A 57,671-nucleotide genomic window follows, 5' to 3' on the forward strand; every position below is an offset into this window, starting at 1 on the left:
TAGACAAATCTAATGGAGAGGTTAAGGAACTTCAAGAAACATCAACTCAAAATTCACAAGCACTTTTCCAAAGAGCGGCTGTAAAGGTTAGACAATACTGGAAAAAAGGAGCATTTCCAGAGAAGACTTGTTGGGCATCTTGAGAATAATATAATACTGACAGCCTATCTAGTACTAGCTTGTGGAATCTAACCAATGGCTCGTTTTCCATGACTTGCTGTAGGGATCGCTTCCATAATCATACCTAACATACCAACTATCGACATTGTAAAGAGCGATCGCTGGGAATAACAACAAAACTATTATCATCACAATTACGCTGGACTCTTACCATCGTAATTTTCCCATTGCGGCGATCGCTTCCCTCAAATTGAATTACTCCTGTTGCACCTGTAACGGAAAATTGAGGTTGGCTGAGTGTTTTTTTAATGCCGAGGCGAGTAGGGTTTTGGGTGATGGCTTGACTCAAAACTAACATTGCATCATAGCTGGTTGCTGTTCGCCAAGTAATGTTAGTGTTGCGGAGGAGAGAGGATAGATCAATTTTCCAGAGGTTTTGGACTTCCTTAACGAAGGTTGAATTCATCTCGTTAAGGGGATGCCAAAAGACCGCCCAAGCTGTGTATTGGATTTCGGGTGAGGAAAAAACTTTCTCTGATTTGAAGGAGTCAGAACTGTAGAGGCTGTCACCTGCAACAATCCAAACTTGATTGATATTCGACTGAATCACTCGTAAAGCATTGGGAATTGCATTATACAACCCTACTCCGGCATCAGGAATCAGGACAATTGCCTTTGCACCTTGGGTTTGAGCTTGATTTAACGCTGTTATGGCATTAAAGCGATCGCTGGCTAAATTAAAAGCCGCTTGATGATCAATGACCTTCAGAGGAAGTGATTTTGTGCTTTCTCGAACAGCCTGGGAGAGAGATTCAGCATATTCACTACCTTGACTATAAAAGATAGCTACTTGATTCTGTTTTAATTCGGACAACAAGTAAGTTACCATTTTTTGGGCTGCGATGCGATCGCTGGGGACAGTACGAAAGAAAAAAGGGTCTTTGAGATTTTGAGAAGTGCTAGTGGCAGAAATTAACACTACTCCGGCTTGGCGATAAATTGGTAAGGCATTTTTGGTGGCTTCGCTGCTATAGTGACCCAAAACAGCCAGTAAATCACGATATTTGACTAACTGCTGGGCAATTTTACGGGCATTATTGCCAGTTCTGCTATCTTCCCGATTACTATCGTCAGCAATGATAATGCGTAAAGCTCGACCTTGTTTTAGTGCCTCAGTTTGAGCTTGCGCTACACCTCTGAGTATTTCCCAACCTATATCAGTGCGTCGTTCTAGGGGGACTGCAACGGCGATAGTATGAATCTGATTTACGGGAAATTGCTGGTGAATTTTGCTGTTATTAAGGTAAATTAAGGTTTCTGGGTCTGATTCTTGCTGAAAAGCAGTTTCCAGAAATTTTACAGCTGCATCAAAATTTTGATGGCGATACTCTTCCATTCCTAATTGCTTTGCTGGTGGAGGCTGACTACTACCCCAAAAGCTACTAGGAGTGAGGCTTTCTTCTCCACAACTCAGATAATCATTGAGTATATTGTCACAAGTCCGAGGTAATGTAATTTCCTGATATAAGGATTTCCCCGCGAACAGCAACAACACACCACAAGTAGCAACCAACAATAATTTTGGCCATTGGTGTGAATGCTGCTCAATATTTTCAATCTTTTCGAGAATTGCTTGCGCTGTTGGCGGACGGTGGTGGGGATGAGAATCTGTCATCGCCTGAAGCAAAGAGATGAATTTTTTGGGAGTTTTTGGGTCTTGAATATATTTAGACCAATTGAGTAAATCTTGAGTGCGATCGCCTGTTGGGTCAATACCTGTGAGTAAATAGATCACAGTCCGACCCAGTGCATAAAAATCTGACTGCACAACGGCATGACCATCACGTTGTTCGGGTGCAGTATAACCAAGGGAATTAATTATAGTGACAGGCTCACGGTTGATTATGGTTTGTGTCACTTTACGTGCCGCACCAAAATCAATTAATACCAGTTTCCCATCAGGACAAACCATAATATTCCCTGGCTTGATATCCCGATGGAAAAACTTTTCCTCGTGTACGAATTGGAGAATCTGCGTTAGTTGTTTGAGCCAATCTAATGCTGTTTTATAGGATGTCACATATTGATGGTGAGATAACCAAGTCTGTAAATCTTCACCAGGAATTTTCTCCATCACAAAGCACCATAATTGACGACCTGTGTTTAAAACCAGGGGAAATAGTGCTTCACTAATAGGTAAACCAGGATGCCGCAAAGTCTGCAATATCGATGCTTCTTGCTGAAAAAGTCGTTCTAGTTGCGGCGTTACCTCTTTCAGCGACTTGAGAACTTTAGGTTGATCTCGGTTAACTAAATCTTCAATTTCAAATACTTCTGTATAGCTACGTCTATCAGTTTGCAACAGATGCCTGAGTCGGTAGCGATTTTGAAGTATGAGTGGCGTTCCACAGTTTTGACATACTGCACTAGTATCAGAATTTTCTCGCTGCGAACAATCGGGATTGATGCAGTACGCCATAAAGTAAAGACAAAAAGCCAACAAACAATATACGTATTCTAAAACCACAACCTGTTAAAAAAGCCTTTTCCATTACTTTAGGACTTATGCACGCAGATTTTCTATTGAGACTGGGTGTGAGGGTGTCAGGGTTTCAAACATTTATACCCCTATACCCCCACACCCTTATACCCCTAATTTGTCAAGCTCAATTTTATATCAGTTACGCGGTGAGCCAAAACTTGACTAGTATACAGCAATTAATTCAACGATATTACTAACATACACAAGCACGATCGAGAAAACCATGAAGCGTTTACTCTCAACTACTGCTGCTACTGTTACGTTAGTGTTTTCGTTGTCCACCCAAGCGATGTCTGCGGTGGCACAGAGGCATCCTCAGACTCCAATTTTCCCTATTACAGCCTCAAATAGACAATCATCATTACAGTTCAAAATTAATTCTAACAATCCTGAAGCCCATGCTCAGATGCGATCGGGAGACGAAAAAGGGGCGATCGCTTCCATTCGTTTTACTTTTTACTCTGAGGAGGAATTACACTTCAATCTAGGTATTCTCAGCTTGTTGTCGGGAGACATGAAAGGGGCAATTGAGAATTTTAACCAAGCCATACGTATGAATCCTAACTATGCTTTAGCCTACAAAAGCAGAGGTTTTGCTAAGGTGCAACTGGGAGACGAAAAAGAGGCAATTGAAGATTTACAGAGAGCTGCTGATATCTTTCAAGAACAAGAAGAAACAGCCGAATACCTAGAGGTCATCAACATAATTAAGCAGATTAATGACAAGTGAGGGTAATCCGCTATTTATCCATAAGTAATAACACTGGAAATTATGAGTGACTCCAAAGGCTTTGTGTTCTCGAAGACCTTTCCTCTTTCATTGCAGATTGCGATCGCTCTCATTCTAGCCGTAGTTGTGGGAATCCTATTTGGTGCAGGTAATCCAAATCCCAACTTCATCGACTTAATTAATCATCTCACCATTCCCTGCAATTTAATCCTCAAAGCCCTACGTGCCTTAGCCACACCGTTGATTTTACTCGCCATTCTCCACGCCTTTCTTACAGTACATATTCCGGGGCGTTCAGGACGAAAACTAGCAATATTGTTGTTGACCAATACCCTCATGGCAATTATCGTCGGACTGCTGGTAGCCAATTTGTTACAACCTGGGCGTTGGTGGTCAGTTGCATCCTTTGGCGCTGCACCTACAAATAAAACCCTAGACCCTTGGGGATTACTGCAAGATATAGTTCCGCCTTCTATATTACAGCCCCTCGTTGATAACAATGTGATTCAACTAGTGTTCGTGGCTTTGGCTTTTGGGGTAGTTTTGCGTGCCATCAAAACTGAGCAGGTTGCCCAAAAAAAGAACGATTATCAACCAATTGAGCAACTAATTGGCTTATTGTTTGAGGCTGTGATGGCAGTGTTGAAATGGGTAATTGCTTTAGTTCCCATCGCCGTATTTGGGATTGTCGCCAAAACCATTGCTTTACAAGGTTTTAAACCATTCATCTCATTAGCTGCCTTTATTGTCGCCGTATTAATTGGGCTATTTCTCCAAGGAATTTACTATACACTCCGAGTTAAATTTGGTTCTTGGGTAAGTCCCCAAAGGTTTCTCCGTGGTGGTAGCGATGCACTGTTAACAGCTTTTTCTACCGCTTCATCCACAGCCGCCATGCCTGTGACCTTCCAAGCTTTGATGCAGAAAATCGGCGTGCGGGAATCTTCCGCATCTTTGGGGGCTTTGATAGGTAGCAATTTCAACAATGATGGGACGGCCTTGTATGAAGCCATGTCTGCTTTATTTGTTGGTCAGTTGTTGGGACTGCATTTAAATCTACCCCAACAATTGATGGTAGTGTTCACCTCAATCATCGCTTCTGTGGGCGCGGCGGGGATTCCTGAAGCTGGACTGGTGACAATGACTCTGGTATTTACGGCGGTAGGATTGCCGACTCAATATATTGCCATCTTGATTACGGTGGATTGGTTTCTCGATCGCTGTCGGACTGCAATCAATGTCATGGGAGATATGACTATTAGTTGTTTGCTAGATGGTAAAACACAACACGTTAAACAGGTAGATGTTGTCTATTTGGAGGGCGATTTATCTCACGCAGAGGTGCAAAGCGAATGAGCGCTAGGAATTAATCAATTCAAAATTAACTAATAGTAATCAATGATTCAAACTATGTGGACTAAAAGCATCCAAAGATTGTGTCTATTTTGCGTCGCTCTCTTTTGTAGTCTTGGGCTTTCTCTCAATCATGTCCAAGCTCAGTCAGTGCCTTTCTATTGGGAATTTATCAATGTTGATATTGCTGTACAAACTAACGGTGATATGTTAGTTACCGAAACTCAGAAATATACATTTACCGGAGACTATGAAAATCGGCGTTATCGTTACATTCCTCTAGATAAAATAAACAAGATTACCGAAGTTTCAGTATCAGAAAATGGTCAATCATTACCCAGCGAAACAGGTACAGAAAATAACCAACTTTGGATTCGTTGGGAACATCAACTTAACGCGCCTGAAAGCCATACTTTCGTCTTGAAATATCGTGTTGTGGGTGGACTGCACGTTGATGATGATAATGCTCAGGTATATTGGAAAGCCATCTTCGCTGACCGTAAAGCCCCTATTAACAAAGCACGAGTAACAGTAGAACTATCTGAAAAATTCTCTTCCGGCATTAAAAACTTCGAGAGTTTGGGCGTTCCTGTAAACGTTCGTAAAATCAACTCTAAAACTATTGACTTTGTTAGTCAAAAAGTTATAGAACCAGGGCAAGAACTAGAAGTTAAGGTGACATTTAATCGTATCGGAACTGATATCAAAATTCCTCAATGGCAATCATTCAGTGACTTTAGTTTTACATCACCATCTCCATTTGAACAAGCTTTATTGATTTTTTTTGGATTTTACATATTTGTCTTTTGGATTAGATCATTCTCCAAAAATAATAGAAGTTATAGTAGCAAGAGTAGTAGCAAAAGTAGTGGCAGAAGTAGGGATAGGAGTAGTAGTTATAGTGACAGTGGGAGTAGCTACTTTGGTAGTAGTGATGGTGGCGGCGGTGATGGTGGTGGCGGTGATGGTGGCGGCGGGGGTTAAAATAAACGCTGCACGCACTTGAGAATGACTGGCTGTAAATAAAAGCGTTCTAGTTCACTATCTTTCATCGTTTCTATCAACCCCCTCCGCTTTAAGGATAAGAGCGCTGCTAAAATATCCCCATTGGCAGCATCACTAGCTAATTGCAATAGGATCTCTTGGCGAGTCAATCCTTGCACCTTTGTCGCCAAAGACTTGATCAGGATTTGTTCTAAACTAGAAATCTGCTTCAGCCATTGCGTTACTAGGGGGGCAAATTCTCCAGCCACTAGAGTTCCAGAGGCTAAAAACTCTCCCACATCTCCAGCAAATAATTCATGAATGAAATTAGCCGCCATATTCAGAAACAAGGGATTACCACCATATTGATTGACTAGCGTAATCCACTGTTGAGCATCAAAAGTCAGTTGATGATGCTGCAACAGTTCAATTGCACCTTCCATCAGTCCACCAAGGGGGAAAATAACTGTGCCTCCAGCACTTAAAATATTTAACCCTTCTGGTTGTTCTCGGCTAGTGATAATCACACAACTATTATGAGTAGTCTGTACTACAGTGCGGAGAAAGTCGGCGTATGGTTCATATTCTGGGCGATACTGTCCCCCTCGTTTACCCCCTAAAATGCTATCCCAACCATCAAAAACCATTAGGGTATGCGGTACCAAAGTTGGTATTTTATCCTTAGCGGGTGGGTTGTGGTGAAACGAAAACCATAGAGTTTGAGAAAAATGAGATGACCTGCTTTCTACTAACTTTGTGGCTAAAGCCGTTTTCCCCATACCCCCAATCCCTGTAATAGCAATTAGGCGTGTTCCTTGTTCAATTGCTTGGCTGAGTGTTGTCAGTTCATAACGTCGTCCAAAAAATAAGGGAATATTGGGGATTTGGGTTGTCCCAGCCATGAATGAGTTGAGGGGACGTTCCACTAAGTCTTGCCAATTCAATCCCAAAACCTGACAAAAGGCTTTAAATACAGACGCATCGATCGCATCACCTTTGAGGAAGCGTTTCCAGGTGGCTAAAGATACCCCGGCTGCAAAAACCTCCGCATTTTCCCAGTTACGCCCAGGCTCAAGAATTTGGCTTGCTTGTTCTAACCAACATGGATTATCAATTGTCCAACCTTTTTCGCTTCGAGCTTGTTTGATGATTTGCAATCCAGTCAGCGAGAGTTTGAGGCTAGGCATCGGATATGAGTGGCAAGGTGTAGCAAATTCATCCAGTCTAATTCTAGATTAGTCTGGAAAACTATGGGAGCGATCGCAACCAATTACCGCGATGTTTAATTGATTGAGGTTGTCGCCTGGATCTTACCCAAGCGACTGATGACTAGAAGTTTTCGTAGTTAGCGATCGCATCCTTCATCTTCTGCACCACTTCATCTACAGGTATAGCCCCTAACTCCCCAGAAGCGCGGGTACGGATACTTAAGGAGTTGGTTTCTACTTCCTTGGCTCCTACTACGGCCATCACTGGTATTTTATCTTTCTCTGCATTGCGGATGAGTTTACCTAAGCGATCGCCACTGGTGTCAACTTCGGCACGAATACCGAGCGATCGCAATTTTGCTACTACATCTTTGGTAAAGTCTAGCTGGGCTTCTCCTACAGGTAGCAATCTAGCTTGCACCGGTGCTAACCATAAGGGGAAATCCCCCGCATACTCTTCAATTAAAATCCCAATCAACCGTTCTAAGGAACCGAAAGGCGCACGGTGAATCATTACAGGACGTTTGCGAGTTCCATCTTCCGCGACGTATTCCAAATCAAACCGTTCTGGTAAGTTGTAATCTACCTGTACAGTTCCTAATTGCCATTCCCGTTCTAAAGCATCACTGAAAATAAAGTCTAATTTCGGCCCATAAAATGCTGCTTCCCCAATTCCTTCAAAGTGTTCCATCCCCAACTGTTCCACCGCACGACGGATTGCACCTTCGGCTTTGTTCCAAACTTCATCAGAACCGATGTACTTATCGCTAGCTGGGTCACGGAAACTGAGTCTAGCTTTAAAGTTTTTCAATTGCAGACTTTTGAACACTGACAAAATCAAATCCACTACATTCAGGAATTCGTTGTCTAACTGTTCTGGGGTCACGAATAAGTGAGAATCATCAACAGTAAAACCGCGCACTCTCGTTAAACCGCCTAATTCCCCTGACTGTTCGTAACGGTAAACAGTCCCAAACTCAGCCAAGCGCATTGGTAGTTCCCGATAAGAACGTAACTCACTCTTATATATTTGGATATGGAAGGGGCAATTCATTGGCTTGAGGACAAAGCCTTGCTCAATTGCTGCGGCTGCTTCATCCTCAGCCATCAGGGGAAACATATCTTCCTTATATTTTTGCCAGTGTCCTGAAGTCTTAAATAAATCTACTCTGGCAATGTGGGGGGTAACTACAGGTAAATAACCACGCTTGAGCTGTTCCTGTTGGAGAAATTGTTCTAAGGTGCTGCGTAGCAAGGTACCTTTAGGAGTCCACAAAGGTAAACCAGGCCCTACTTGCTCAGAAAAGATAAATAATCCTAGCTCTTTACCCAGTTTACGGTGGTCACGGCGTAAGGCTTCTTCTTTGCGACGCTTATACTCTGCCAATTGTTCTGGGGTTTCCCAAGCCGTAGCATAGATTCGTTGCAATTGGGCTTTGGTTTCATCACCCCGCCAATAAGCACCAGCCACACTTTCTAATTCAATGGCTTTGGGATTTAAATCTTTGGTATTTTCCACGTGAGGCCCGGCGCACAAATCCCACCATTCATTTCCCAAGTGGTAAATTGTGATCGGTTCTGATTTAATATCTGCCAGGATTTCTAATTTATAAGGTTCCTTGATTTCCTGAATGCGCCGTTCCGCTTCTTCCCGGCTCACTTCTTCCCGCACCACTGGCAGTTTACGATTAATAATCTTCACCATCTCTTTTTGGATGGCTTTGAGATCCTTATCAGTAAATGGCTCTGGACTATCAAAGTCGTAATAAAACCCATTCTCAATCCAGGGGCCAATTGTCACTTGCGCCTTAGGGAACAGCTTCTGTACTGCCATTGCCATTACATGGGAAGCCGTATGGCGAATCTTTTTCAATGTCTCTGATTCGCTGGTACGCGGTAAATAGATTTTTTCTGGTTGTTCTGGCTGGTTGTTGGGGTCTTGATTAGGCGACATTAGCTGCTGAACCATTAGCGAAGTGACTGCAAGAGTAACTGATCAATTGAAGTTTTCAAAATCTACCCAAATATAACATGAGCTTATGTTCCTGCTGTGTAAGCTTTCCCTCGTCATCAAGGTACTTTTGCATCAGAGGAATATGACAATGACTATCTTTAAATTCTAAAGATTATCCGAGGTTTTTTCATTCAGCATAATCAAAACAGTTAACAGTCAACCATCAACAGTCACCAAGCTACTGAGTATAATTTTTTATTTATATCTACTAATAAGCATGAGATATTTCTTGAGAGATAGCGTATAGTAATGTTAAGAAACGTAAATAGAGTTAATATTGATAAAGAAATTAGAAGTATCCCTCTCATTTATGTCAGACTCGAACTTATCGGGAACTGATCCGCTAAAGACGGTACTAGAACCGTTGTTAGACGATTTCCAGTATTGGTTTACGCGATCGCGTAACTTTTTGGAAACAGAACGGCTCTCATTTATGGATGAACAAGCGCAATTAGACTTACTGTTGCGAGTTAAGCAAGCCCAAGAGGAACTCAACACAGCAAAAATGCTGTTTAACGCGACTGAAGGACAAGTCGGGATTGATATGGCAACGATGACACCTTGGCATCAATTAGTAACTGAATGTTGGAATGTGGCAGCACGCTTTCGTTCTCAGCAGCCAACCTAATCGATGGCAAAAATCACATAGCTTGCAGTAGTGCGACTAAATCCTTAACATTATTTTAATTAAAAAATAATGTATCTTCTGTTACCATTATTCTAATAATGTTGACAAATTTTCATACATAGACATAAATGCACTTCAATTGTGTCAAGTATTTATTCTCGCCGATGGTAATAAAAAGGCGAAAAAAAGAGTTTAAAGTATAGATTTTTAAAAATTACTGTCCCTGGAGGAAAATCCGATGTTACACCTACTTTACATTCTAGCTTTTACAATTCTTGCTGTTATAGCGGTTGCAAATTTAATTCGCAACTTAATCATGTTTAGTTTTGATCGTGATGGATCACGCGGGAATTACTCAACCAGAAACTCACAAGTGGTAAATCAGGGAGGCTACGGTTATTTATCTTCTAGCGGAAGGGTAGCCCCACACCCAGAGTTATTGGATAGTGCAGGTAAATTTATCAAAGAACCTCTGTTGGTAATGCGTTCAATTAATGTGGAAGATGCACGTCAACAATTAGATGCACTTTATGAATCTTCCCCAGGACATAAAAGCGAAAACTCAGAGGAAGCATAAATAACTAAAGATGTAGCGTCGAATTTAACATTTTTTCGGTAAAAAAAGGTTGTTAAAAATCTTATCCTGAACTTGTTCTAGTAACGGTTCAGGTTTTTTGTTGAGACTGGGTTTAGGGGTGTAAGGGGTTTAGAGGTTTTAAATATAGTCTCTAATAGATAAGGTGATACGCACCTAAATCAAATATTCTTGCGTCAGTGCTGTCCATAGTCAAGAGTCCAGAGTCAAAGGCTAGCTTGGACTTTGGACTTTTGACAACCTGAGTGCGAAATATACAATTTAAATGCGTAACACCTTATTTACTCATTACTTTAGTGAATACTACAATAACTAAAGAACTAAAAATAAATGTAATTTTTATGCAATCTATTTTTTGGACTTTAGAAGAAGTTGCTCGTCGAGCTAAACAGTTTTATGAACGAGATATTCGTCGAAATGTCGAATATGGTGAGAATATCGGCAAGATGATTGTGATTGATGCGGAAACTGGTGAATATGGGATTGATGCAACTGGTGTGGAGACAGCATTAAAGTTAAAACAGAAAAACCCTAATGCTAGATTGTTTACTATGCGGATTGGTTATGATGTGGCTGTAAGTTTTGGTGGTACAGTGGAGCGTACTACTGAATGATTTATGGAAAAGTAAGGGATGGTAGAGTCATAGTTCCAGTGGTTTTTCGTTTAGCTTCGCAACCAGATTTCTTTTTGGATTTTATCATTGATACTGGGTTTAATGACCATCTGACTTTACCGCCACAAGCAGTCAGTACAATGAATCTTCCCCTATATTCAAGTACCGAAGCCAGGTTAGCTGATGGTAGTAAAGCCTTATTATCTATACATTTAGCAACAATTGTATGGGATGGTATAGAAAGATTAGTTCCTGTTTTAGCTGCTGGTTATGAACCATTGCTGGGAACTTCTCTGATGGCAGGATATCATTTAGAAATAGATTTTCAAGATAATGGTTTAGTTTCCCTAGAACAACTGTAAAGTTAGCCCGCATTTCTCACAAGTGGCAGGTATGCTCGAAAATTCACGAGTATTTCGCTCAAGCCACCCCTACAGACTTTGGAATTAGGTTGCAAGAATATTTTGAGAAATCCAGGTATATTAAAAACTACTAATAAGCAATACAGTTTTCTGCAATTTTAATTGCATACTTGGATATTTCACCTATTTAGGATGCACTTTACACTGCCATCATCATATTTGTGATGAATAAGGACAGTAATATGGCTCCTACTATTTTAACAGTCAACACTACAGCCGATCAAAATGATGGCAGTGCTGCTAATGGTTTATCTCTGCGGGATGCAATTTTAATTGCTAATGCTAATCCGACTACTGAGTATGAAATCCAGTTAACTGGCGGTGTAACTTACAATCTTACATCAAACGGGATTAATGAAGATAATGCCCTGACAGGAGATTTAGACATTAAAAGCCGCAGTAATGTACTTTATATCGTGTCTGTTGGTGAGCAGAAAGCGACTATTAATGCCTCTGGTTTATTAAATAGCGATCGCGTTTTTCATGTCCTCAATGGAGGTGCTTTAAGCTTGCAGAATGTGGTGGTTACGGGGGGCAAGATATCTAATGATGGTGGAGGTATTAGAGTTGATTCTAATGGCTACCTAGATTTGTACAACACTACCGTCAGTGGCAATAGTGCAGAGGGTGGGAACTGGGGTGGTGGCATTTATAACAACAATGGTACAGTCTACTTACGAAATGGTTCTACTATCAGTAACAATCAAGCCCTCAACGGTGGCGGTATCCTTAACTCTGGTACTCTGATTACGATGGACTCCACTATAAGTAATAACAACTCAGGTAGTGGAGGCGGAATCTACAACTTTGATACATTGACGGTGATCAACACTACAGTTAGTAATAATAGTGCAAGAGGCAGTGGTGGAGGTATTCAAGGTAACGGTAGCTTTTCCTCTATTGCTTTAGTTAACACAACAATTAGTGGAAACACAGCAGGAAGCGGTGGCGGTGGTATAGATTCTACTGGGGGCAGCGTCACAAATATACTTAACAGCACAATTACCAATAATACGGCTGGCATTTTAGGAGGAGGTGGAATTAGAGGCAGTGCCAATTTAAGGAACACAATTGTTGCCGGAAATTTTGGTAATTATGATTTCCAGGGGACAGGCAAAGATATTCAAGGAGCAGTTAACGGCAATAATTATAACCTGATTGGCTCTCTAGCTGGAGCCAGTGGAACTGTAGGCACTGGTACAGATATTGTCAACCCCAACCCCGGACTTGGCCCCTTACAAAATAACGGTGGACTCACCCTTACTAATGCTCTCCTTCCTGGTAGTCCAGCCATCAACGCAGGTAACAATAATTTAATTCCGGCTGATACACAAGACTTAGATGGTGATGGAGATACAACAGAACCCACCCCCTTCGACCAAAGAGGTTTGGCACGGCTTGTTGGTGGTACAGTAGATATCGGTGCATTTGAAGTACAATCTGCTACTCTACCAACTCTTACCATCAACAATGTCACCGTTACCGAAGGCAACACAGGGACAATCAACGCTAATTTTACCGTCACACTCTCCGTTGCCAGTACCTCTGCTGTCACAGTTAACTATGCGACAGCTAACGACACAGCTACAGCCGGAAGTGACTACACATCTACGACGGGTATCTTAACTTTCAACCCAGGGGAAACCAGCAAAAATATCACTGTTGCGGTGAGAGGCGATACTATAGCCGAACCGAGTCAGACATTTTTTCTTAACCTCAGCAATCCCCTTGGCGCTACCATTGCTGATGACCAAGGATTGGGAACTATCACCGATGATGATGCCAATCCCACAATTACCATTGCTGATGTCAACTTAAATGAAGGCAATAGCGGTACAAGTAACACCACCTTCACTGTCACTCTATCGGCTGCTAGCGAAAAAGCTATTACTGTTAACTATGGGACAGCTAACGGTACAGCTACAGCCGGCAGTGATTACACGGCTAGGACAGGTACATTAACTTTCAATCCCGGCGATACCAGTAAAACCTTCACTGTTGCCGTAACTGGTGATACAACAATTGAAGCCAACGAAACCTTTTTTGTTAATCTCAGCAACGCCACTAATGCAACAATTAGCGATAATCAGGCATTGGCAACTATAGTTAATGATGATACGGCAACTCTTCCTACTCTTTCTATCAATGACATCACTGTTGTGGAAGGGCAAACTTCCCAAGCTGTCTTAACTGTCACCCTCAGCAGTGCTTCTAATCAAGCAGTCACAGTTAACTACACTACAGCAACTGGGACTGCTACTGCCAATACGGACTATACCAGTCGCAGTGGTACTTTAACTTTTGCTGTTAATACTACGACTGCGACAATTACAATTCCGATTTTGAATGATAATCTCAACGAAGTTAACGAAACCTTCAGAGTTAACCTTTCTAGCCCTACCAATGCAACTATACAAAAAGCTGCTGGAACTGTTACTATTACCGATACTTTGCAAGCTAGTGTCACCACGACCTTAGCAGATGGGATTGAGAATTTAACCCTGATTGGCAGTAGCAATATTAACGCTACTGGTAACAGTGGTAATAATATATTGACAGGCAATAGTGGTAATAATATTCTCACTGGTGGTAGTGGGGATGATACTTACACATTTAATCCCTCTACGCCATTAGGTAGCGATCGTATTCAAGAAATCACCGCAGGTGGTGATGATACAATCAATTTTGCTAGTACAAATAATGCTGTCCGCGTAAACTTAGGTACTACCGCTACCCAGACCGTCAACAGTAACTTGAAGTTGACTTTATCTGCTAATAATGTGATTGAAAACGTTATTGGTGGTAATGGTAGCGATCGCCTCATTGGCAATAGCCTCAATAATACTCTGACTGGTGGCAATGGTAATGATATCTTAACAGGTAGAGGCGGCGTAGATACTTTGATTGGCGGGTCTGGCAATGATATCTTGACTGGTGGAACTGAGAGCGATCGCTTTTTATATAGTAGTGGACGAGCTTTTACTAGTAACGATTTTGGTGTAGATATCCTGACTGACTTTACTTCGGGAATTGATAAATTGGTGTTGAGTAAAAATACATTTAGGGCTTTAACTAGTGTTGCCGGTGATGGATTGAGTCAAGTTTCTGATTTTACGACCGTTGAGGATGATGATTTAGCTGCAACTAGTACAGCATTCCTCGTTTACAGCATTGGTAGTGGTAGCCTTTACTATAACCAAAATGGCAGCGTGGCTGGATTTGGTACTGGTGCGGAGTTGGCTAACTTAATCAATTTACCTAGTTTAACTGCTGCCGATTTGGCGATCGTTGCTTGATCAGCAATTAGACTAAGGCTGTTGACCGTCAACAGTCAACAGTCAACAGCCCTTATTAGTAGTTATGCAAAGGCGCGCATTAGCTTACATCCCCTTTTTTAAGCCTCAATTACTACCCGTAGATTGCCGCGTTTTCTGGCAACTCGACAAGCAGTAGTCCCGCCGGAACGCTCAAATTCCAGATCCAAGACTGTAGTACCGACTTGGAGATTGTGCAATGACAATCTACTAATTGACTCTGGTAAAGCAGGGTCGATAATGCGTAAGCAGTTGTTAGGCGCATCAGGTACGAGATTGACAATCATTTGAATTAATTGAAAAATGCTACCAGTAGCCCAGGCTTGGGGTGTACAAGCAACAGGATATTGTACAGGAGAGCGATCGCCGTTACGCTCATAACCACAAAATAATTCTGGGGGACGCTGGTAAGGTTGTTGGCTCGTCATATCCAACAAACCTTGGAAGATTTCTAAAGCTTGATCAATTAAACCGAGCGATCGCAATCCCATCGCAATCAAAGAATTATCATGAGGCCACACCGAACCAATGTGATAGCCCATTGGATTGTAAGCCGGTGACAAGCTACTTAAAGTGCGAATCCCCCAACCATTAAACATATCTGGGGCGCGTAAACGTTCTGCCACGCTGTAAGCTCTTTCTGGTGTGAAAATTCCTAAAAGCAAGCAATGACCAGGATTAGATGTAATACTATCTACTTGCTTACCCGCACCATCTAAAGCCAAAGCGCAGAAATCCTGGTCTTCGAGCCAAAAATCTTGGTTAAAACGCTCCTTCAAGCTTCTGGCTTCTTCTTGCCAGCGTTCAAATAAGTCTAGGCGCTTTTTCATCCTAGCGATTTCCGCCAGACGGGTTTTAGCAGCGTAAACATAAGCTTGCACTTCACTCAAGGCTATGGAACCGTTAGCTAAATCGCCCTTACGGTCTACGATACAATCACCAGAATCTTTCCATCCTTGGTTATCTAAACCGCGTTTAGATCTGCGGTGGTAAGTAAGATAACCGCTTGGCTGCATATTGCGGTCAATCCATTCCATTGCAGCTAGGGCATTAGGCCACAATTGCTCTAATGTTTCCCGGTCATGAGTCCAAGAATAGTACTCAGAATACAACATCAACCATAGGGGCGTGGCATCAACTGTACCGTAGTATGGCGTATGGGGAATTTCCTGACATCTGGCCATTTCTCCCAAACGTAACTCGTGCAGAATTTTCCCCGGTTCTTCTTCCCGCCATTCATCTTCATGTTTACCTTGATAAGCAGCTAGCAACATCAAGGTTTCTTTAGCGATTTCGGGATTAAGCATCAAGGTTTGGGAAGCTGTGATCAAGGAATCTCGCCCAAACAAAGCCGAAAACCAAGGTACACCGGCGGAAACAGTTTTGTATTTGTCAAAAGATTGACGTAACAAATACATATCCTGTTCAGCGCGTTCAATTACGAGGTTGAAGATACTTTTATCGGCGCGAATATTAGTAATTTTCTGCACCCAGTTTTGTTCTTCCATCATCTCGGATGCTTTGGCTTGTACTAAAGTTACAGCCGCACTCACCCTAGAACTGGAGTTGTTGTTGGTAAACAGATTCACTCGATAACCCAACTTTTGGGTGGAGTGAGAGGGCAACTCTAAGCGCCAAATTGCTGTGTAACCTTTGAAATCGTCTGGTTGGCGATGCTGGAATTGGATACGAGATTCCATCACTGAACCATCTAGACCTTGATAAGCTAAGGTTAAAGACTGTTCTTTGTGGGCAAAATGCTGAGTTTGTAAAGGTGTAACACTATCACCATCAGCTACTCCATCCTCAGGGATTGGTTCTACTAGGCGTAAAAGCTTACCCCGTTTGTCTCTGCCGTAACCCCGGACTTCAAATAAATCGACAAAATCGGCATCAAAGCTGATACTGAGTTCAAAAGCAACAGTCGTTGTGCTGTAGTTAGCCACCTCAATTTCTTCAAATAAAGCGCCATTAAGTACCAACTCCCGGCGAATACTCACGCTATCAGCCTTCATGCGTTCGTCAATTCTGGGATTAGTACACAGAACCGACAAAGCAAAACCTTTTTCCGCAGTACTACTGAGAAGTACAGGCGATCGCCCATCAATTTGTAACTCTAATCGGTTGAGAAATCGCGTATCACAGCAAAACAGACCCATACTGGGGTTGCCATCATTCAAAGAACAACCAGAGATATTCCCAATTGTGTCTGTAACTAAAAATAAATCATCATCCTTAACCGTCAGCGTTGGTTGTGGTCTTTCGCTGACCACACAAGGCCATTCGGGAATCGGTAATTGATCGGCGGGGATAAAAGTTTTGCCATCCAAGAAGATTTTATCCGGGTTAGTCAGAGTATCCGGTGTCATTAGCAAAAATTCCGTGTACAGGTCTAAATTTTGGCGATCGTATCAGCGTTAGTCGGGAGAATATGCTTGAGTGAGAATTAAACCAATGGACTTCTAGCCTTGGGAAAATATCAGGGGTGGTAAGTATGGGAGTTGTCAAGATGGAAAACCTATACCCCTAAATTTTTTGTCCAAAACTTTGTATTTGTGCCTTCATGGGTAAGTTCTATCCAGAAAACTCTGGCGAAGCATGGGAGCCAAATTATCTTGATCTTTACATCATGCTGGTGGGTAATCAGACCTCAAACCACATTACAAATCTTTATAAATTTATATTGTTTGTATCTTAAGTCAAGCCTGAAAAATCAGAGTTTTTACTTGACTTATCCCTAAATCAAACAAAAAAAGCTAGCAGAGTAGCGAATATTCAACTACGATACAACATTATTTTATGTAAGGCTGAGGATACCCAGTAATTTTTGGAGTTGGGGCTGAGTCAAGGCTCACTCAAGTTTTCTCCCTAATCCCAGCCTCTTCCTACTCCCATTAAGCCAAAAAACTTGTCAACAGTGTCATAGGAGAGCTGTTCGAGAATGTATATTGGGCTTAGTAGCCTATTTGAGGAAAAATTACGATGCAAATAACTGCATAAACAAAACTTGAATGATGACTAAACTAGCTATGATCTGTCTATACCTGAAATCAGCCAAGGTTTAGGCGAAAAATTCATTGCTGTTAATAGTCAATCAGTGATTCTATGTTTTTTAATGTGTACACAAATTTTTCAGCACTTTTATCAGGAATCAGCAAAGTATTGCGAATGCCTTGATGGAAGTGTAATTTAAAATTCTTTACAAATTGCAACACTCTAGTTTACATGAGAATTCGTTGTAATTTGTACAATGCAGCTGTGACGTGGATCTAGTTCAGATTGGGCTTCTTTAAAGATATTCATGAGCATTTCAACTTCCGTGCTGAGTGATCTGCTACAGTCCCTACCTTACCTGCGGCCTCAGCTATATTTCAAAGCTTCATTGACGGCCCTTTCCCACGCGATGGAAGATCAGGTGTTGGCTGCGACTTTAGACCAGCCTTTAGTGATTGCTAGCTTTCAAAGAGAGAGATTCTATCGCCAAGAAGCTCATCGCTATCAGCGATTGGCACAACGTAGTAATCAAATATACGTTTTGTCTGCACCGGAAACTGATTTTGCCAATAGCTCGGAATACTACGAAAAAGTAGCATTTGAGCCTGATGATGCTTTGAGTCAAGAGTGGCATTTGGTCGTAGTAGCTGACAATTATGCTACTTGCTTGGTCTGTAGGGAAAGCCTGGGTTCGATCGCCAAAAATCGACAAATACCTGAGTTTAGTCCTGGCCTAGATATGGATGCAGGGCGACGCTTTGAAGGTATTTGGACATCGGAACGGGGAGTAAGTATCAAAGCTGCCCAATTGCTATTAGATAGGATTTTGATTTATCGACCAGACTTGGCAAAAAAAGTAACAAAAGCTTGTCAGCGATTTGGTATTGGCGAAAAGAAAATTTACTCGAATGCTACTAGTGTTCTGACTGAATATGCTTGTGATATTGATACTGACCCCTTTGTGCAGCGCTTAGTGACTTACCTGCAAGCTAGTCAGTACAAATTACATAAAGCTTACCGTTCAATTGCGGCTCAGGCACGAAAAGAACGTTTAGTCAACTCAATTAGTACAGCAATTCGGCGATCGCTTGATCCCCACCAAGTATTACAAATCGCCGCCCAAGAATTAGGACAACATTTAGGAGCTAGTCGTTGCCTAATTTATCGCGCCCAAGCCAGTGATGTCCAAGCTGTAATCGAACATGAATTTTTAACTCCTGGTACAGTCTCCATTAGCGGTCAAACCTGGGAATTAAAGAACAATTCCCTGTTTCAAGAAGTGGTAGATCATGGCGAAGGTGTTTGTGTCACCGATACCTTAAATGACTTCCGGATTACAAATTCCCCCACATTGTCCTTGATTGCTAAAAAATTGGCGATTCGTTCTTGGTTAATCGAACCAGTCGTATTTCAAGGGAGATTATTAGGCATTGTAGAACTGCATTATTGCTCCCTTCCGCCCCACCAATGGCAGCCAGGAGAATTGGATTTAGTAGAAGCGATCGCCACTCAAATTGGAGCCGCCTTAATTCAAGCAGAATCTTACGCCAACCTGGAAGAACTCAACCAGCAACTAGAAGCCCTAGACCGCACCCGCAGCAACTTGATAGCTATCACAGGGCATGAACTCCGCACACCTTTATCGACAATTCAAGTGTGCTTAGAAAGTTTGGCTACCGAACCCGATATGCCCGTGGAATTGCAACAGGTAATGCTGAATACTGCTTTGTCGGACTCGGAACGGATGCGAAAACTAGTGCAGGATTTCTTGACTCTCTCTAACTTAGAAAGCGGTCGAGTGGAATGGCATCCAGAATCCTTAACCCTACAAGAGTGTATTGATTTAGCTCTTAGTCGTCTCCGCATCCGTCCTGGAGTCGAGAAACCACCAGCGATTAAAACCCAAATAGACGGAAACTTACCCTTAGTCAGAGCAGACGGTGATTGGCTAGTAGAAGTGTTGGCAAAACTCGTAGACAACGCTTGTAAATTCACACCCACCCAAGGGGAGATCAAGATTAGTGCCACTCACAATGGTAGTCAAATGGTAGAAGTCACAGTAGCCGATACAGGACGCGGTATCGAGCCAAATCGTTTAGAAATAGTTTTTGACCGCTTCTACCAAGAAGAAGGGGCATTAAGGCGCACAGCAGGCGGTACAGGGCTAGGTTTAGCAATTTGCCGCCAAATCGTCAACGGTTGGGGTGGTGAAATTTGGGCAGCTTCCACAGGTAAAGACCAAGGTAGCCAATTTCATTTCACCATCCCCATCGCCCAAAATAGTCAAGAGGAAAGTTGGTCAAAAGTTAAAAGTCGTTAGTCATTAGCTTTTAGACTGTTAACTGTTGACTGTTGACTGTTGACTGTTGACTGTTGACCAATGACCAATGACTAAAAACTGTTACAGACTATAACGCGATCGCAATATGATGGTGATGGCGGTGTTACGATGCCCTAAAAACGTTGAGAGAATACCTTATGGCAGAAACACTTTCTGGTAAAACTCCCCTATTTGCTGGCAGCACTGGTGGCTTGCTCACAAAAGCAGTAGAAGAAGAAAAGTATGCTATCACCTGGACTAGCCCCAAGGCGCAAGTTTTTGAACTGCCCACAGGTGGTGCAGCTACTATGCACGAAGGTGAAAACCTCCTGTACATCGCTCGGAAGGAATATGGTATCGCGCTAGGCGGTCAACTCCGGAAATTCAAGATCACAAATTACAAAATTTACCGGATTTTACCAAGCGGCGAAACCACTTTCATCCACCCAGCTGATGGCGTATTCCCAGAAAAAGTCAACCCAGGTCGTGAGAAAGTCCGCTTTAACGCTCGCAGCATTGGGGAAAATCCCAATCCTTCACAAGTGAAGTTCTCTGGTAAAGCTACCTACGATGCTTAAAAACTAGGGACTAGGGACTGGGGACTGGGGACTGGGGAAAGCAGGGGGCAGGAAGAGAAGTCGCAAGGAGGGTTTCCCTCCGGGCGAACTTCGGGTGCAGGGGAGAAGAAACTTCTCTAATACCTGATACCCATTACCCAATCCCCAATCCTCATTACCCAATCCCCATTACCCAATCTCCAAATTGCCGATGATTTTCCCCAATTTCTCCGAATTTTCTCAACTAGCTTTGCAAGGTAATTTTGTGCCGGTGTATCAGGAATGGGTGGCAGACCTAGATACACCCGTTTCCGCTTGGTACAAAGTTTGCGCTGGAGAGCCTTATAGCTTTTTGCTGGAATCGGTAGAAGGTGGGGAAAAGATTGGGCGTTATAGTTTGCTGGGGTGTGATCCTTTATGGATTTTGGAAGCTAGGGGTGAGACGACCACTCAGACAAACCGTGATGCTTCTCAGGTTGTGTTTACAGGTGACCCATTTACAGCTTTAGCCGATTGTCTAGCACCATATAAACCAGTCAAGTTACCCCAACTACCACCAGGAATTGGCGGTTTGTTCGGTTTTTGGGGTTATGAATTAATTCGTTGGATTGAACCGCGTGTACCAGTGCATCCCCAAGATGAGCGCAACATTCCTGATGGATTGTGGATGCAGGTAGACCATTTGTTAATATTTGACCAGGTAAAGCGGAAAATATGGGCGATCGCCTATGCTGATTTACGTGATCCAGATGTAGATTTAAAAGCGGCGTATCAGCAAGCGTGCGATCGTGTTAACCAAATGGTGAGCAAATTATCTTTGCCCCTATCGCCCCAAAAAACTATATTAGAATGGACACCCCCAAACAGCCAAAAAGTGGGGGAAAAACAAGAATATACCAGCAACTTCACTCGACCGGAATTTTGCGCCAGCGTCCAAAAGGCCAAAGAATACATCAAAGCGGGTGATATCTTTCAAGTAGTTATTTCTCAGCGCCTTTCTACCCAATACACCGGTGACCCCTTTTCCCTGTACCGTTCCCTGCGTCAGATCAATCCCTCGCCTTACATGGCATACTTTAACTTCCAAGACTGGCAAATCATCGGTTCTAGTCCTGAAGTGATGGTGAAAGCGGAATTGGATGGCGATGGTGAAGCAGTAGCCACAGTTCGTCCCATTGCGGGGACTCGTCCACGGGGTAAGACAACCAAAGAAGATGCAGAATTAGCCGCAGATTTACTCCAAGACCCCAAAGAAATCGCTGAACACGTCATGTTGGTGGATTTAGGACGCAATGATTTAGGGCGTGTTTGTGCCAGTGGGACTGTAAAAGTTGATGAATTAATGGTGGTGGAACGCTACTCTCATGTAATGCACATTGTGAGTAATGTTGTAGGGAAATTAGCTGCAAATAAAAACGCCTGGGATTTATTGAAAGCCTGTTTTCCTGCCGGCACAGTTAGCGGCGCACCGAAAATTAGGGCGATGGAAATTATTAATGAGTTGGAACCCAGCCGCAGGGGTGTATATTCTGGGGTGTATGGGTATTACGATTTTGAAGGACAATTAAATAGTGCGATCGCTATTCGGACAATGGTAGTTAGAGATCACACTGTAACGGTGCAAGCTGGTGCAGGTTTGGTGGCTGATTCTGATCCAGAGAAAGAATATGAGGAAACTTTAAATAAAGCTAGGGGACTCCTCTTGGCAATTCGCTGTTTACGGTAGATACAGGACTTCTAGATAGAAAAATATCCAAAATCTAAGGTGCGTCAGTGCTATATAACCTAGCTATACTCATAAATTATTCATACTGACGCACCCTACCAAACCTACCCCCTATCTCTTCCGGTCAACAGTCAACAGTCAACAGCTATATCTAAAAATTTTCAGATTGAAGCGATCGCACCAAAACTGTGGCAGCATTCTGAAGTATCTTGATTCTCATACCATTTCACTAAAATTCTGATACAAATCCGAACCCAGAAACCTTTACAAAATATAGGTTTCTTAATTTTGAATTTTGCGGAAAGTTGCGGTGCGGGGGTTCCCCCCGTTGAGCAAACTTTCCAAGACGAATTTTGAATTTTGAATTGGTATCAGGCATGAGTCAAAAATTCAGAAGCTGCAATATTAATGTGTCAACTATTGGGAATGAATTGCAATGTGCCAACGGATATCTGTTTTTCCTTTGAAGGATTTTCCGCGCGGGGAGGAAAGACAGATCATCACAGTGATGGTTGGGGAATTGCTTTTTTTGAAGGAAAGGGATGTCGAATATTTTTAGATGCTAAACCCTCTATAGATTCTCCGATAGCCGATTTTGTGCGATGTTATCCCATTCACTCTACCCATGTCATCGCCCATATTCGCAAGGCGACCCAAGGTGAAGTCGCCTTAGAAAACTGCCATCCTTTCCGCCGAGAACTCTGGGGAAGATATTGGGTGTTTGCTCACAATGGTAATTTGCCAGATTTTGAGCCACCAATACAAGGTTTTTATCAAGCTGTCGGTCATACTGACAGTGAGAAAGCATTCTGCTTGATATTAGAAACACTGCGGCAAAATTTTCCCGAAGGTAAACCTTCCCTAGAAAAACTGTATCCTGTACTGCAACGAGTTACAGAAAGATTAGCTGCAATTGGTGTTTTCAACTATCTACTATCCGACGGAGAACATTTCTTTACCCATTGTTCAACAAACCTAAGTTACATAGTGCGTCAAGCACCTTTTGCGGCTGCACACCTGATTGATCAGGATATGACAGTAGATTTTAATGAATTGACAACACCAAGCGATCGCGTCGCTGTTATTGCCACTACACCGCTTACAGATAACGAAGTTTGGACACCAATTCAACCAGGAGAACTGTTAGTCTTTCAGGACGGTTTGCCACTAAAGCATATATTCAATTAAGCATCTTATCCATTACACATTGATTCTAGGAAACCGTTAAATCAAAGTTAAAAGTTTTTACAAAGATACTGTAATCATTACTTAAGTAAGTACTAAGTGCATGGTAGTTTAAGAGGGAATTTTTTTGAAAAAATCCAGATTTTTTTTCTTTTAAAACTCGGTGTTAGCACTCATGATTGCTAATTGTAAAGAAAGCTATCTTGTATTCAAGTAGGTAATCATAAAACACCATGAAAGCCATACAAGAATATCTGGAAAAGAAACAAAAACTGTTAATCAAACACAGTTTTTTTCAACAGTTAATATTGGGTGAGTCTACATTAGAAGATTTTGCCAGAATGGCTCCTATCATAGGTTTTTGGGTGATGTCTTTCCAGGATTTATTGAGAATAAATTTATCATTAATTAATGATAAACACTACTATCAATTCGTCAGAAAACACCTCATGGAAGATATCGGTCACGAAAAATGGTTTTTATATGACCTGAAAGTATTAAATACGGAACAACCGAATTTACAGGTTCTCTACAGCAAACCGCATACTCCTGTGCGTGATGCAACATTTTCACTCATCTCGGAAGTCTTTCGTGCTAACAATGACCATGAAAGAATAACTTTAATACTTACACTAGAATCGGCAGGTCATGTGTTTTTTGAATATGTTGCAGACTTCATTAAGAAAAATAACTGTGACACATCTCTTAAATACTTTTCCAGTCATCATCTTGGTGTTGAAAAAGAACATGAGATTTTCGAGACAGGAATGCAGGATTTAATCGTAAATATACATTTAAATCATGAGCAAAGAATACATCATCTCAAGATGATCGATCGTATATATGAAGCTTTTGATCTCATGTTTGATGGTCTAGCTGTTGCTTTATCTCCCTCCGCAGCATTGATGGTAGCCACTTCGTAGACCATAACAACAATCAAAGCAATTCATAATTCGCTTTTTATGCGTTGTAACAGCGATTTAGTCCCCGACATTTTGTAAAAAAAAATCAGAGTATTTATGGAAAAGCTTAGTGCTATCAAAAAACCTGACATTAACATTGCTGATGCTTGGGAACAATATTGGAACAAAACTTTAGTTAATGCGACTCCAATTTTGTGGGATGCCAATGTAGAACGAGCTGTAGTCTTTGATTTACCACGGTTTGAATTATTATTTAATACCGAACTACCACTCATTGATTTCGCCTGTGGTAATGGGACACAAACTAAATTTCTCTCCCAATTTTTCCCTAGAGTTATCGGATTGGATGTCTCTAAATCTGCTCTAGAAATTGCATCTAAGGAAAATGCTGCTGCAAATATTTCATATCGCCTTTTTGATGGTTTAGTACCTGAACAAGCTGCACAGATACATTCGGAAATAGGCGATGCTAATATTTATATGAGAACAGGATTTCACCACATTCCTGTAGACAAAAGAGAATTACTTGCTCAATCTTTACGGACACTTCTTGGTAAAAAAGGAGCAATGTATTTAATTGAATTAGGTACTGGCTGTATTGACTTCTTTAACTCACTCTTGGAAAAGTATGGACAATTACCATACGAACTATTGTTAGTAATGGAACACGGCATTAGACCAGGGATTTTTACAGCAGAAGATATTGAATTATATTTTCCTGATTTTGAAATTCTCAGTCAGGGTGAAGGCTTATTCCAAAGTATTCATAAACTACCAGAGGGAAACTACGCAACACCACCAGCATTTTGGGCAGTAATTAAACACCGCTAATACATCTCTAGAAATCCGATTTGGCTCTTGTTGGATTAGCCGGCGCTTGCACATATAGCTGTTGACAGTTAACTGTTAACTGTTAACTGTCAACAGTTAACAACCCTTTTTAGTAGTTATGCAATTTGAACGCGCATTAGCCTACCATGAGTAAACAAAAAATTGATGCTCAAGGGGTGAATTTTAGCCAAGATCAGAGTCTTGTGTCGAGCGTTACTACTGACTTTGGCAATCTGATTAAAGGTAATACCCTTGGCATTATCCAACCTCACAATATTGAGGAAATCATTTCAGCAATAGAATTTGCCAAAAAACAGAATTTACGACTTAAACCTCGTGGTAAAGGTTACACTCAAAGCGGACAGTCTGTGGCTCAAAATGCTTTCACCCTTGATTTGACGCGACTAAACCGTGTATCTAAAGTAGATACTGTAATGCAGGCGATCGCTACTGAAGCTGGGGCAACATGGCAAGATATAGTTACCACAACTATGAAATACGGTATGCTTCCCTGTGTTCTTCCCCTAAATTTGGAACAAACAGTAGGAGGACTACTTTCCACAGGCGGTATCGGTAGCACTGCCAATACTTATGGCCCCGTTGTTGCCAATGTGATTGATTTGCATATCATCACGGGGAATGGTGAACATATCCAATGTAGCCGCACACAAACACCAGAACTATACCATGCAGCTTTAGGTGGTTTAGGAAGATGCGGTATTATTGCCAGCGCCACATTAGCATTACGGAAAACTAAAAAATACATTCGCACTTTCCATCTACTTTATGATTCTCTGAAAGCGTGGATGGATGACCATGTATTGTTAGGTAGAAATCACCAAATAGATCATTTAGAAGGATTCTGTTGGACTTCGGCTAAAGGTATTCGTCAAACTACTAATGGTAAAAGATTCTTTGCCCATTGGCTTTATGGATTGCAAGTTGGCATTGAATATGATGAGTCAGTACCATCTGCAAGTGATGTCTTACAAAACTTAAATTACTGGCAGCTTTTCCATACAGAAGATGAAGAAACTTTGAGCCATGTTTTTCGCTACCAACCCCGCTTTGAAGTTATGCGGGGAAGTGGTGCCTGGAACCAAGCTCACCCTTGGATAGAATGCTTCATTAGTGCTGAAGCTTTGACCGAAATTTTGCCAGAAATTCTCGATATGTTACCACTAAGCTTAGGCGATGGACACAGAGCCATTATGGTTGCATCAGATAATCTACCTAACTTATTTATGATGCCACCGGCCGAAAATATCCTTTGTTTTGCAATTCTTCCTATGGCTGTTCCAGTTGAAGATAGCAAAACTTTTGACGTGTTAGCAAAAGTTAATCAACTGCTTCTCTGTGCAGGAGGAAAACGCTATCTCTCCGGTTGGCTTGGCAAATCAGATTTTAATTGGCAACAGCATTATGGCACCAGTTATGAAACTTGGGAGACCATGAAACAACGGTATGATCCAAGTCATGTTCTCGGTTAATAGGTTAAGCTATTCTGCTTTTAAATTGCATAATCCATCGTGAGGGTTGTTGACCGTTAACCGTTAACCGTTAACCGTTAACAGCCTTTATTAGTAGCTATGCAATTTAGGCGCGCATTAGGTTATCTTTAATCTGCCGTAATTTTGTTAGTAACTGAAATTAATGGGAATCCTAGACGTATAGCAATCCTAAATTAGGCAATGTACAACTTATTTTTAAAATCTGTTTCCATAGCTTGCTTTACTGGGTTGGCAAAAGACCTACAAGGTAAGAAGTTGGGGGTTGGGTTTGAAATTAGGTTGTATATTGCCTTAAATCATTGTTGAGAATTAGAGATTATTCTCCTTTAACTCTTCCTTAGCCAGAATTTAGAAGGACAGCGTTAGCCAGGGATTAATTTCTCAAAACTCATTGAGGATAGCCATAATAGTCATTTGAGTCTAGGAATAAGACCGTGGTAATTTCCCATAATGTTCAAGTTTCTGGTTACGAAATTTTAGAACTTACCCATTCTGGAGCTAACACTAACATCTACCGCGCTACAAAAGTAGATGGTAACACTCCCACGATTCTGAAAGTTTTAATAGACAATTATTTTTCCCTAGAAGCAATTGTCAGATTTAAACACGAATATTCTATTTCTGCTAACCTTGACCATCCCAATATCGTCAAGGTTGTCAGTTTGGAAACTCATCACAAACGATTAGTAATAGTATTTGAAGATTTTGGTGGTATTAGCCTCAAACAGTATCTTTATACCCATCAGCTTTCTTTGCGGCTGACTCTTCAAGTTGCCATTGCCATCACCCGTGCTTTAGTCTACATTCACGACAATAAAATTATTCATAAAGATATTAAACCCGGCAATATCATCATTAAAAATTTAGAAACTGGGTTACAACAAAAGCCAGAAGTAGCATCTAGCCTAATTATTAAACTCACTGATTTCAGCATTGCTTCCCGTTTAAAAAAGGAAACGCCACAACTTATCAACCCCAACCAGCTAGAAGGAACACTAGCTTATATGTCGCCGGAACAAACGGGAAGGATGAACCGTAGCCTAGATTACCGTAGCGACTTCTATTCATTGGGAATTACACTTTACGAAATGCTGACGGGACAATTACCGTTTAACAGCAGTGAACCCTTGGAATTAGTACACGCTCATATTGCCAAGGAACCGACACCCATACAGCAGCTAGCAGCAAACGTACCCAAGGCTGTTGTCGGTATCGTCCACAAGTTAATGGCTAAAAATGCAGAAGATAGATACTACTCTGCTCAAGGATTATTGGTTGATTTAGAGCAATGTTTAGAACAGCTTAATCATACAGGAGCGATCGCCGATTTTACTCCAGGTCGTTTAGATGTTTTCTCTCAGCTAATTATTCCCCAAAAGTTATATGGTCGAGAGAAGCAAGTGGAACAATTACTCCTTTCATTCGCACGAGTTAGCCGTGGTAACAGTGAGTTAACATTAGTGTCCGGTTACTCCGGTATTGGTAAAACTTCCGTTATCAATGAAGTTAACAAGTCCATTACTCAAGTTAAGGGGTATTTTATTAGTGGTAAGTTTGATCAGTTCAAGCGAGATATACCTTATTTATCACTCGTTCAGGCTTTTTCTTCCTTGATACGCCAACTCTTAACAGAATCCACAGCAAAACTGGAAATGTGGCGCAGCAATATACTGCAAGCAGTTGGTAGTAATGGAAAAGTAATTACAGATGTTATTCCAGAAGTCGAATTAATTATTGGGAAACAACCGGAAGTTGCTCAATTAAATCCTCATGAATCGCAGAATCGATTTAATCAAATCTTTCAAAAATTTATCCAAGTTTTTTGCTGTTGTGAACATCCATTAGTTATCTTTTTAGACGATTTGCAGTGGGCAGATTCGGCAACATTAAACTTGATGGAATTATTAATTTGTGACCAATTAATTAAATATCTACTAATAATTGGAGCCTACCGTGATAACGAAGTTAGTAAACTTCATCCTTTAGTCAGCACTATTGAAGAAATTAAGAAATCTGGCATTGTTGTCAACAACATTGAGTTGCAGCCGTTGGATCTAGCTAATGTAGTGGATTTTGTTCAAGACACCTTACATGATCATACTAGCAGATGCTATCCTTTAGCTACACTTGTTTTTAACAAAACTGCGGGAAATCCTTTTTTTATCAATCAACTACTCAAAGCATTGCATCAAGAATCACTACTAGTCTTTGATTTTAATACACAGCAATGGCAGTGGGAAATTCAGAGAATTGTTACTGTTGGTGTTTCTGATAAGAGCATAGTTGAATTAGTATCCAGCCGCATTCAAATATTGCCAGAAAAAACACAGAAAATATTACAACTAGCAGCCTGTATCGGTGATAAATTTAATCTTCAAGTATTATCGTTAGTGAATGAAAAATCAGTATTTGATACTGCAAATGAGCTTGATAATGCTCTCCAATCTGGTCTCATTTTACCGTTAAATGAAACCTATCGTATACCGCTACTATTTGACTCCCAAGATAATATTGAATTTGATAGCAAACAAATTCTGTATAAATTCTTACATGATAGAGTACAACAAGCTGCATATTCGTTGATTCCTCAAAATCAAAAGCAAGATATCCATATTAAAATAGGTCGATTACTGCTTAAAAATATACCAGATAAAGATTTAGAAAATCATATTTTTGAGATTGTAAATCAGTTCAACAAAAGTATTAATCTTGTTATTGATGATTCGGAAAAAAATAAGCTAGTAGAATTAAATTTTATAGCTGGACATAAATCACAACAAGCAACAGCCTATGAGCCTGCGCTTAGTTATTTCATGATGGCAATAAAACTTATAGGTGAATCATCATGGTTAACTAATTACGAAACTGTCTTGAATCTATACCAAGAAGCTACAGAAGCGGCTTATCTGTGTGGACGGTTTGATACAATGCAGTATTTGGCAAATGCTGTGATTGATAATGCTCATAACTTACAAGAGAAAATCAAAGTTTATAATCTAAAAATTCTGACAGCCATCGCTCAAAAACAGTTACAAGAAGCTTTGGGTCTTGGCTTGAATTTACTAAATCAACTAGGAATTAATTTTCCGGAAGAACCGACTGATGATTTTGTTAATCAAGTACTACTAGAAACCAATTCCTTCATCCCTAGAAATAACATTCAAAGTTTGCTGCACCTACCTGAGATGACTGATGTCAAATCGTTGGCTGCTATGGAAATTTTAGATACAATTTCCACTGCTGCTTATTCAGCTTCTCCCAAGCTGATGCTGCTGATTAACTTGTCACGAGTAAAATTATCTTTACTTTATGGAAACTCTTCTTCTTCTCCCATAGCTTATGCAGCTTATGCACTGATTTTGTGCGGTGTCATTAATGATAGTGAATTAGGTTATGAATTAGGTAAGATAGCACTGGATTTGACAGCAGATTTAAGCCCATTTATCAAGGGCAAGATTTTATTTTATGTGAGCAACTTTATTTTTCACTGGAAGACTCATCTTAGAGAAACTCTACACTTTTCTAAAATGGGAGCTAAATACAGTTTTGAAGGTGGAGATTTAGAATATACAGCATGGTTTTACCAATTTGAGTGCTGTTCCTTATATTGGCAAGGTGAGGAATTAAGTAATTTAAAGCAGAAGCTAGAAAATGCTAATTCTGCTATTCGTCAAACAAAACAAGAACAGCCCTTAAGCCATCATTATATGCTCTATCAAGTTGTTTTAAACCTGATGGATGATTCTCAAGATGCTTGTTGTTTAATGGGTGAAAATTATAACGAAAAGGAATCTCTTAAACAATATGAAGTTGTTAGTGACTACTTAGGAATTTATTATTTTCATTTATACAAAACAATTCTAAGCTATCTATTTGGTCAACATCAGCAAGCTAGGATTCATGCAGGTATAGCATCTCAAAATATTAGTAGTGCTATGGCACAATTTGTTGTTCCTATTTTCTACTTTTATGATTCGCTTACACAATTAGCAATTTATATTAATGAAGCAGAATCTGAGCAGAAACATATACTTACCAAGGTACAAAGTAACCAAGAGAAGATGCAAAAATGGGCAGAATTTGCTCCAATGAATTTTTTACATAAATTCTATTTAGTAGAAGCTGAAATATGTAATATTCAGGGAAAAAACTACCAAGCGATGGATTATTATGACCGTGCTATTACTCTTGCTCAAGAACAAGGTTATATCCAAGAAATGGCGATCGCTAATGAATTAGCTGCTATTTTTTACTCAAAATTGGGCAGGACGAAGCTAGCTAAAAGCTATATGGATGAAGCTCATTATAATTATATCAGTTGGGGAGCGATCGCCAAAGCTAGGGACTTAGAAAAACGTTATTCTGACCTACTCACAAGAACAGGAACACTAACCCAATCACATATTACTCTTGCTAGGGGATCTACAACTTCCACAAAAAATCTATCTCTAGATATTTCCACAGTAGTTAAAGCCTCTCAAGCACTAAGTAGCGAAATAGTATTAGAAAAATTGCTAGAAAAACTTATGTGTTTAGCTAAGGAAAATGCAGGGGCGCAGAAGGTATTTTTTATTGCTAAAAAAGATGAAAAATTAGTTATCGAAGGCTCATTCATAGAAGAAGAAATTATTACAACATTACAAGCTATCCCCATTACAAATAGTCAAATATTACCAGCATCCGTAATTAATTATGTCAAAAGAACTCAGGCACCTTTAGTTTTGGATGATGTGACTCATGTTGCAGATTTCAATAAAGACCCTTATGTGATCAATTATCAGCCAAAATCAATACTTGTATCACCAATTATTTCCCAAGGAAAGCTGACAGGGATTCTATATTTAGAAAATAATCTCACGAGTCATGCTTTTACTGAGGATAGACTAGAAGTCTTACAAATTTTATCAGCACAAGCCGCTATTTCCCTAGAAAATACGCGTTTATATTTAACCTTAGAAGCACGGGTTCAAGAGCGAACGCAAGAGCTAGAAGATAAAAATTATCAATTACAAACTATCCTAACAGAGCTACAACGCACACAAGCTCAATTAATTCATAATGAAAAAATGTCTTCACTAGGACAATTAGTAGCAGGTGTAGCGCATGAAATTAATAATCCTATTAATTTCATTTATGGTAATGTAACTCACATCAAAGATTATAGTAAATCCTTATTAGAGATTATCGACTTTTATCAAGAGGAGTATCCGGATTCCCAAGAAAGGATTCTGGAAATAACAGATGAATATGATATAGACTTTATTAAAAATGATATGCCAAAGCTGCTCATTTCCATGAAAAATGGAGCAGAACGTATTCGTGATATAGTTATATCCTTGCGTAATTTTTCACGATTAGATGAGTCAGCAATTAAAAAAGTTGATCTTCATGAAGGTATCAATAATACCCTCATGATTTTGCAGCAAAGGCTAGCAGATATTGAGATTATCAAAGAATACGGCGACTTACCTAAAATTACCTGTGATGCTAGTCAAATAAATCAAGTTTTTCTGCATCTGCTTACTAACTCTATTGATGCTCTATTAGAAAGAAAAAATAATTCTAAATCATATCACGGTCAAGAAATAAGTTTTAGTCCAACAATTTGGATTAGTACAATTGTAGATGATGTTCAACAAGTAGTTATTCGCGTTACTGATAATGGAATTGGCATCGATAGTGATATTATAAGCAAAATATTTGACCCGTTTTTTACCACTAAGCCAGTTGGTAAAGGTACAGGGTTGGGTTTATCAATAAGTTACCAGATTGTAGAAAAACATCAAGGAAATTTGGAGTGTCTGTCATCATTAACAGATGGGACAACTTTTATCGTGAAACTGCCAATTTCTTTGAAATAGTTTTTAAATACTAAACCCAACTTAAATAAGTAGCTCAGTGTTAGAAATTATCATTGGTTTTGTGCTACTGTTCTAGCTTGAAAAATGGGTGTAGGATGTCTAAGGGAAAGACTCTTTCATAAAAGCAGTGGGAAACTCCATCCCCTTGTGGGAAAAAAGGGATAGTTGCCCCGCCGATGGAGGTAATAGGTAATGGGTAATAATCCCATTACCATATTCCTCATCCCCTTGTGGGTGAGAATTTTAAGTTTTATGGCTAATTAAGCAAAAGACAAAGCTGTTTATGAAGAATCATTCCATAAACAACTTTATCTTATAAGAATTTCAACCGCTTTTCTCAACGTCTTCCACTTTGAATTTTGTCAAAGATAGCTCCGTCATCGAAGAATTTTTTCTGTACGGCGTTCCAGCCGCCTAAACTTTGAACATTGTAAAGATTGCCAACTTTAGGGAATTTTTTACCGACTTCTTTAGCTACAGCAGAGTTAACGGGTCTAAAACCAACTTTGGAAAACTCGCGTTGGGCTTCCGGAGTGAAAAGAAACTTCACAAAAGCCTCAGAAACTGCACGAGTGCCGCGTTTATCAACGACCTTATCAACAACTGCAACTGGGCCATCTATGGAGATGTTGGTTTGAGGAATAGTATAGGATGGTGATGTTTTTCCCTGTTGTGCAGCTAAGATAACTTCGTTTTCATAGTTAAGTAATACATCCCCTTGACCTTTCTTGTAAAAAGCATCGCTGGCTTCCCGCGCATCTCTAGGTAACACAGGCACATTTCTATAGACTTTAGTCACAAAATCTAGAGCTTGAGCTTCACTACCTTTATTTTTGGCGATCGCACCCCACAAAGCCAAAAAGTTCCAGCGCGCACCACCTGAAGTTTTCGGGTTGGCTGTAATTACCTTGACCCCCGGTTTAGCTAAATCACTCCAAGTTTTAATATTTTTTGGATTTCCTTCTCTGGTTTCTAGCGCTACTACTGAACGAGTCACAATAGAATTGTTAGGCGCTTCTTGCTCCCAACCTGGCTTAATTAAGCCTGCTTGCTCAATTTTTTTAGTATCTAGCGCCAACGCTAAGGCAACAACATCTGCTTCTAAACCATCTATTACAGCACGGGTTTGAGAGCCAGAACCACCGTAACTCTGCTTGATGACTATATCCTGGCCTTTTTCTCGCTTCCACTTAGCGACAAACTGAGGAATAATTTTCTCGTAAGCAGCCTTTGTTACTGCATAAGAAACCAGGGTGATTTCAACTTTCTGGCCTCTTTGGCTAATCAGTTGAGTCTTTTGGCTTGCAGATGCAATTTGAGAATTTGTAGCTGTAAAGGGAATTAAAGCACTTAAACCCAAGCCTGCTGCTAGTACAAGGGCTGAAGGTTGACTCAGAGGTGGCTTCCAAGTAATGAACAGTTGCTTTTTCGCCTCGGCAATTGAATTAAGTCTTGATAGAATTTTAGGTGTCATGGGATGTGTTTCACTGAGTAGCTAACGCAATTAGTTGATGCAAATTCCAGGCACAGACAATATGGATTTAGGGCAATAAGAGTATTACATAATACAACTTGTTGCCCCGTTTTTTTACTTAGAATTTACGGTTTATCTATCGTAGAACGATGTTATAAAAAAGTAAAGTCAAGAAAAAAAATTCGTATATTCCGAATCTTTGAACTATGAAGTACTGATTGCTATATCACGAAGCAATAAGCTAAAACCCAAGCCATAAAAGCATATTAGTCAAAAATAATAGACAAATTTACTGGTGAAATATAGACCTCTTACAATCATCAGGCATCTACTATCAGGTTACTTTGAACACAAAGTAGTCTAATGTGATAGCTATTTGACACTCAAAAGCCATAGCGTTTTTAATTGCTGAACAAACTGGTAGAATTTCTCTATTCCCCAGATTCTCGATAGAGAATCTGAAGTTTTTTATTGTTTATTTGCCTAAATACCTTAGACTGTAATAACAGTATTCCTACCAATTAACTGTAGATTTGCACGGAGGAGATCCAAATGAGTATGTGGCAGCGTCCCCTGAAAAAATTGTGGCAGAGTACACATAGGTTCAGATTTAACTCCCTGAAAAGCTTTGTGTCACTGGTATTAGTTGGGGCTGTTTTGAGTGTAGCGCTTGCCGCCTGCACTGGTGGTAATGACAACAATACTTCCACTGCAAACCCCGTTGCTAGTCCTGTTGCAGCCAACAAACCAAATGTGGAATTAACTTTAGTATCCTTTGCTGTTACCAAGGCAGCACATGAAGCAATTATTCCTAAATTTGTAGAAAAATGGAAGCAAGAACATAATCAAACTGTCACATTTAAACAGAGTTATGGCGGTTCTGGTTCTCAAACCCGTGCCGTTATCGATGGTTTAGAAGCAGATGTTGTCCACTTAGCACTGGCTCTAGACACGCAAAAAATTGAGAAAGCAGGGTTAATTCAGCCAGGATGGGAAAAAGAACTGCCTAATGATGGAATTGTGTCCAAATCTGTAGCAGCAATCATTACCCGTTCAGGCAACCCCAAAGGTATCAAAACTTGGGCAGATTTGGCTAAGGATGGTGTTAAAGTAATTACTGCCGACCCTAAAACCTCAGGTATTGCTCGCTGGAACTTCTTAGCTTTGTGGAACTCCGTCATCAAAACTGGTGGTGATGAAGCTAAGGCAACAGAATTTGTGACTAAGGTTTATGGAAATGTGCCAATTTTAGCAAGAGATGCGCGAGAAGCAACTGACGCGTTTGCTAAACAAGGACAAGGAGACGCTCTCATCAATTATGAAAATGAAGTCATTTTGGCACAGCAAAAAGGTGAAAAATTGGATTATGTAATTCCTAGTGTCAATATTTCTATTGATAATCCTATCGCTGTCGTAGATAAGAATGTTGATAAGCATGGGAATAGAGAAGTTGCCGAAGGATTTGTCAAATTCTTATATACCCCAGAAGCACAAGGAGAGTTCGTGAAATTAGGTTTTCGGCCAGTAGATGAAAAAGTTGCTCAAACGAAAGAAGTAACAGATAAGTTCCCTAAAGTAGATACTATAGGTACTGTTCAAGACTTAGGAGGCTGGGCAACGATTGAGCAAAAATTCTTTGCTGATGGTGGTGTTTTTGACCAAATTCAAGCCAAAAACAAACGGTAGATAGGTAATGGGTAATGGGTAATAGAGGAATTTAATGTGATGATTATAGATGCTTAAGTATTTTTGGTGGGCATCGCCCACCAACACTCTGATACTTTTGGTAATGATCATCTAACGCATAACTCAAAAATCAAATAGTCTCCTATGGGTAAAATTTTTGAGAAATTACCAATTACCAATTACCAATTACCAGCCCATCAACCTGAATATTCAGTGTTTTTTTCATTTTGAATTGTTTATGACTTTATCTCCTACTACGAAAGTAGACATTAAAACTTCTAACTGGAAAGTGTTTATTCATAAAGTGGTAAATTTGCCTTGGACATGGCGAATTACTATTGGATATTTAACGGTAATGTTATTTGTCCCGATAATTGCCATGTTTCTTAAAGCCAGTACAGAACCACCGGCTAGATTTTGGGAAATAGCTACTAGTGAACTTGCATTAGCAACATATAATGTTACTTTTGTGACTTCCTTACTTGCCGCTTTACTCAACGGTGTATTTGGTACATTAATTGCGTGGGTCTTGGTACGCTATGACTTTCCGCTTAAAAGAATAATAGACGCTACTGTAGATTTACCATTTGCGTTACCTACTTCGGTAGCGGGTTTAACATTAGCAACAGTTTACAGTGATAATGGCTGGATTGGTTCTTTGTTAGCACCATTAGGGATTAAAGTATCATTTACCCGTTTAGGTGTGTGGGTAGCGATGGTATTTATTTCCTTACCTTTTGTCGTCAGGACAGTGCAACCTGTACTGCAAGAGATGGAGCATGATGTTGAAGAAGCAGCTTGGTCTTTGGGTGCTTCTCAGTGGCAAACTTTCTCGAAAGTGATACTACCACCTTTGTTTCCCTCGATTTTAACTGGTGTGGCGCTGGGCTTCTCTCGTGCGGTTGGTGAGTATGGCTCGACTGTAATTATTGCCTCTAACACACCCTTTCAGGATTTGATTGCGCCTGTATTGATTTTCCAGAGATTGGAGCAGTACGACTATTCTGGTGCAACAGTAATTGGTGTGGTCTTACTGACGATTTCTTTGGTATTGCTATTAGGAATTAATCTGTTACAAGGGTGGGCGAGAAGATATGACAATAAGTGAGCGGAAACTGCACTCATCTGGGACGAATACTGATAAAACTAAACCGCCACAAAAAAAGAGTTGGGTTCCGACAATTTTAATTTTTGTAGCGATCGCCTATTTAGCGTTAATTCAATATATCCCGGCAATCAACGTTTTTGTCCAAGCTTTCAGTAAAGGAGTGGGGCCATTTTTGGAGAACCTCACCCATAGCGACTTTCTTAGTGCTGCCAGATTAACTGTATTGTTGGCATTAATTGCCGTACCTTTAAATACAGTATTTGGTTTATGTGCAGCTTGGGCGATCGCTCGTCATAAATTCCCCGGACGTGCTTTAGTCTTAAGTATTATTGACTTACCCTTTTCTATCTCGCCCGTAGTTGCTGGCTTGATGCTGGTGCTGCTTTATGGACGTAATGGCTGGTTTGGGCCTTTACTGGAGGCAAATGACATCAGGATTATCTTTGCCTTTCCGGGGATGGTTTTAGCCACAGCATTTGTGAGTATGCCTTTTGTCGCCCGTGAAGTAATTCCTGTTTTAGAGGAATTTGGTAAAGATCAGGAAGAAGCCGCTAAAACTTTGGGTGCAAATGAATGGCAGACATTTTGGCGAGTTACCCTACCAGGAATTCGCTGGGGCTTACTATATGGTGTAATTTTGACCAATGCTAGAGCAATGGGTGAATTTGGTGCAGTCTCCGTAGTCTCAGGAAATATCGCCAATAAAACCCAGAGTTTGCCATTGTTTGTAGAGGATGCTTATAAACAGTATGAAACAGAAGCAGCTTTTTCTGCGGCAGTACTTTTAGCACTACTAGCAGTAGTTACCTTAGTATTGAAAGAGATTGTAGAACGCAAAACTCGCATTAAAGATGTGGATTAATTGGGAATGGGTAATTGGTAATTGTTGATACCTATTATTAGCCAATACCCTACTCCTTAGTAAAAATCAACCAATGGTTTATATATGGCTAGTGACAACACACTCAGCAATAAAAGGATTCGCGTACGGATTCCTAAAGACTATCACCAGGAACCCGTGATTTCTCGGCTAGTTTCGGAATATGGTCTGACAGTAAATATCGCTGCGGCAATTTTAGGAGCCAATGCTGTTGGAGATGGCTGGTTCGATTTGGATTTGCAAGGTACAAATACACAAATCCAAAGTGGACTGAACTATCTACAGGAATTGGAACTGGAAGTCTGGGATGAGACTAAAGTTGGTGGTTGGTAAAAACAATGTTCGATCTAAAAACCCCGATTTCTCTAAGAAATCGGGGTTTTGCTTTAATGTTTAATTGTGATTTATACCAATTCTCCAAAATCAAGTAACACATCCAAACCTTAAAAACCAGACCAAATCTGACTTTCTTAATTTTGAATTTTGAATTTTGAATTTTGAATTTTGAATTGGTCTTATTTATCGTCCGTTGGATGAACGGATAATGGGATTTTCTACAGAATCTCGATATTGTTGAACAGCATCCGTATAACCAATAGGTAGGACTGCTTCAACGTTTTCATGGGGACGAGGAATAATCACCCAGGATTCTAATGTACCACCGTAAACATTTTGTGCGGCTTCCACACCAGCCGCCATTGCCGTTTTAACTTCCGAAACATCTCCACGGATATTGACTGTAAAACGAGCGCTACCAACCCGGATATAACCCACAAGGGTGACACGGCCAGCTTTGACCATAGCATCTGCTGCTGCTAACACAGCCGGAAAACCCTTAGTCTCTAATGCTCCCACTGCCTGTAGTGATGACATTTAATAATCTCCTGTATGAATAATAAATTTATGGAGCGCACCAGTTCATTGTATGAAGCTTCGCTACATTTGTTGATGACACAATTGCTTAGAACATCCGAAAGGGTTCTGATTCTTCAGTAAAGTGAATGGGGAGAATATCTACCACATTTTCGGGAGGATTGGGAACTATGTAGTGGGTGATGACTTCACCACCGTGTGCTTGCTCACCAGCCTCAATTCCCGCCTCAACGGCTCGTCTTACTTCTGCAACGTGTCCCCTCACTGCAACTAACAAGCGGGCGCTCTCCGCCTGACCATAATAGACAATGGTGACTGCGGCAGATTTTACCATCGCATCTGCTGCCGCTAGCACAGCCGGAAATCCTAAAGTTTCGATTACGCCAACCGCCATTGGCATGGCATTAGCTCCTGATAAAAAAAGTTAAGTGATATTAATTGTACGTGGCTTTAGACACCATTGTGATGGCGAGGGGGAAATTTCTTTAATAGTTAACTGTTGACTGTTAACTGTTGACCCATGCCCTATGTCTCTGCTTCTGGTAAAGTAGGATTTATGTTTCCAAGTTTTTTACCTGCCGCAGTTGGGCAACTTACCGAATCTGAATCGATCGCCTTAGCTAAGACTATTCAAGCTCAAGCGATCGCTACTCCCCTGAGTAATCAACCAATCACCACAGCCTATGTATGTCAAGGTAGCGGTGGTACGCCAATTTTATTAATTCATGGCTTCGATAGTTCGGTGCTAGAATTTCGTCGGCTTTTGCCACTGTTAGGGAAAGAGAATGAAACTTGGGCTGTGGATCTTTTGGGTTTTGGATTTACGCAAAGGCTTGCAGGGATAAAATTTAGCCCTATTGCCATTAGAACTCACCTACATTCCTTTTGGAAAACCCTAATTAACCAACCTGTGATTTTAGTTGGTGCATCAATGGGGGGTGCAGCCGCAATTGATTTTACTCTGACTTATCCAGAAGCGGTGCAGAAACTAGTGTTAATTGACAGTGCTGGCTTGCGGGGGGGTTCACCGCTAAGTAAATTCATGTTTCCCCCGTTGGATTATTTAGCCGCCCAATTTTTGCGTAGTCCAAAAGTGCGCGATCGCGTTTCTCGTGTTGCTTACAAAAATCCGAACCTTGCTACTGTCGATGCTTTATATTGTGGTGCATTACATTTAGAAATGCCTAGCTGGCCTGAAGCTTTGATTGCTTTTACCAAAAGTGGTGGATACACAGCTTTTAGATTTAAGCAACTAGCAGAAATTATGCCACCAACCCTGATTTTGTGGGGTGATGCTGATAAGATTTTGGGTACGGAAGACGGTAAAAGATTTAAAAGAGCAATTCCCCATAGTCAACTAATTTGGATTCAAGATTGTGGTCATCTTCCCCATTTAGAACAACCAGAAATCACGGCTCAACATATCCTTAATTTTCGTAGTTAAACGCAGATGAACACATATATTGACGTTCGCGGTAGCGTCTCGTAGAGAAGTATTCCCACAGGGTACGCGGATAAATTTTTACCTAAGCAAACTAGGAAACGCTATAAGATAAAACCAGACTTTCAAGCCTGTCAACAGTCAACCATCAACAGTCAACAGCTATATTTTAAATTTACGCCATTTCAACAATAAAAATTTCCGGATGAGCCTGCATAAAGTTGAATATCTACCATACAGTAAATATATCTTTTCAACTTATGGAAATGCCTCAACGGGTATCAGTTCGCTATAAAGATACCTCCTACAACATCAATGAGATCAGGTTAAAAACCTTCTGTCTAGGAATGAAAATTTGGGAAGAACAAACCAAGCCCAGAAAAACAGAGTTGTACGAGTTCATATTAGCTTGCTTAAAACAGGTTGATCGGCAAGACCGCTTTATTTTCTCTCTATTATTTATCGAGTTAGCCGATATGATACGCGATACCTCTTTAAATAGAAATATGAAAGAGGACTTGATTAAAACAGCTTTCCGAGAGTTTGCTTTTGCATTAGCAGACTTTGAGGATATTGCTGTTAAATCAAATTAAAATTGGGTAATTGGTAATTGAAAAGTAAATTATACCAATTATCTCATATCCAGAAGACCATACAAAAGCGGGAAATGTTACGCCTTGTGATTAATGGCTTAGTTAGATAATATTATCCGCCGCAAAATTGCTTAAATTATCACGTCGCCATTGAGCATCTATTTTTCTATTTGTGCGTAATTCTAAAACTCGAATCCCTGTATTTGGTAGTGGGTTTAATCTCTGCTGTAAATGCACCCAGGAATGAATTAATTCATGTTGGACATTATAAGTGGTGCATAACTGAGCAAAATCAATATCTTGAGGCGTACCAAAAAATTCTTCAAATGGCGGTTCAAATTTAGCGATGGGTAACATTTCAAAAATTCCCCCGCCATTATTGTTGATTAAGATAATTGTCAGATGTCCGACAAACTTATTTCTAATTAAAAAACCGTTGGTGTCGTGTAATAAAGCTAAATCTCCTGTGATTAAGACACTACTTTGCTGACGGTGGGCGATTCCTAAAGCGGTGGATAATGTGCCATCTATCCCGTTTGCGCCTCGGTTAAAATGCGATCGCACTCTTAAATTATTCGGTTTCCAGAAAAACTCTACATCCCTTACTGGCATACTGTTGGCGATAAATAAGGGCGTTTCTGGCGGTAGCATTTGAGAAAGTAACCAGGCGGCTTTACACTCTACCAAGTCTTCCATCTTATCCAAAGTCTCATCCACATTGACCCTAACTTTGGTTTCGGTATTACACCACAATTGCAGATACTCTGAGACAGAAGATTTGTCTTTCTCTATCCCCTTACACCCCAACTCTTCCACCCTAATTCTTAAATGGGTCGTCCTTCCATGCAAAGGGTCGAGGTTTTGGTCACTAGGGTCAATTACCCAGCGTCGGGGTTGGTGAGTATCTATCCAAGTACGCAGTTCTTTACTAGTTGGCATATCACCTATTTGAATTACCATGTCTGGTGCTAGCCTTGTTCCTAATTGTTGATTACGTAAAATCAAGTCGTAGGTGGAAATTAAATAGGGGTTGAGGTCAGCGTAATTTCTGATTGGGGAAAGTCCCTCAGCTAACACAGGCCATTGCAGAGTTTGGGAAAGTAGAGCGATCGCTCTACAATATTCCTGTGGTTGCTGTGGTTGGGCGACACCAGCAATGATGATTCCTCGCTGAGATTGTAACCATTCTGGGGGAATGGACAGTTGGGAATGATCAGGGAGTGAGGTAATATCTGTTATTCCCGCAAAAAACTCTTCTGGGTGAAACTTAGCCAGTAAATAGCTTAAATCTGCACCATCAGGAATCGGTGCCAGGGGGTCACGAAAGGGAATATTTAAATGTACTGGCCCCGGTGTTGGCGCTTGCATCCTATACCAACTATGAATTACCGTTTGTCGCAGATACCCTAGCATTCCCATGTCTGATACTGGCAAAGCTAACTCTGTTTGCCAATTTGGGTAACTACCGAAGAGTTTCACCTGATCTATAGTTTGTCCAGAGTGACAATCTCTTAGCTCTGGGGGTCTATCGGCGGTTAATAATAACAGTGGTACACGACTTTCTTGAGCTTCAATGACTGCTGGATAAAAATTTGCCCCCGCAGTTCCCGAAGTGCAAACAATCGCCACAGGACGGCCAGTTACTTTGGCTAAACCCAGGGCGAAAAAAGCGGCAGAACGTTCATCTAGTATAGAAATCGCTTCAATATCTGGTGCTTGTTGGGCAAAGGCCACAGTTAAGGGAGTGGAACGAGAACCAGGGCAAATTACTGCATAAGCTAATCCCAACCGCTTGAGTGTTTCGGTGAAAATATAAGCCCAAAGTTGATTAATATTTTTATAGGCGATCGGCATTAAATTAGACATAGCAGTAACATTATTCGCAACTCATAAGTACAGAAATTTTACCCAGTAGGGTAGGCATTGCCCACCAAAATTTAGATATGCTGTGTATCGCCCTATTGGCTTCTTTCCAATTACCGATCACCTATTACCCCCTACCACATTCACAGACCATCTAGCAACTGGAATTAATGGTTAAAATCAGATTATTTGCTCATATGATTGATATTTAATTCGTGGCTAATATTTCTTGTCCCAACTGCCATCAGCAAGTTGATAGTCAGGCTCTTATCTGTCCTTACTGTCGTACAACACTCAAAGCTTACGGTCATCCTGGCATTACCTTACATCGTGCCGCTAAAGACACCTATCTATGCGACACCTGTACCTACCATGCTGACGATACTTGTACATTTCCCAAGCGTCCCTACGCTAAAGACTGTACCCTATACCAAAACATCACCGAGAGAAACGCTCAACTAGAAGAACAGCAAGCCGCTAATACTCCTACTGCATCTATCAAAAGTTGGATGCAACGCAATCAAACTTTATTACTCCTACTGGGTTTATTAATCGTCTGTTTTTTGATAGTCTTGTCAACTTCTTGACACCTTCTCCCGTTAATCCTGCGGATGGAGCGGGAGATTTTCAAAACTCACCGCAAAGTCATTTGATTAACTTTTAACTACATTCAATAATAAGTATAAATACTAGACTAACTAAAATATATATACATATCATTAGGTAATTAATATGCCATAAATACTTGAGGCTATGAGATAATTAAACACAGAAAAAATTTGACCAAAAATCTAAATTTTATTTTTAGGGGTAAACAGTTGTGGGGTTTAATCCTGAGCTTTGCCGTAACGAAAGCGAAGTTGAAAGCAAACTGATTGTGCAATATTTATTACCACAACTAGGATATACTCCAGACACTTGGCATCAAGAAGTTGCCGTTGGTAGCATTCGATTAGATTTTTTAGCCTTTGCTGCACAAGTCCTTCCCTTTGTTTTAGATGCTAACTCGCCGTTGAGTGTGGTGATGGAAGCAAAGCATCCTAAACAAAATTTAAATAATCATGTCCCCAGGCTCAGGCACTATTTAACCAGTCTGAATGTTAGGTATGGTTTATTAACTAATGGTAAGGAAATTAGGATTTATGAAAAGGTAAAAAATTATGTTCAGCTAGTTTTCCAGTGTTCAGGAAAGGAAGTTGAAATAAAGTTAGAGGAAATTCAAAATTTAATTAGTCGAGAAAGTCTAAAAGAAATACAGTTAATCGATCAATCAAAAATTAATCAAGTCGAAGTCAAACAACCAAATTTACAAGTTCAGGATCAAAATACGATGAAAATCATTGCTATTTACCATAATAAAGGTGGAGTTGGAAAAACTACTGTAGCCGCCAATCTTGCGGCAGCATTAAGCAAAAAAGGTAAAAGCGTTCTTTTAATTGATATAGATTCTCAAGCAAATACGACTTTTGCCACAGGATTAATAAAATTTCAATTTGAGGAAGATGATGATTTAAGAGAACGCAATGTATTTCATTTATTAGAATCAGGGGATTTCAATTTTATTCCTGATGTAGTTCGTAAATCTGATTATTTCAATAATCCAGAAATAGATGTTATCCCTTCTCACATCACTTTGATTCAAGAACAAGAGAAACTTAACAAAATTTTAGCCAGTAGAAGTAGGTTAGTGTCAAAACTGAAACGAGTTGAAAATAATTATGACATAGTTATTATTGATACACCGCCATCAAGAGATTTATATGCTCAAGTGGCACTTATTGCATCTGATTATTTGATTATTCCTTCAGATTTAAAACCTTTTGCCAATCAAGGCTTACCAACAGTGAAAGATTTTGTGAACGAAATTAACGAATCAAGAGAAGTGATGGCTAAACAACCTATTAAAATTATGGGTGTTCTTGCTTCTAAAATTTCAACTAATGCTAAATATTTACAATACACATTTCCCAAACAAAGAGAAGTAATTTCGGAACGTTACCAGCTACCACTCATGGAAGCAGTAATTTATGATAGAACCGCATTATCAGAATGTATGAATCAATCTCTACAAGTTGGAGATTTAGAATATCCTGATCCAAAATCTATTATGAAATTTGCTGAACTTAAAACTTCTGCACAAATATCGGCTGAGGAGTTTAACGTATTAGCAGATGAGGTACTACACAATATAGGAGTGAATTAATGATTAATTTTTCTTTAGTAGATGTAAAAAGTATTACAACTGATATCCCACGTTCTAGTTTTGCAGAAGCTGATTTAGATCAATTAGCTGATATTATTCTAGAGACAGGAGGCATCATTAGACCTTTGATAGTTAAAGCAACTGGAGCAGAGAACTATGCAGTAATTGAGGGGCATTTTGAATATTATGTTGCTGTTAGAGCGAGAGAAAAGAACCCCCGAAAAGGTGAAATGGTAAATGCTTTTGTAATTTCCCCCAAGTTAGAAGATTTAGTTATAAAGCAAGCATCAGCTATCAGAGGTATAGAGTTACTTGATAAAGGTGGGAAAACATTACCTGAAACAACTGAAACAACTGAAATAAAAAAATTAGAATCACGTTTAGCGAATTTGGAGCTACGCCTTGAAAAACAAATAAATGAGTTTAAATCAGAGCTAAATCAACAAAGACAACAAACAGCAGATAAAATAAAAAATATTGAAATTACAACGCCTAAACAAATTTCGCCTTTAGAGATATTCAATACTCTAGATCAAACTAAATTAACTTTGAAGTTGATTAATGCAGGTATTAATGAGTCAGTAGCTAATAAAATTTTTACAAGTATAGAAAAAGAACGAAAAAAGAGACAATTTTCTTCTTTGAGTGATGTAATTGAGCGTGTAAAAATTCCTAATGGGAAAACACAAAAAAAAGGTATAACTTATGAAAAAATGGTAGTTATTCTTGATATCTGGTCACGCATAAATGTTGAAAGCTGACACAAAATTTTACATTGTTAGTTAAACTAAATCTATTACTTCCAAAATATTCAACATATAGCCGTAGCCAGATATATTAGGACATCAAGCCAAGATAAAACCCTGAAAAAAACAAGGCTTTCAAGCCCTCTACAATTAGACGAATAATGGCACAAGCGCCCACCGTAGTTGATCGCTAACTTAAGTATCTAGAATAGGCAATAGGTAAAGCAATATGTACCATTGTTTCCTTCTTATAGACACTGGAAATTGAGAACAATCCCCCATGACTTTCGATGATTTGTTTGACAAGCTTTAAGCCCATACCTATACCTTGCTGTTCATAAGTTTTGCGTTCAAACTGCATGAAAGCGCCGATTTTAGATATCTGTTCTTCTGTCATACCCCGGCCGAAATCATGAATGTAGACATTTAACATTCCTGCTACTACCTGACTACTGATTTTAATGGTTGTCCCTCGCCGGGAAAATTTGAGCGCATTATCAACTAATTCATAGATGATAATTGCTAGATATCGAGCCGAGATTGACACTTCAGCTTCCTCAATTGCAAACATGAGATCGTCGCGGCGATTAACACTTGGAGCATGAGATTGTAAAATTGCTTCAATTACTGCTATGGAAAAGTGGGTTGACTCAGAGGCGATGTTTTGCTGTTGGTTTGTTGATAATTCTAGTTCTAAATAGATCAGCAATTGTTTGATTAATCTTTCTAGGTTACGGGCAGATAAATCTACCCAGCCTAAAAGTTCCTGGATTTCACCAGTGTCCATGTTCTCAATATCTGCCATGAGTATACTGATAGTTCCGACAATACCATTTAGTGGTGTATTGAGTTCATGGGGTAAGGCAGCAGCTAAATTGCCGCGCAGTTCATCAAGTGTACTTTCCAATACTTTGATGGTGCTTGTTTGGATATTCGATAAAGTTTGAATTTTGTCATACTGTTGCTTAATCCTCAGCATTGAATGAAGGCGCGCCCTCAACTCCAGAGCATTGATAGGTTTACTAATGAAGTCATCGGCACCAGATTTTAAGCAGCGTGCGAGGTCTTCTTTGGCGGTGAGGGCTGTTACCATAATGATCGGCACTGACTGCCATTGGGGCATGGCTTTAATTCGCTGACACACTTCTATCCCATCCATTCCCGGCATCATCACATCTAGCAAAATCAGGTCTGGCTGAAATAGGTTGAGGGAGGCGATCGCCTCTTGACCACTAGCAACATAATGTAGTGTATAGTCTTGCTCACTTAAGAGGGTTTCAATAACATCAAAGTTATCTGGTAGATCGTCAATTACAAGAATAGAGGGCAGATTCATTTTTTTGTTTCCATTAAAAGCTGTTGAATGTTGGTGGCCAGTTGCTTGAGCTTAACTGGTTTAGTCAGGTAGTCATTGGCTCCTGCTTGTAAACAGCGATCGCGATCGCCAGTCATTGCCAGGGCTGTGAGTGCCACAATGGGAATATTCACCAACTCAGGATCAAGGCGAATTTGTCGGATTGCCTCTAGACCGTCGATTCCCGGCATTTGGATATCCATCAAAATCAAGTCGGGCTGGTGAATTGTGGCCAGTTCTATGGCTTGTTCACCATTTGTTGCTAACAAAATGCCATAGCCTTTGGCACTGAGATAGCTAGAAAATGTTTTGATATTGGCTTCATTATCTTCGGCTAGCAAGATCACAGGGGCAAGGCTTGGGGCTTCGTCAGCAGTGAGGGAGTCTAGTTCTGGGGTAGGGGTAGCTAATAAATCTGGAATCAATTCAGGTGATGGGAGAGAATTGGGAATACAAGGTAGTTCAATGGTGAAGCAGCTGCCTACACCTAGTTGACTGGTTAAACCTACCTTACCGCCGTGGAGTTCGACAATTTTTTTCACCAATGCCAATCCCAAGCCTGTACCCTCATATTGACGATTTAATGCACTATCAATTTGGATGAAGGGCTGAAATAGTTTGTTGATATTCTCCTGCATAATGCCGATGCCTGTATCGATCACAGCAATTTGCAGAAAGTTCTTTACTGTGGATATATCGGGGGCAAGTTGGGTAACTTCTAGGGAAATACGTCCTGCCTCCGGCGTGAATTTGACTGCATTATTGAGCAGGTTAATTAACACCTGACGAATCCGGCGTTCATCGACAAATAGGTCAGGTAAATTGAGCGGAATTTTGATTTCCACCTGAATCCGTTTTTGCAATGCTTGCTGTTTGATAAATACCAGACTGGATTGACACAGATCCGCTACTGAAATTGCAGTGCAATCCAGTTTGATCTGTCCGGCTTCAATTTTCGCTACATCGAGAATATCGTTGATCAAATCCAGTAAATGAGAGCTGCTACGCTCAATGGTTTCCAAGGCTTTCAACTGTTTATCGTTGATCATGCCAAAAACTCCTTCTTGTAACCCTTCGGTCATGCCGAGAATGGCGTTGAGGGGGGTGCGGAGTTCGTGGCTCATGTTAGCCAGGAATTCATCTTTGAGGCGAGTGGCACGGGCGAGTTCTTGGTTAGAAATTGCCAGTTGTTGATTGCTCTGGGTGAGTTTTAGTTCTGCCTGTTGTCTTTCGGCCAGTTCTTGTTGTAATTGCTCAACAAGACTTGCTTGCTGAATGGCGATCGCTAACTGGGTGGCAAGTTGTTGGGTAAAATCTATTTCTGACTGCTGCCAGTGGCGAGTTGTTGCACACTGATGAATGCACAGCAAACCCCATAACTCAGCACCGCAAAGTAAGGGCATAATCACATTGGCACGCACATGAAACTGAGCCAAGATATCAGTGTGGCAGGTTGTCATGTCACTGTGATAAATATCATCGACCACATAAGACCTGCCCAAAGCGTAGAGAGAGGAATAGTTTTCCCCAAAGCACTGGTCGTGTACCCGAATTGCTATGACTGAGGGAAAATCTTCTACGACAGATTCAGCCACAAATTCGCCGTCATTAAAGTTGGATTGGGGATAGAACTTGAAAATGCCCACCCGATCAGCCTGAATCACTTGACGGATGTCCTGGCAAGCGATGTCAAAAATGGTCTGGAGGTCTAGAGATTGACGAATCCTCTGGGTGATTTCTCGCAGCAGTTTCTCTCTTTCTGCCTGTTGGCGAATAATTTCCTCAGCTTTTTTGCGATCGCTAATATCAAAGTGGACTCCAATCATTTTCTGGGGATTACCCTCAGCATCTCGCACTACCACACCATAGGCTTTGATAAAGTGGATACTGCCATCAGGATGTATGACACGAAATTCAGTATCGTATTCTGCTTGTCCTAAAACTGCTTGCTGGACTAATATTTCTGTATTGGTGCGGTCATCGGGATGTAGCCCATTTGCCCAAGTGTCGTAGGCTAAACGGGAATTAGATGTTTTGGTAACACCATAGAGTTCGTACATCCGCTCATCCCAAAAGATGGTGTTCTCACCAATATCCCAGTCCCAACAGCCGATGGCCGCAGATTTGAGGGACAAAGCCAGGCGCTCGGATATTTTCTGGAGTTGGGCTTCTCGTGCTTGGAGTTCAGCCGTGCGTTCTTCAACTTTGACTTCTAGGTTTTGATTGAGGGCGATATAACGCTGTTCGCTTTCTTGTAGTCGATCTGACCCTTCCTGAAGGGCGATTAGTTGCTCCTGCAATTTTTGGTGGGTAGTAGCTTGCTGAATGGCGATGGCCAGATGTACAGATAACCCTTGCAGCAGTTCGATTTCTTCAGTTTGCCACTCGCGGGCGTGCTGGCTTTCGGTGACATTGAGCAAACCCCACAGTTCATCGCCACACAGCAGGGGTACTAAAATTTTGGCTCGCGTTTGGAGGCGGATTAGCAACTCCCGGTGACAGTCCGTCATTTCTGTGGTGTAGATATCTGGGACGACGCGAATCCGCCCATAGCGATAAAGCTCCGCGCAGCGTTGCTGAAAGCAGATTTCCTGAATCCGTTTGCCCAGCAGTGATCTGGAAGATGTGGTAGATTCTGCCATCACGATGCTTTCCCACTCTGCTTCAAAATGCCAAATGTTGACGCGATCGCAACCCAGCAATTGCCGCACCTGTTCTACAGTTGTGTCCAGAATGGTTTGTAAACTTAGAGAAGAGCGAATTTGTCTAGAGATATCAGACAAAATTTGTTCCCGACCTGCCTTAGCCTTGAGGCTAGCTGTCCGATCTGCAACTTGCTGCTCTAGCTCAACAGTGCGATTTTCCAGCAGTTGAACCTTCTCTGTCTCTAACCTCACCACCTTTTCTTCCAACATCTGGGCCAATTTGTATACCTCTAAGGGGTTAAGGGCTTGCAGTAAACTACTTTGGGTAACAATGCCTAATAACTCCCCCTGCTCTCCTGTCACTGCCAGACGACGAATCAAACGCTGCTCCATTATCTGCTGTACGAACCGCAGAGAATCGTCTGGTCTAACGGCAAAAATCGGCGTACTCATCACCCTCTGAACCTTGCAGGTTTCTAGATTCAAGCCTAATGCCTGAAACTGGACAATATCCCGCTCGGTGACAATTCCCACCGGAATTTCCTGGGGTTTGCCTTGGCACTGACCAATCTGCACAATCATCACGGAACTGACACGATTCTCTGTCATCTGTTGGGCGATCGCCAACATCGAACTATCTGGTGCAGCACAAATCACCTCACAGGTCATCACCTCCGACACGAGACGCAACCGCAAGAGATCCACAGAGCGAGAAGTTTGCCGTAGACTTTCATTGGTTAGTAGCCCCACCACCCGCTCCTCCTCGTCTAGAATGGGGATGTGGCGAATGCGGTACTGTTGAAGCAAATTAACAGCAAAAAACAAATCGGTGAACTCACACTCATGCAGGCTGACTACTGGGTGAGTCATCACCTCTCGAATCGCCAAATTCTCCAAACAACGCCTCTGGCTACACAGTCTGACTACATCCCGCTCTGTGAAGATACCTAATAGTCTCCCAGCTTCCACTATCAACACGCAGCTTGATCGTGCCTCTAGATGGACTTCATCCAGTTTATCTGTATCACAGATAGCCCGCACGGCACTCATTTGGGCGATCGCATCCATCACCGTTGTCTCCGGTTTGATTATCAGGGGATCACGAATGATCGCTGATTTCAGTTCTGATTGGGTGAGAGACGTTGTGCAATTAAACATGGAAAAAGAAGGGGATTTATTCTTGAATATTCCCATCAATAACAGACAAGTTACTGAGGTTAATTCTGAGAGGGATTATGCAACAATATTACTTGGATAAATAGAATATAATATATGGATATCTACTGATTTTTATCAGCCCATAGCGCATACCACGCCCACAAAAATCAAATAGTATTCCTGTGCAGCCTAAGAAAAATAAAAATTCTAGAAATCGCTTTTAGACAAAATAGATTTGTAGAACTAGAAGATGAACAGATATATAGGACTCATATTTGAGCTTATCAAAAAGGAAAGTTAAGCTTTTGGAAAGCTAATTCTTTAGCGATCGCCCTAGTATCTGTTGCCTTAACTCTTGATAAATTCTAGTTTGATTGCCTCATTTTCATTAACTTTAATTTTACGGCCCTACCCCAGACTTTTGGTATGGCGTATATTTGCCAGAGGATCAGATTCCACAAATACCCATATTGCGGATAACATTTAAGCAACAATAAGTCTGCTATTACGTGTAATCTAGTTTCTTTTAAGGAATTATCTCTAACAATATATCTAATTTGTTCTGGTTTTGGCGTAGCATGACCAATTATGGCATCTTTTTGGTAGAATTTTGCTTGTACAAATAAACCCAGCATTCTATCCAAATTCCATAAAGGAATCCAAGTTAAAGCACCAAAAATATTCATTGCGGTTGATAATTCGTAGAGGGCAGCTTTAACGCGTTCTGTTTTCCAGATTCTGTTATTAAAATTTTCAAAATGAATTCCGCTTTGGTCTTTTCTTTGATGCCAGGGAAAGATTATATGTCTAATATCTACCGATTTATCTAAGGGAGCGATGGGAACTTCTAATAGACCTTTGTAGTTTCCTTTTTGGAAGGGAAAAGGATTTTCCGGTGTTTTTTTACATATTTCTAGTTGTTCAACATCAGGATTTGGTTCCCAATCTTTTTGAATTCTTACCTCATCTGTATATTGAATATTTTCAATCTTTAATCTTAGAACCCAACTTTCGGGAAAGAGCCGGAAATATTTAAATGTTAAATCTAAAATATCAGGATGAACATAATCATCATCATCTAATGCAAGAACATACTCACTTTCAACGTTGAGTAAACCTGTAAACCTTTGAATCACTTCACCTTTATAGGGACTTCTGAGATTTTTTATCCTAGAGTCATCTATATTTCTAATAGTTCCTTCCGGTGGATAAACTAAAATAAATTGGACATTTCCTTGAATTTTTAATAATTGCTCCAACCAATAATCTGTAAAATTGCCGCGCGTTGGAGTAACAATTGTTAGAAGAGGGTTGCTATTCATATATTTATTTCTTGAGAGCTTGAGTGCAAATACTAATTACTGGAAAGGTTTAAAAAATTATTTTCTGCTAAGAATAATAGACTCAGAATTATCAACTTTTACAAGATATATCATACAGGTAATAAAATGTACTTATTAAATAAAGGAGTATGACAATTATATGCGAATCCTGATGCTCTCTTCTACCTTTCCTTATCCGCCTAGTCGTGGTGGTACGGAAATTAGAACTTTTAATCTACTTAAGTACCTCCAGCAAAATCATGATGTGACTTTAGTGACGCAGTATAACAAGGGTGTGTCAGATACTGAAGTGGCAGAACTACGTAAATATGTCAGTGAACTGCTGATTTTTCCCTTACCACCGGAACCCCAGTCGAAAAATGCCATTGCTAAATTGTTAGGGAAAGCTGGACGCTTTTTAGAGTCAGTGGGGAAGGCGACACCACCCAATGTTCTTTATCGCTATTCGCCAGAAATTCAAGCTTTAGTCGATAGTTGCGTTCAAGCTAAAAAATATGATGTGATTACTTGTGAACATAGTGTAAATGAAATTTATATCCGCCCAGAATTTCGTCATAGTGTAACTACAGTTGTAGATGTTCACAGTTCAGTTTACGGCTGGATTCGTGACCATTTAGAAATGGGTGCAGCACAGAATGCAGTACGCGATCGCCTATATCTTTCTCTGGTGCTGAAGCGTTACGAAAAGCGATACTGTAGCAAATTCTCCCATATTGTGGTGACAACCCAAGACGATCGCCAGGAATTTCTCAAACTCCGCCCCGATATTGATATTAAAGTCATTGCCAACGGTGTAGATTTAGAATTATTTCCCCATCGTTGCCAAGACCCAGGTGGACATAATTTAATCTTTGTGGGGGCAATGGACGCTTCCCACAACATCGATGCAGCAAATTTTTTTGCTATGGAAGTCTTACCGCAACTACAACAGCGTTATCCTGACGCGACATTTAGTATTGTCGGCGCTAGACCAACACCAGAAATTGAAAATTTAAAAAATATTCCAGGGGTCATAGTTACTGGTCGTGTCGCTTCGATGGTAGATTATCTGCATCAATCTACCGCGTGTGTAGTGCCGTTACGCACAGGTTTTGGCATTAAAAATAAAACTTTAGAAGCAATGGCAGCTGGTGTGCCTGTAGTCGCAAGCGATCGCGGTTTAGAGGGGTTAGCCGTTGATGGTGATAATACAGCTTTAGCAGCATTGCGAGCCAATAAGCCAGCAGAATATGTTGATGCTATTAGTCAATTATTTGACAATCCTCAACTGCGATCGCAATTATCCCAAAATGGTAGAGAACTAGTAGAAGCTGAATTTACCTGGGATATAGCTGGTATGCGTTATGAGCAAGTTTGTTTGAATAAGTAAGCATTATTGATGCAGAGAATTAAGAGATGCGATCGCCTGTGGTGGAATATTTGTAAACCGGATGACAAACAAATCTGCATCAGATTGTTTCATCACCTTTGCATAGATGTCTGCTGTTGCTAGTTCCGGTTCATGTAGTAACTTGAGCTTGAGATTAGCTAATTTTCCTAAAGGATGGGGTGAGTGTAGCAAGGCTTTTTTTTCAGAAACGCTGACTAATTCACCCCGAAATACTTCACCCACTGCTTGTTTACCTTGCAAAACTTGATATTCCACAGGTACAGGTGATTTCAAACTAATCAATACATCATTATCTTCTGGTAAAGACAGGTTATATGCACCGCCGATACCACTAATTTCATATATGGTGATTGGTTCCTTGATTCCCTTGGGTTCGATTTGCATTTGTCCAGCAATTTGCAAATCAGTCTTAGCATCTTGGTGAGTGTTTTCGGAAATTAAAATCTGTCCTCCCACAGTGTAAGTCTCAATGCGGGCAGCTAAATTTACATGACTACCAATAACTGTATATTGGGCGCGTTTTTGTGAGCCGATATTGCCGGCGACAACTTCACCAGTGTTAATCCCAATGCCCATTTCTAGCTGGGGTAGGTTCATTTGGCGAGTTTGTACATTCACCTGCTGCATTGCTCGTTGCATGGCGATCGCACAGGCGATCGCTCTTTGGGAGTCATCTGGACGGCAGATAGGCGCGCCGAACATGATAAAAATCCCATCGCCGATAAACTCATTAATTGTGCCTTTATATTGGTTAATCACATCGGTCATCACCCCCAAATACAGATTGAGAATCTGTACCACCTGTTCAGGGGATAATTGTTCAGACATGGCGGAAAAGCCGCGCAAGTCGGAAAATAACAGCGTTACTTTGCGCCGTTCACCACCCAACTTTAAACCTGATGGCGTTTCTAAGATATTGGCGAGGACTTCATCAGTTAAATAGCGTCCGAGGTTTTTTCGCATTTCCCCGGCGCTTTGGGCGATGTAGAGAGTAACGGCGATCGCTGATCCCCCAAATGCCAACAAAGAAGGGACAACAGGAATCCACCAACCAGCCACAAATGCCAAAAAGCTACCAGCAATGACAGCGCCACTCATCAGGGGAACACTCACAGCTAAGACAATCTTTTGATTCTTACTACTGCGTTGCTGCCAACATAAACTAGCCCCAATAATCGACCAAGCCAAAATTAACAGCCATTCCCCAGCCTCAGGTAAAGTCTGAATTTGGGGGCGACTATCCAAAGCTGCACTCAAAATTTGACTGACTAAATTGGCGTGAATTGTCACACCAGCCATTCGTTCTGGGGGCGTAAATAGATTACTGCTGTATGGTGTGTAGAATATATCCTTCAAACTCTCCGCCGTTGCCCCAATTAATACCACCTTTCCCCGCATCAAGTCTGGGGGAATCTGCTTCTCTTGCACTTGAGTGAGGGTAACGGTGGTAAATTGCTGGATGCGTCCCCGGTAATTTAACAGGATTTGATAACTCCTCGCATCGGCGCGGACATAACCCCCATCATTAGCCTCAAAAATTGGGAAAACACCGCGATTTAACTGCAAATAATCAGGGTTACTAACGGCTGGTTTTTCAGTTATCTTTTCCGGCTTTAAGTACAGCAATGCCAATTTTAGGGCAAAGCTTTCGAGAACCTCGTCCTCATTGACATTGACATACAACAATCCCCGGCGAATCTTCCCATCCCCATCTAGCGGTAAGTCATTGGAACCAATTTGCTTATTTTCCTTGAGTACTGGAGACGCATTCACAGCCGAACTATCCTTAGTGTCAGATAGTTTCTGCACCCCAATCAAGTTAGGCGTGGATGCAAACAATTTAACTAAAGCTTCATGCCCAGGATTGACAGGTAAATCCCGGTAAATATCTAACCCGATCGCCCGTGGTTGTTGTTGTTTAATAGTATCTAATACAGTAGCCATTGCCGCATCAGACATCGGCCATTGTGTCTGTTTGCGGACATCAGCCTCATTAATCTCAACTATGACAATGCGGGTGTCTGGTGGTTCCGGTGGACGGAGCAAAAAAAACTGGTCTAATGCGGCTAACTCTAGTAATTGCAACAGACCTGTCAACCGTAAACCAATCACCAATATTGTAATATTTGGAACTGCGAATATTACCCCGCGCCATTGCCAAAATAGGGGTTTCAGCTTTGCCCACATCATATTTTATTGGCAGTTTCTGACTTGCAGCAATCGAGTAGTGGTTCAGAGGCGATCGCTTCTAACTTGACTGACTGTAAAAATTGCCGCCAGTTTAAGAGGTAAGTTAAATTCTTGGGTTCACGACGGCGTAACTGCACCAAGCTAGCCAACGCTTCATGCCAAATTCCCGCGTCTGCATAGATAGAGGGTAACTTTCGTGCATCTGCTTTGGCTAACGTCCGTGATAAAGATGATTCTGGTGGAATCCGTTCTACCCAACCATCAACTGTAGGATTAGTACTAAAATCTTGCAGACTACAAACCAGTGTTAAATACCATCGGTAACTTTTACCTGTCTCTAATGGGGGCGAACTTGCAGGAAGGGTATAGCTGATGATGCCAGGTTTGTCAGGTAGTGTCAGCATAGTTTTATACAATATTTTCCTGTCCGCATCATTCAACAGCACCAGATAAGCCGTTTTCGCTGGAGATGATGGGATAGACCAAAACAATGTCGGGCGTTGGGCAAGTGTCAACCCTAATTTATTTCTAGGTATCACGGGAGTGATGGACTTATTCCCGGTAATGCAGGAGGAACCACGGCTAGAACCGCCAGCGCTGACAGGGGGGCCTTGCCGTTTTGGGGGCTTAAAAGCTTGACTAATCTGCCAACCGTTTTGAGTATGGTACGACTGCGCCTGTGTCTTCTGTACCGTTGCAGCAGAAAGCGGTAAGCAGTTCAAAGTTAAGAAAAAGGTGACAACAGATAAATGATTACATTTCATGATTTGTAGAAATGCTCTAGTGTGAGTTTGAATTGCGGACTTGTGCAAAGCGATACCCAGTTTGGTAGGTGCGTCAGTCTAACTTTTCACATTATGTGGAAAAGCTAACGCGAAACCTAACCCCCTAACTCCCTTCCCTAGTAGGGAAGGGGGAAAAGTTAAAGCCTCTCTCCTTGTAGGGGAGAGGTACTCTACGAGAAGCGCTGAGTGCAAAGCACACGCTACGCGAACGCTCTATGGAGAGGGGTTTTCCAGATCCCATGAAAAGTCAGGTGCGTCAGTGCGATATAACCTAGCTGTACTCATAAATTATTCATACTGACGCACCCTACATCTCAATACTTGTGCAAAGCGATACTTAGCAGAACGATAGACGCTCACCTGGTTACATCAAGTGTTCCCAAAATTCAGCCCAGACTTGAATCAGTTCAAAATTTTCAAGAATTCCTGTGGAAGTTACCTATTGCGCTTCTTTTCGGGTGGCAAACTCATGTTTGTTCATTTGTTTTTTAAAATTTTTAATTAATATTTCCACCTTCTATATCTAAAGATATATGCCATAAGTAATAGGTAATAAAACTATTATTTTGTAGATGTCGAAAAATTTAATTAGCAACTACATCAGAGACTAAATAGCGGCTATCATTTCCTAAGTAGCCATAATGAACTGCTTATATCAGAATTGATGAAACAGATTTTTTTCCTATTCCTACGGCTGATCTCAGGCTGATGTATCTTGACTTAAAACTGATAATTCTTTGCTGTATGTAGACGAAAACTGCCGTAATTCATCTTGAGGCTACAGCAAGATAATATTTCTACTTCAAATTACTCTCAAATATTTGTGGGGGTAAAAATAAACTTTAATTTTTAAAGGTCTAGACTATGGCAACCGAACAGTTAACTAGAGAAAGCGATGAATTGGACTTAAAACAGCTATTAAAAACTTTAACTGCTGTCAAAAAGGGTGATTTTTCTGCTCGGATGCCCATAGACCAAACAGGTGTAGCTGGTAAGATAGCCGATACGCTGAACGATATTATTGACCAGAATGAGCGCATGGCAGTAGAGCTAAAGCGCATTAGCAATGTTGTAGGCAAAGAAGGCAAGATTACTGAACGCGCTTCTTTGGGAAATGTGCGTGGTTCTTGGTCAGATAGTGTTAATTCTGTCAATACTCTGATTACAGATTTAGTCCAGCCGACAGCAGAAACTACGCGGGTAATTCGGGCTGTAGCTAATGGGGATTTATCACAAACGATCGCCACAGAAATTGATGGTAGACCCCTAAAAGGTGAATTTCGCCAAACAGCCAATATTGTTAACACGATGGTGACAAGGCTGAGTTCCTTTGCGGGTGAGGTGACGCGGGTAGCCAGGGAAGTGGGAACTGAGGGGAAACTAGGGGTGCAAGCCGAAGTCCAAGGTGTGGCAGGGACTTGGAAGGATTTGACCGATAATGTGAATTTGATGGCGGGGAACCTGACAGGACAGGTGCGGAATATTGCGGAAGTGGCGACGGCCATCG

Annotated in this window: 41 protein-coding genes (2 of these 41 cut by a window edge); 28 read left to right on the forward strand and 13 right to left on the reverse strand. The window is 40.8% G+C overall.

The features are described 5' to 3' along the window. On the forward strand, window positions 1-143 hold the 3' portion of the coding sequence (locus tag H6G14_RS04625) for a hypothetical protein (RefSeq protein ID WP_011319545.1). Its footprint begins 97 nt before the window's first position; only the last 143 of its 240 coding nucleotides appear in the window; the start codon falls outside the window, past its left edge; it ends in the stop codon at window positions 141-143. Window positions 144-256: 113 nt separating this feature from the next. Here H6G14_RS04625 and H6G14_RS04630 read toward each other — a convergent pair whose 3' ends face one another. Next, window positions 257-2,599, reverse strand: coding sequence for a bifunctional serine/threonine-protein kinase/ABC transporter substrate-binding protein (locus H6G14_RS04630; RefSeq protein WP_190565960.1), 2,343 nt, complete (start codon window positions 2,597-2,599; stop codon window positions 257-259). A gap of 286 nt (window positions 2,600-2,885) precedes the next feature. On the opposite strand from H6G14_RS04630, the gene H6G14_RS04635 reads away from it, so the two are divergent. Genes H6G14_RS04635 through H6G14_RS04645 form a run of 3 tightly spaced genes read left to right on the forward strand, consistent with a single transcriptional unit; the run spans window position 2,886 to window position 5,729 of the window. Further along, on the forward strand, window positions 2,886-3,392 hold the full coding sequence (locus tag H6G14_RS04635) for a tetratricopeptide repeat protein (RefSeq protein WP_190565961.1): 507 nt from the start codon (window positions 2,886-2,888) through the stop codon (window positions 3,390-3,392). Window positions 3,393-3,434: 42 nt separating this feature from the next. Then, window positions 3,435-4,748, forward strand: a complete 1,314-nt coding sequence (locus H6G14_RS04640; RefSeq protein ID WP_190565962.1) for a dicarboxylate/amino acid:cation symporter — start codon at window positions 3,435-3,437, stop codon at window positions 4,746-4,748. Window positions 4,749-4,790: 42 nt separating this feature from the next. Beyond that, entirely contained in the window at window positions 4,791-5,729 is a 939-nt protein-coding gene (locus H6G14_RS04645) for a DUF2207 domain-containing protein (protein WP_190565963.1), read from the forward strand. Here the strand turns inward: H6G14_RS04645 and H6G14_RS04650 are convergent. Both H6G14_RS04650 and thrS read right to left on the reverse strand, forming a co-directional pair. After that, on the reverse strand, window positions 5,726-6,916 hold the full coding sequence (locus H6G14_RS04650) for an ATP-binding protein (protein WP_190565964.1): 1,191 nt from the start codon (window positions 6,914-6,916) through the stop codon (window positions 5,726-5,728). The two genes, H6G14_RS04645 and H6G14_RS04650, sit on opposite strands and share 4 nt — an antisense overlap. 142 nt (window positions 6,917-7,058) lie before the next feature. After that, window positions 7,059-8,906 (reverse strand): threonine--tRNA ligase, encoded by a 1,848-nt coding sequence (gene thrS / locus H6G14_RS04655; protein WP_010994511.1) that lies wholly within the window; start codon window positions 8,904-8,906, stop codon window positions 7,059-7,061. Window positions 8,907-9,261: 355 nt separating this feature from the next. Between thrS and H6G14_RS04660 the strand changes: the two genes are divergently transcribed. From H6G14_RS04660 to H6G14_RS04680, 5 genes are all read left to right on the forward strand, one after another. Then, the gene (locus H6G14_RS04660) at window positions 9,262-9,579 is read left to right on the forward strand and encodes a DUF2605 domain-containing protein (RefSeq protein ID WP_190565965.1); all 318 of its coding nucleotides are present in this window, start codon (window positions 9,262-9,264) and stop codon (window positions 9,577-9,579) included. A gap of 238 nt (window positions 9,580-9,817) precedes the next feature. Then, window positions 9,818-10,156 carry a DUF2973 domain-containing protein gene (locus tag H6G14_RS04665; protein WP_190565966.1) on the forward strand — a complete coding sequence of 113 codons (339 nt, stop codon included), beginning with the start codon at window positions 9,818-9,820 and terminating at the stop codon, window positions 10,154-10,156. Window positions 10,157-10,515: 359 nt separating this feature from the next. Next, window positions 10,516-10,788, forward strand: a complete 273-nt coding sequence (locus H6G14_RS04670) for a hypothetical protein (RefSeq protein ID WP_190565967.1) — start codon at window positions 10,516-10,518, stop codon at window positions 10,786-10,788. Continuing rightward, window positions 10,785-11,150: a clan AA aspartic protease gene (locus tag H6G14_RS04675; protein WP_190565968.1), complete on the forward strand. Its 366-nt coding sequence runs from the start codon at window positions 10,785-10,787 to the stop codon at window positions 11,148-11,150. Before H6G14_RS04670 ends, H6G14_RS04675 begins: the two co-directional genes overlap by 4 nt. A 242-nt stretch (window positions 11,151-11,392) precedes the next feature. Continuing rightward, window positions 11,393-14,506 carry a beta strand repeat-containing protein gene (locus H6G14_RS04680; RefSeq protein WP_199326055.1) on the forward strand — a complete coding sequence of 1,038 codons (3,114 nt, stop codon included), beginning with the start codon at window positions 11,393-11,395 and terminating at the stop codon, window positions 14,504-14,506. A 98-nt stretch (window positions 14,507-14,604) separates the two neighbouring features. Here H6G14_RS04680 and H6G14_RS04685 read toward each other — a convergent pair whose 3' ends face one another. After that, on the reverse strand, window positions 14,605-16,893 hold the full coding sequence (locus tag H6G14_RS04685; RefSeq protein ID WP_190565969.1) for an amylo-alpha-1,6-glucosidase: 2,289 nt from the start codon (window positions 16,891-16,893) through the stop codon (window positions 14,605-14,607). 932 nt (window positions 16,894-17,825) lie between these two features. Here H6G14_RS04685 and H6G14_RS04690 point away from each other — a divergent pair. The 8 genes from H6G14_RS04690 (at window position 17,826) to H6G14_RS04725 (ending at window position 32,432) form a co-directional block, all read left to right on the forward strand. Further along, window positions 17,826-19,838 carry a DICT sensory domain-containing protein gene (locus tag H6G14_RS04690; protein WP_190565970.1) on the forward strand — a complete coding sequence of 671 codons (2,013 nt, stop codon included), beginning with the start codon at window positions 17,826-17,828 and terminating at the stop codon, window positions 19,836-19,838. A gap of 158 nt (window positions 19,839-19,996) precedes the next feature. Then, a complete protein-coding gene (locus H6G14_RS04695; RefSeq protein WP_011321384.1) occupies window positions 19,997-20,416 on the forward strand; it encodes a photosystem I reaction center subunit II PsaD in 420 nt (139 codons plus the stop codon). 190 nt (window positions 20,417-20,606) lie between these two features. Continuing rightward, complete coding sequence (gene trpE / locus H6G14_RS04700) at window positions 20,607-22,121, forward strand: anthranilate synthase component I (protein ID WP_190565971.1); 1,515 nt, start codon at window positions 20,607-20,609, stop codon at window positions 22,119-22,121. Between the two features lie 408 nt (window positions 22,122-22,529). Next, complete coding sequence (locus H6G14_RS04705; RefSeq protein WP_190565972.1) at window positions 22,530-23,309, forward strand: class II glutamine amidotransferase; 780 nt, start codon at window positions 22,530-22,532, stop codon at window positions 23,307-23,309. A gap of 230 nt (window positions 23,310-23,539) precedes the next feature. Next, the gene (locus H6G14_RS04710; protein WP_190565973.1) at window positions 23,540-24,229 is read left to right on the forward strand and encodes a hypothetical protein; all 690 of its coding nucleotides are present in this window, start codon (window positions 23,540-23,542) and stop codon (window positions 24,227-24,229) included. Window positions 24,230-24,325: 96 nt separating this feature from the next. Continuing rightward, window positions 24,326-25,060, forward strand: a complete 735-nt coding sequence (locus tag H6G14_RS04715; RefSeq protein WP_190565974.1) for a class I SAM-dependent methyltransferase — start codon at window positions 24,326-24,328, stop codon at window positions 25,058-25,060. A 146-nt stretch (window positions 25,061-25,206) separates the two neighbouring features. After that, the gene (locus tag H6G14_RS04720; RefSeq protein WP_190565975.1) at window positions 25,207-26,550 is read left to right on the forward strand and encodes an FAD-binding oxidoreductase; all 1,344 of its coding nucleotides are present in this window, start codon (window positions 25,207-25,209) and stop codon (window positions 26,548-26,550) included. Between the two features lie 455 nt (window positions 26,551-27,005). Then, the gene (locus H6G14_RS04725; RefSeq protein ID WP_190565976.1) at window positions 27,006-32,432 is read left to right on the forward strand and encodes an AAA family ATPase; all 5,427 of its coding nucleotides are present in this window, start codon (window positions 27,006-27,008) and stop codon (window positions 32,430-32,432) included. 337 nt (window positions 32,433-32,769) lie between these two features. Here the strand turns inward: H6G14_RS04725 and H6G14_RS04730 are convergent, their stop codons facing one another. Next, window positions 32,770-33,906, reverse strand: coding sequence for a sulfate ABC transporter substrate-binding protein (locus H6G14_RS04730; RefSeq protein WP_242053349.1), 1,137 nt, complete (start codon window positions 33,904-33,906; stop codon window positions 32,770-32,772). A gap of 552 nt (window positions 33,907-34,458) precedes the next feature. Here H6G14_RS04730 and H6G14_RS04735 point away from each other — a divergent pair. The 4 genes from H6G14_RS04735 to H6G14_RS04750 all read left to right on the forward strand — a co-directional run bounded on the left by H6G14_RS04735 (window position 34,459) and on the right by H6G14_RS04750 (window position 37,913). Next, window positions 34,459-35,592, forward strand: coding sequence for a sulfate ABC transporter substrate-binding protein (locus H6G14_RS04735; RefSeq protein WP_190565977.1), 1,134 nt, complete (start codon window positions 34,459-34,461; stop codon window positions 35,590-35,592). 238 nt (window positions 35,593-35,830) lie between these two features. Continuing rightward, window positions 35,831-36,700, forward strand: coding sequence for a sulfate ABC transporter permease subunit CysT (gene cysT / locus H6G14_RS04740; RefSeq protein WP_190565978.1), 870 nt, complete (start codon window positions 35,831-35,833; stop codon window positions 36,698-36,700). Further along, a complete protein-coding gene (gene cysW, locus H6G14_RS04745; protein ID WP_190565979.1) occupies window positions 36,687-37,562 on the forward strand; it encodes a sulfate ABC transporter permease subunit CysW in 876 nt (291 codons plus the stop codon). The genes cysT and cysW overlap by 14 nt, the downstream gene beginning before the upstream one ends. Before the next feature lie 84 nt (window positions 37,563-37,646). Then, on the forward strand, window positions 37,647-37,913 hold the full coding sequence (locus H6G14_RS04750; RefSeq protein WP_011321373.1) for an NIL domain-containing protein: 267 nt from the start codon (window positions 37,647-37,649) through the stop codon (window positions 37,911-37,913). A 186-nt stretch (window positions 37,914-38,099) separates the two neighbouring features. On the opposite strand, the gene H6G14_RS04755 is transcribed toward H6G14_RS04750, so the two are convergent. Beyond that, window positions 38,100-38,453 carry a carbon dioxide-concentrating mechanism protein CcmK gene (locus H6G14_RS04755; protein WP_011321372.1) on the reverse strand — a complete coding sequence of 118 codons (354 nt, stop codon included), beginning with the start codon at window positions 38,451-38,453 and terminating at the stop codon, window positions 38,100-38,102. Between the two features lie 88 nt (window positions 38,454-38,541). Then, window positions 38,542-38,853, reverse strand: a complete 312-nt coding sequence (locus H6G14_RS04760; protein WP_011321371.1) for a carbon dioxide-concentrating mechanism protein CcmK — start codon at window positions 38,851-38,853, stop codon at window positions 38,542-38,544. A gap of 156 nt (window positions 38,854-39,009) precedes the next feature. On the opposite strand from H6G14_RS04760, the gene H6G14_RS04765 reads away from it, so the two are divergent. Together H6G14_RS04765 and H6G14_RS04770 are read left to right on the forward strand one after the other, a co-directional pair. Next, complete coding sequence (locus tag H6G14_RS04765; protein ID WP_190566070.1) at window positions 39,010-39,897, forward strand: alpha/beta fold hydrolase; 888 nt, start codon at window positions 39,010-39,012, stop codon at window positions 39,895-39,897. Between the two features lie 257 nt (window positions 39,898-40,154). Then, entirely contained in the window at window positions 40,155-40,487 is a 333-nt protein-coding gene (locus H6G14_RS04770; RefSeq protein ID WP_010994489.1) for a hypothetical protein, read from the forward strand. A 102-nt stretch (window positions 40,488-40,589) separates the two neighbouring features. Here H6G14_RS04770 and menD read toward each other — a convergent pair whose 3' ends face one another. Then, on the reverse strand, window positions 40,590-42,353 hold the full coding sequence (menD, locus tag H6G14_RS04775) for a 2-succinyl-5-enolpyruvyl-6-hydroxy-3-cyclohexene-1-carboxylic-acid synthase (RefSeq protein WP_190565980.1): 1,764 nt from the start codon (window positions 42,351-42,353) through the stop codon (window positions 40,590-40,592). Between the two features lie 212 nt (window positions 42,354-42,565). Between menD and H6G14_RS04780 the strand changes: the two genes are divergently transcribed. The 3 genes from H6G14_RS04780 (at window position 42,566) to H6G14_RS04790 (ending at window position 45,314) form a co-directional block, all read left to right on the forward strand. Next, a complete protein-coding gene (locus tag H6G14_RS04780) occupies window positions 42,566-42,937 on the forward strand; it encodes a zinc ribbon domain-containing protein (protein ID WP_190565981.1) in 372 nt (123 codons plus the stop codon). 233 nt (window positions 42,938-43,170) lie between these two features. Next, a complete protein-coding gene (locus H6G14_RS04785) occupies window positions 43,171-44,553 on the forward strand; it encodes an AAA family ATPase (protein ID WP_011321367.1) in 1,383 nt (460 codons plus the stop codon). Next, the gene (locus tag H6G14_RS04790; protein WP_190565982.1) at window positions 44,553-45,314 is read left to right on the forward strand and encodes a ParB N-terminal domain-containing protein; all 762 of its coding nucleotides are present in this window, start codon (window positions 44,553-44,555) and stop codon (window positions 45,312-45,314) included. Before H6G14_RS04785 ends, H6G14_RS04790 begins: the two co-directional genes overlap by 1 nt. Before the next feature lie 175 nt (window positions 45,315-45,489). Here the strand turns inward: H6G14_RS04790 and H6G14_RS04795 are convergent, their stop codons facing one another. The 3 genes from H6G14_RS04795 to H6G14_RS04805 all read right to left on the reverse strand — a co-directional run bounded on the left by H6G14_RS04795 (window position 45,490) and on the right by H6G14_RS04805 (window position 51,778). Further along, window positions 45,490-46,635, reverse strand: a complete 1,146-nt coding sequence (locus tag H6G14_RS04795; protein ID WP_190565983.1) for a hybrid sensor histidine kinase/response regulator — start codon at window positions 46,633-46,635, stop codon at window positions 45,490-45,492. Then, window positions 46,632-50,456 carry a GAF domain-containing protein gene (locus H6G14_RS04800; protein ID WP_190565984.1) on the reverse strand — a complete coding sequence of 1,275 codons (3,825 nt, stop codon included), beginning with the start codon at window positions 50,454-50,456 and terminating at the stop codon, window positions 46,632-46,634. Before H6G14_RS04800 ends, H6G14_RS04795 begins: the two co-directional genes overlap by 4 nt. A 365-nt stretch (window positions 50,457-50,821) precedes the next feature. Further along, entirely contained in the window at window positions 50,822-51,778 is a 957-nt protein-coding gene (locus H6G14_RS04805; protein WP_190565985.1) for a glycosyltransferase family A protein, read from the reverse strand. Between the two features lie 160 nt (window positions 51,779-51,938). Between H6G14_RS04805 and H6G14_RS04810 the strand changes: the two genes are divergently transcribed. Continuing rightward, window positions 51,939-53,168 (forward strand): glycosyltransferase family 4 protein, encoded by a 1,230-nt coding sequence (locus tag H6G14_RS04810; RefSeq protein WP_190565986.1) that lies wholly within the window; start codon window positions 51,939-51,941, stop codon window positions 53,166-53,168. A gap of 3 nt (window positions 53,169-53,171) precedes the next feature. Here the strand turns inward: H6G14_RS04810 and H6G14_RS04815 are convergent, their stop codons facing one another. Then, window positions 53,172-55,379, reverse strand: coding sequence for a CHASE2 domain-containing protein (locus tag H6G14_RS04815; RefSeq protein ID WP_190565987.1), 2,208 nt, complete (start codon window positions 55,377-55,379; stop codon window positions 53,172-53,174). Further along, a complete protein-coding gene (locus H6G14_RS04820) occupies window positions 55,376-56,143 on the reverse strand; it encodes a DUF928 domain-containing protein (protein ID WP_190565988.1) in 768 nt (255 codons plus the stop codon). Before H6G14_RS04820 ends, H6G14_RS04815 begins: the two co-directional genes overlap by 4 nt. Window positions 56,144-57,028: 885 nt before the next feature. Here H6G14_RS04820 and H6G14_RS04825 point away from each other — a divergent pair. Next, window positions 57,029-57,671, forward strand: partial view of a HAMP domain-containing protein gene (locus tag H6G14_RS04825; protein ID WP_190565989.1) — the 5' end (the start) only. It continues 5,156 nt past the right edge of the window; only the first 643 of its 5,799 coding nucleotides appear in the window; its start codon is at window positions 57,029-57,031; the stop codon falls past the right edge of the window.

The sequence above is a fragment of the Nostoc parmelioides FACHB-3921 genome (assembly GCF_014696625.1).
GTDB classification, from domain to species: domain Bacteria; phylum Cyanobacteriota; class Cyanobacteriia; order Cyanobacteriales; family Nostocaceae; genus Trichormus; species Trichormus parmelioides.

Coding starts and splice junctions, on each gene's coding strand:
- H6G14_RS04630 (WP_190565960.1), bottom strand. CDS start 2,599: ATGGCGTACTGCATCAATCCCGATTGTTCGCAGCGAGAAAATTCTGAT.
- H6G14_RS04635 (WP_190565961.1), top strand. CDS start 2,886: ATGAAGCGTTTACTCTCAACTACTGCTGCTACTGTTACGTTAGTGTTT.
- H6G14_RS04640 (WP_190565962.1), top strand. CDS start 3,435: ATGAGTGACTCCAAAGGCTTTGTGTTCTCGAAGACCTTTCCTCTTTCA.
- H6G14_RS04645 (WP_190565963.1), top strand. CDS start 4,791: ATGATTCAAACTATGTGGACTAAAAGCATCCAAAGATTGTGTCTATTT.
- H6G14_RS04650 (WP_190565964.1), bottom strand. CDS start 6,916: ATGCCTAGCCTCAAACTCTCGCTGACTGGATTGCAAATCATCAAACAA.
- thrS (WP_010994511.1), bottom strand. CDS start 8,906: ATGGTTCAGCAGCTAATGTCGCCTAATCAAGACCCCAACAACCAGCCA.
- H6G14_RS04660 (WP_190565965.1), top strand. CDS start 9,262: ATGTCAGACTCGAACTTATCGGGAACTGATCCGCTAAAGACGGTACTA.
- H6G14_RS04665 (WP_190565966.1), top strand. CDS start 9,818: ATGTTACACCTACTTTACATTCTAGCTTTTACAATTCTTGCTGTTATA.
- H6G14_RS04670 (WP_190565967.1), top strand. CDS start 10,516: ATGCAATCTATTTTTTGGACTTTAGAAGAAGTTGCTCGTCGAGCTAAA.
- H6G14_RS04675 (WP_190565968.1), top strand. CDS start 10,785: ATGATTTATGGAAAAGTAAGGGATGGTAGAGTCATAGTTCCAGTGGTT.
- H6G14_RS04680 (WP_199326055.1), top strand. CDS start 11,393: ATGGCTCCTACTATTTTAACAGTCAACACTACAGCCGATCAAAATGAT.
- H6G14_RS04685 (WP_190565969.1), bottom strand. CDS start 16,893: ATGACACCGGATACTCTGACTAACCCGGATAAAATCTTCTTGGATGGC.
- H6G14_RS04690 (WP_190565970.1), top strand. CDS start 17,826: ATGAGCATTTCAACTTCCGTGCTGAGTGATCTGCTACAGTCCCTACCT.
- H6G14_RS04695 (WP_011321384.1), top strand. CDS start 19,997: ATGGCAGAAACACTTTCTGGTAAAACTCCCCTATTTGCTGGCAGCACT.
- trpE (WP_190565971.1), top strand. CDS start 20,607: ATGATTTTCCCCAATTTCTCCGAATTTTCTCAACTAGCTTTGCAAGGT.
- H6G14_RS04705 (WP_190565972.1), top strand. CDS start 22,530: ATGTGTCAACTATTGGGAATGAATTGCAATGTGCCAACGGATATCTGT.
- H6G14_RS04710 (WP_190565973.1), top strand. CDS start 23,540: ATGAAAGCCATACAAGAATATCTGGAAAAGAAACAAAAACTGTTAATC.
- H6G14_RS04715 (WP_190565974.1), top strand. CDS start 24,326: ATGGAAAAGCTTAGTGCTATCAAAAAACCTGACATTAACATTGCTGAT.
- H6G14_RS04720 (WP_190565975.1), top strand. CDS start 25,207: ATGAGTAAACAAAAAATTGATGCTCAAGGGGTGAATTTTAGCCAAGAT.
- H6G14_RS04730 (WP_242053349.1), bottom strand. CDS start 33,906: ATGACACCTAAAATTCTATCAAGACTTAATTCAATTGCCGAGGCGAAA.
- H6G14_RS04735 (WP_190565977.1), top strand. CDS start 34,459: ATGAGTATGTGGCAGCGTCCCCTGAAAAAATTGTGGCAGAGTACACAT.
- cysT (WP_190565978.1), top strand. CDS start 35,831: ATGACTTTATCTCCTACTACGAAAGTAGACATTAAAACTTCTAACTGG.
- cysW (WP_190565979.1), top strand. CDS start 36,687: ATGACAATAAGTGAGCGGAAACTGCACTCATCTGGGACGAATACTGAT.
- H6G14_RS04750 (WP_011321373.1), top strand. CDS start 37,647: ATGGCTAGTGACAACACACTCAGCAATAAAAGGATTCGCGTACGGATT.
- H6G14_RS04755 (WP_011321372.1), bottom strand. CDS start 38,453: ATGTCATCACTACAGGCAGTGGGAGCATTAGAGACTAAGGGTTTTCCG.
- H6G14_RS04760 (WP_011321371.1), bottom strand. CDS start 38,853: ATGCCAATGGCGGTTGGCGTAATCGAAACTTTAGGATTTCCGGCTGTG.
- H6G14_RS04765 (WP_190566070.1), top strand. CDS start 39,010: ATGTTTCCAAGTTTTTTACCTGCCGCAGTTGGGCAACTTACCGAATCT.
- H6G14_RS04770 (WP_010994489.1), top strand. CDS start 40,155: ATGGAAATGCCTCAACGGGTATCAGTTCGCTATAAAGATACCTCCTAC.
- menD (WP_190565980.1), bottom strand. CDS start 42,353: ATGTCTAATTTAATGCCGATCGCCTATAAAAATATTAATCAACTTTGG.
- H6G14_RS04790 (WP_190565982.1), top strand. CDS start 44,553: ATGATTAATTTTTCTTTAGTAGATGTAAAAAGTATTACAACTGATATC.
- H6G14_RS04795 (WP_190565983.1), bottom strand. CDS start 46,635: ATGAATCTGCCCTCTATTCTTGTAATTGACGATCTACCAGATAACTTT.
- H6G14_RS04800 (WP_190565984.1), bottom strand. CDS start 50,456: ATGTTTAATTGCACAACGTCTCTCACCCAATCAGAACTGAAATCAGCG.
- H6G14_RS04805 (WP_190565985.1), bottom strand. CDS start 51,778: ATGAATAGCAACCCTCTTCTAACAATTGTTACTCCAACGCGCGGCAAT.
- H6G14_RS04810 (WP_190565986.1), top strand. CDS start 51,939: ATGCGAATCCTGATGCTCTCTTCTACCTTTCCTTATCCGCCTAGTCGT.
- H6G14_RS04815 (WP_190565987.1), bottom strand. CDS start 55,379: ATGATGTGGGCAAAGCTGAAACCCCTATTTTGGCAATGGCGCGGGGTA.
- H6G14_RS04820 (WP_190565988.1), bottom strand. CDS start 56,143: ATGAAATGTAATCATTTATCTGTTGTCACCTTTTTCTTAACTTTGAAC.